This is a genomic window from Halarchaeum nitratireducens, assembly GCF_014647155.1.
Lineage (GTDB): Archaea > Halobacteriota > Halobacteria > Halobacteriales > Halobacteriaceae > Halarchaeum > Halarchaeum nitratireducens.
Window position 1 is genome coordinate 223,213 of record NZ_BMOQ01000001.1, and the last position, 54,695, is coordinate 277,907.

General features: G+C 70.2%; 57 protein-coding genes, 1 tRNA gene and 1 pseudogene (2 of these 59 only partly in view). 33 read left to right on the forward strand and 26 right to left on the reverse strand.

Annotated features, from left to right (window positions below; genetic code table 11):
* From IEX91_RS01130 to IEX91_RS01160, 7 genes are all read left to right on the forward strand, one after another.
* Positions 1-539, forward strand: partial view of an EamA family transporter gene (locus IEX91_RS01130; protein WP_188876567.1) — the 3' portion only. It extends 334 nt beyond the left edge of the window; the window shows 539 of its 873 coding nt (coding positions 335-873); its start codon lies beyond the left edge, outside the window; its stop codon occupies positions 537-539.
* 48 nt (positions 540-587) lie between these two features.
* Positions 588-1,886 carry a histidine--tRNA ligase gene (gene hisS / locus IEX91_RS01135; protein WP_188876569.1) on the forward strand — a complete coding sequence of 433 codons (1,299 nt, stop codon included), beginning with the start codon at positions 588-590 and terminating at the stop codon, positions 1,884-1,886.
* A 2-nt stretch (positions 1,887-1,888) separates the two neighbouring features.
* Complete coding sequence (gene truA, locus IEX91_RS01140; RefSeq protein WP_188876571.1) at positions 1,889-2,701, forward strand: tRNA pseudouridine(38-40) synthase TruA; 813 nt, start codon at positions 1,889-1,891, stop codon at positions 2,699-2,701.
* Positions 2,702-2,738: 37 nt separating this feature from the next.
* A complete protein-coding gene (gene pepF, locus IEX91_RS01145) occupies positions 2,739-4,532 on the forward strand; it encodes an oligoendopeptidase F (RefSeq protein WP_188876573.1) in 1,794 nt (597 codons plus the stop codon).
* Between the two features lie 72 nt (positions 4,533-4,604).
* The gene (pan2, locus tag IEX91_RS01150) at positions 4,605-5,831 is read left to right on the forward strand and encodes a proteasome-activating nucleotidase Pan2 (RefSeq protein ID WP_188876575.1); all 1,227 of its coding nucleotides are present in this window, start codon (positions 4,605-4,607) and stop codon (positions 5,829-5,831) included.
* 50 nt (positions 5,832-5,881) lie between these two features.
* On the forward strand, positions 5,882-6,358 hold the full coding sequence (locus tag IEX91_RS01155; protein WP_188876576.1) for a pyruvoyl-dependent arginine decarboxylase: 477 nt from the start codon (positions 5,882-5,884) through the stop codon (positions 6,356-6,358).
* Between the two features lie 41 nt (positions 6,359-6,399).
* Complete coding sequence (locus tag IEX91_RS01160; protein ID WP_188876578.1) at positions 6,400-6,780, forward strand: DUF5811 family protein; 381 nt, start codon at positions 6,400-6,402, stop codon at positions 6,778-6,780.
* Here IEX91_RS01160 and IEX91_RS01165 read toward each other — a convergent pair whose 3' ends face one another.
* From IEX91_RS01165 to IEX91_RS01175, 3 genes are all read right to left on the reverse strand, one after another.
* Positions 6,781-7,023, reverse strand: a complete 243-nt coding sequence (locus IEX91_RS01165; RefSeq protein WP_188876580.1) for a hypothetical protein — start codon at positions 7,021-7,023, stop codon at positions 6,781-6,783. It lies immediately after the preceding gene.
* 61 nt (positions 7,024-7,084) lie between these two features.
* A complete protein-coding gene (infB, locus tag IEX91_RS01170) occupies positions 7,085-8,881 on the reverse strand; it encodes a translation initiation factor IF-2 (RefSeq protein ID WP_188876582.1) in 1,797 nt (598 codons plus the stop codon).
* 72 nt (positions 8,882-8,953) lie between these two features.
* Positions 8,954-9,844 (reverse strand): DMT family transporter, encoded by an 891-nt coding sequence (locus IEX91_RS01175; protein ID WP_188876584.1) that lies wholly within the window; start codon positions 9,842-9,844, stop codon positions 8,954-8,956.
* Between the two features lie 175 nt (positions 9,845-10,019).
* Here IEX91_RS01175 and IEX91_RS01180 point away from each other — a divergent pair, with 175 nt between their 5' ends.
* From IEX91_RS01180 to IEX91_RS01190, 3 genes are all read left to right on the forward strand, one after another.
* The gene (locus tag IEX91_RS01180; RefSeq protein WP_188876586.1) at positions 10,020-10,265 is read left to right on the forward strand and encodes a PRC-barrel domain-containing protein; all 246 of its coding nucleotides are present in this window, start codon (positions 10,020-10,022) and stop codon (positions 10,263-10,265) included.
* The gene (locus IEX91_RS01185; protein ID WP_188876589.1) at positions 10,265-10,723 is read left to right on the forward strand and encodes an NOB1 family endonuclease; all 459 of its coding nucleotides are present in this window, start codon (positions 10,265-10,267) and stop codon (positions 10,721-10,723) included. The genes IEX91_RS01180 and IEX91_RS01185 overlap by 1 nt, the downstream gene beginning before the upstream one ends.
* 177 nt (positions 10,724-10,900) lie before the next feature.
* Positions 10,901-12,772 carry a CocE/NonD family hydrolase gene (locus IEX91_RS01190; RefSeq protein WP_188876591.1) on the forward strand — a complete coding sequence of 624 codons (1,872 nt, stop codon included), beginning with the start codon at positions 10,901-10,903 and terminating at the stop codon, positions 12,770-12,772.
* A gap of 1 nt (position 12,773) precedes the next feature.
* On the opposite strand, the gene IEX91_RS01195 is transcribed toward IEX91_RS01190, so the two are convergent.
* Together IEX91_RS01195 and IEX91_RS01200 are read right to left on the reverse strand one after the other, a co-directional pair.
* On the reverse strand, positions 12,774-13,505 hold the full coding sequence (locus tag IEX91_RS01195) for a CPBP family intramembrane glutamic endopeptidase (RefSeq protein WP_188876593.1): 732 nt from the start codon (positions 13,503-13,505) through the stop codon (positions 12,774-12,776).
* Positions 13,502-14,785 (reverse strand): glucose-6-phosphate isomerase, encoded by a 1,284-nt coding sequence (locus IEX91_RS01200; RefSeq protein WP_188876595.1) that lies wholly within the window; start codon positions 14,783-14,785, stop codon positions 13,502-13,504. Before IEX91_RS01200 ends, IEX91_RS01195 begins: the two co-directional genes overlap by 4 nt.
* Before the next feature lie 101 nt (positions 14,786-14,886).
* Here IEX91_RS01200 and IEX91_RS01205 point away from each other — a divergent pair, with 101 nt between their 5' ends.
* The 4 genes from IEX91_RS01205 to IEX91_RS01220 all read left to right on the forward strand — a co-directional run bounded on the left by IEX91_RS01205 (position 14,887) and on the right by IEX91_RS01220 (position 18,555).
* Positions 14,887-15,357: a DUF5812 family protein gene (locus IEX91_RS01205; protein WP_188876597.1), complete on the forward strand. Its 471-nt coding sequence runs from the start codon at positions 14,887-14,889 to the stop codon at positions 15,355-15,357.
* A 44-nt stretch (positions 15,358-15,401) separates the two neighbouring features.
* Complete coding sequence (locus IEX91_RS01210; RefSeq protein ID WP_188876599.1) at positions 15,402-16,013, forward strand: metal-dependent hydrolase; 612 nt, start codon at positions 15,402-15,404, stop codon at positions 16,011-16,013.
* A gap of 76 nt (positions 16,014-16,089) precedes the next feature.
* A complete protein-coding gene (gene secF, locus IEX91_RS01215) occupies positions 16,090-16,965 on the forward strand; it encodes a protein translocase subunit SecF (RefSeq protein ID WP_188876601.1) in 876 nt (291 codons plus the stop codon).
* Positions 16,966-18,555, forward strand: coding sequence for a preprotein translocase subunit SecD (locus tag IEX91_RS01220; protein ID WP_188876603.1), 1,590 nt, complete (start codon positions 16,966-16,968; stop codon positions 18,553-18,555).
* Between the two features lie 100 nt (positions 18,556-18,655).
* On the opposite strand, the gene nucS is transcribed toward IEX91_RS01220, so the two are convergent.
* Genes nucS through IEX91_RS01235 form a run of 3 tightly spaced genes read right to left on the reverse strand, consistent with a single transcriptional unit; the run spans position 18,656 to position 21,412 of the window.
* Entirely contained in the window at positions 18,656-19,435 is a 780-nt protein-coding gene (nucS, locus tag IEX91_RS01225; RefSeq protein WP_188876605.1) for an endonuclease NucS, read from the reverse strand.
* Positions 19,436-19,469: 34 nt separating this feature from the next.
* Positions 19,470-20,108 carry a ribonuclease HII gene (rnhB, locus tag IEX91_RS01230; protein WP_188876607.1) on the reverse strand — a complete coding sequence of 213 codons (639 nt, stop codon included), beginning with the start codon at positions 20,106-20,108 and terminating at the stop codon, positions 19,470-19,472.
* On the reverse strand, positions 20,105-21,412 hold the full coding sequence (locus IEX91_RS01235) for a tRNA pseudouridine(54/55) synthase Pus10 (RefSeq protein ID WP_188876609.1): 1,308 nt from the start codon (positions 21,410-21,412) through the stop codon (positions 20,105-20,107). The genes rnhB and IEX91_RS01235 overlap by 4 nt, the downstream gene beginning before the upstream one ends.
* 96 nt (positions 21,413-21,508) lie before the next feature.
* Between IEX91_RS01235 and IEX91_RS01240 the strand changes: the two genes are divergently transcribed.
* From IEX91_RS01240 to IEX91_RS01255, 4 genes are all read left to right on the forward strand, one after another.
* Positions 21,509-22,483 (forward strand): DUF7544 domain-containing protein, encoded by a 975-nt coding sequence (locus IEX91_RS01240; protein ID WP_188876611.1) that lies wholly within the window; start codon positions 21,509-21,511, stop codon positions 22,481-22,483.
* Between the two features lie 45 nt (positions 22,484-22,528).
* Positions 22,529-23,125 (forward strand): tRNA (pseudouridine(54)-N(1))-methyltransferase TrmY, encoded by a 597-nt coding sequence (gene trmY / locus IEX91_RS01245; protein ID WP_188876613.1) that lies wholly within the window; start codon positions 22,529-22,531, stop codon positions 23,123-23,125.
* Positions 23,126-23,175: 50 nt separating this feature from the next.
* Positions 23,176-23,248: transfer RNA gene (locus IEX91_RS01250), tRNA-Pro, on the forward strand.
* Between the two features lie 403 nt (positions 23,249-23,651).
* Complete coding sequence (locus IEX91_RS01255; protein ID WP_188876615.1) at positions 23,652-25,022, forward strand: Eco57I restriction-modification methylase domain-containing protein; 1,371 nt, start codon at positions 23,652-23,654, stop codon at positions 25,020-25,022.
* Between the two features lies 1 nt (position 25,023).
* Here the strand turns inward: IEX91_RS01255 and IEX91_RS01260 are convergent, their stop codons facing one another.
* Positions 25,024-25,767, reverse strand: a complete 744-nt coding sequence (locus IEX91_RS01260) for a PaeR7I family type II restriction endonuclease (RefSeq protein ID WP_188876617.1) — start codon at positions 25,765-25,767, stop codon at positions 25,024-25,026.
* A 368-nt stretch (positions 25,768-26,135) separates the two neighbouring features.
* Between IEX91_RS01260 and IEX91_RS01265 the strand changes: the two genes are divergently transcribed.
* The gene (locus IEX91_RS01265; RefSeq protein WP_229772754.1) at positions 26,136-26,882 is read left to right on the forward strand and encodes a hypothetical protein; all 747 of its coding nucleotides are present in this window, start codon (positions 26,136-26,138) and stop codon (positions 26,880-26,882) included.
* A 10-nt stretch (positions 26,883-26,892) separates the two neighbouring features.
* On the opposite strand, the gene IEX91_RS01270 is transcribed toward IEX91_RS01265, so the two are convergent.
* The gene (locus IEX91_RS01270) at positions 26,893-27,105 is read right to left on the reverse strand and encodes a hypothetical protein (RefSeq protein WP_188876620.1); all 213 of its coding nucleotides are present in this window, start codon (positions 27,103-27,105) and stop codon (positions 26,893-26,895) included.
* Positions 27,106-27,220: 115 nt separating this feature from the next.
* Between IEX91_RS01270 and IEX91_RS01275 the strand changes: the two genes are divergently transcribed.
* From IEX91_RS01275 to IEX91_RS01290, 4 genes are all read left to right on the forward strand, one after another.
* The gene (locus tag IEX91_RS01275) at positions 27,221-27,802 is read left to right on the forward strand and encodes an NUDIX hydrolase (protein ID WP_188876622.1); all 582 of its coding nucleotides are present in this window, start codon (positions 27,221-27,223) and stop codon (positions 27,800-27,802) included.
* A gap of 113 nt (positions 27,803-27,915) precedes the next feature.
* Positions 27,916-29,409 carry a tRNA guanosine(15) transglycosylase TgtA gene (gene tgtA / locus IEX91_RS01280; RefSeq protein WP_188876624.1) on the forward strand — a complete coding sequence of 498 codons (1,494 nt, stop codon included), beginning with the start codon at positions 27,916-27,918 and terminating at the stop codon, positions 29,407-29,409.
* Positions 29,410-29,556: 147 nt separating this feature from the next.
* A complete protein-coding gene (gene arcS / locus IEX91_RS01285; RefSeq protein ID WP_188876626.1) occupies positions 29,557-31,317 on the forward strand; it encodes an archaeosine synthase subunit alpha in 1,761 nt (586 codons plus the stop codon).
* A gap of 4 nt (positions 31,318-31,321) precedes the next feature.
* Positions 31,322-31,663, forward strand: coding sequence for a hypothetical protein (locus IEX91_RS01290; protein ID WP_188876628.1), 342 nt, complete (start codon positions 31,322-31,324; stop codon positions 31,661-31,663).
* On the opposite strand, the gene IEX91_RS01295 is transcribed toward IEX91_RS01290, so the two are convergent.
* Both IEX91_RS01295 and IEX91_RS01300 read right to left on the reverse strand, forming a co-directional pair.
* Positions 31,660-32,835, reverse strand: coding sequence for a cation:proton antiporter (locus IEX91_RS01295; protein ID WP_188876630.1), 1,176 nt, complete (start codon positions 32,833-32,835; stop codon positions 31,660-31,662). The genes IEX91_RS01290 and IEX91_RS01295 overlap by 4 nt on opposite strands.
* A 1-nt stretch (position 32,836) precedes the next feature.
* Positions 32,837-33,334: a cation:proton antiporter regulatory subunit gene (locus tag IEX91_RS01300; RefSeq protein WP_188876632.1), complete on the reverse strand. Its 498-nt coding sequence runs from the start codon at positions 33,332-33,334 to the stop codon at positions 32,837-32,839.
* A 250-nt stretch (positions 33,335-33,584) separates the two neighbouring features.
* Between IEX91_RS01300 and IEX91_RS01305 the strand changes: the two genes are divergently transcribed.
* Both IEX91_RS01305 and IEX91_RS01310 read left to right on the forward strand, forming a co-directional pair.
* The gene (locus IEX91_RS01305) at positions 33,585-34,259 is read left to right on the forward strand and encodes an AzlC family ABC transporter permease (RefSeq protein ID WP_188876634.1); all 675 of its coding nucleotides are present in this window, start codon (positions 33,585-33,587) and stop codon (positions 34,257-34,259) included.
* On the forward strand, positions 34,256-34,603 hold the full coding sequence (locus tag IEX91_RS01310; protein WP_188876636.1) for an AzlD domain-containing protein: 348 nt from the start codon (positions 34,256-34,258) through the stop codon (positions 34,601-34,603). Before IEX91_RS01305 ends, IEX91_RS01310 begins: the two co-directional genes overlap by 4 nt.
* Before the next feature lie 229 nt (positions 34,604-34,832).
* On the opposite strand, the gene IEX91_RS01315 is transcribed toward IEX91_RS01310, so the two are convergent.
* Complete coding sequence (locus tag IEX91_RS01315; protein WP_188876638.1) at positions 34,833-35,411, reverse strand: CoxG family protein; 579 nt, start codon at positions 35,409-35,411, stop codon at positions 34,833-34,835.
* 112 nt (positions 35,412-35,523) lie between these two features.
* Here IEX91_RS01315 and IEX91_RS01320 point away from each other — a divergent pair, with 112 nt between their 5' ends.
* Complete coding sequence (locus IEX91_RS01320; RefSeq protein ID WP_188876640.1) at positions 35,524-36,603, forward strand: archaeosine biosynthesis radical SAM protein RaSEA; 1,080 nt, start codon at positions 35,524-35,526, stop codon at positions 36,601-36,603.
* Positions 36,604-36,780: 177 nt separating this feature from the next.
* Here IEX91_RS01320 and IEX91_RS01325 read toward each other — a convergent pair whose 3' ends face one another.
* From IEX91_RS01325 to IEX91_RS01345, 5 genes are all read right to left on the reverse strand, one after another.
* The gene (locus IEX91_RS01325) at positions 36,781-37,989 is read right to left on the reverse strand and encodes an outer membrane protein assembly factor BamB family protein (RefSeq protein WP_188876642.1); all 1,209 of its coding nucleotides are present in this window, start codon (positions 37,987-37,989) and stop codon (positions 36,781-36,783) included.
* A 139-nt stretch (positions 37,990-38,128) separates the two neighbouring features.
* Entirely contained in the window at positions 38,129-38,800 is a 672-nt protein-coding gene (gene purQ / locus IEX91_RS01330; RefSeq protein ID WP_188876644.1) for a phosphoribosylformylglycinamidine synthase I, read from the reverse strand.
* Positions 38,797-39,051 carry a phosphoribosylformylglycinamidine synthase subunit PurS gene (gene purS, locus IEX91_RS01335; RefSeq protein WP_188876646.1) on the reverse strand — a complete coding sequence of 85 codons (255 nt, stop codon included), beginning with the start codon at positions 39,049-39,051 and terminating at the stop codon, positions 38,797-38,799. The genes purQ and purS overlap by 4 nt, the downstream gene beginning before the upstream one ends.
* 214 nt (positions 39,052-39,265) lie before the next feature.
* Entirely contained in the window at positions 39,266-40,084 is an 819-nt protein-coding gene (locus IEX91_RS01340; protein WP_188876648.1) for a DUF3891 family protein, read from the reverse strand.
* 243 nt (positions 40,085-40,327) lie between these two features.
* The gene (locus IEX91_RS01345) at positions 40,328-41,356 is read right to left on the reverse strand and encodes a phosphoribosylaminoimidazolesuccinocarboxamide synthase (protein WP_188876650.1); all 1,029 of its coding nucleotides are present in this window, start codon (positions 41,354-41,356) and stop codon (positions 40,328-40,330) included.
* Between the two features lie 137 nt (positions 41,357-41,493).
* On the opposite strand from IEX91_RS01345, the gene IEX91_RS01350 reads away from it, so the two are divergent.
* From IEX91_RS01350 to IEX91_RS01375, 6 genes are all read left to right on the forward strand, one after another.
* Positions 41,494-42,144, forward strand: a complete 651-nt coding sequence (locus IEX91_RS01350; RefSeq protein ID WP_188876652.1) for a bifunctional 4-hydroxy-2-oxoglutarate aldolase/2-dehydro-3-deoxy-phosphogluconate aldolase — start codon at positions 41,494-41,496, stop codon at positions 42,142-42,144.
* A gap of 106 nt (positions 42,145-42,250) precedes the next feature.
* Positions 42,251-42,586 carry a hypothetical protein gene (locus IEX91_RS01355; protein ID WP_188876654.1) on the forward strand — a complete coding sequence of 112 codons (336 nt, stop codon included), beginning with the start codon at positions 42,251-42,253 and terminating at the stop codon, positions 42,584-42,586.
* A gap of 67 nt (positions 42,587-42,653) precedes the next feature.
* Positions 42,654-42,968, forward strand: a complete 315-nt coding sequence (locus IEX91_RS01360; protein WP_188876656.1) for a hypothetical protein — start codon at positions 42,654-42,656, stop codon at positions 42,966-42,968.
* Between the two features lie 50 nt (positions 42,969-43,018).
* Positions 43,019-43,357 (forward strand): hypothetical protein, encoded by a 339-nt coding sequence (locus IEX91_RS01365; protein ID WP_188876658.1) that lies wholly within the window; start codon positions 43,019-43,021, stop codon positions 43,355-43,357.
* A 78-nt stretch (positions 43,358-43,435) separates the two neighbouring features.
* Positions 43,436-44,788 carry a 7,8-didemethyl-8-hydroxy-5-deazariboflavin synthase subunit CofH gene (gene cofH, locus IEX91_RS01370; protein WP_188876659.1) on the forward strand — a complete coding sequence of 451 codons (1,353 nt, stop codon included), beginning with the start codon at positions 43,436-43,438 and terminating at the stop codon, positions 44,786-44,788.
* A 25-nt stretch (positions 44,789-44,813) separates the two neighbouring features.
* Positions 44,814-45,308: a metal-dependent hydrolase gene (locus IEX91_RS01375; protein WP_188876661.1), complete on the forward strand. Its 495-nt coding sequence runs from the start codon at positions 44,814-44,816 to the stop codon at positions 45,306-45,308.
* A gap of 36 nt (positions 45,309-45,344) precedes the next feature.
* On the opposite strand, the gene IEX91_RS01380 is transcribed toward IEX91_RS01375, so the two are convergent.
* The 4 genes from IEX91_RS01380 to cofG form a co-directional block, all read right to left on the reverse strand.
* Positions 45,345-45,725 carry a tautomerase gene (locus IEX91_RS01380; protein WP_188876663.1) on the reverse strand — a complete coding sequence of 127 codons (381 nt, stop codon included), beginning with the start codon at positions 45,723-45,725 and terminating at the stop codon, positions 45,345-45,347.
* Between the two features lie 97 nt (positions 45,726-45,822).
* Positions 45,823-47,325: a Coenzyme F420 hydrogenase/dehydrogenase, beta subunit C-terminal domain gene (locus IEX91_RS01385; RefSeq protein ID WP_188876665.1), complete on the reverse strand. Its 1,503-nt coding sequence runs from the start codon at positions 47,323-47,325 to the stop codon at positions 45,823-45,825.
* Positions 47,318-49,018 carry a nitrite/sulfite reductase gene (locus IEX91_RS01390; protein WP_188876910.1) on the reverse strand — a complete coding sequence of 567 codons (1,701 nt, stop codon included), beginning with the start codon at positions 49,016-49,018 and terminating at the stop codon, positions 47,318-47,320. Before IEX91_RS01390 ends, IEX91_RS01385 begins: the two co-directional genes overlap by 8 nt.
* A gap of 206 nt (positions 49,019-49,224) precedes the next feature.
* The gene (cofG, locus tag IEX91_RS01395) at positions 49,225-50,313 is read right to left on the reverse strand and encodes a 7,8-didemethyl-8-hydroxy-5-deazariboflavin synthase subunit CofG (protein WP_188876667.1); all 1,089 of its coding nucleotides are present in this window, start codon (positions 50,311-50,313) and stop codon (positions 49,225-49,227) included.
* 103 nt (positions 50,314-50,416) lie between these two features.
* Between cofG and trpB the strand changes: the two are divergent.
* A pseudogene (gene trpB, locus IEX91_RS01400) lies at positions 50,417-51,567 on the forward strand (tryptophan synthase subunit beta).
* 131 nt (positions 51,568-51,698) lie between these two features.
* Here the strand turns inward: trpB and cofC are convergent.
* The 4 genes from cofC to IEX91_RS01420 form a co-directional block, all read right to left on the reverse strand.
* The gene (gene cofC / locus IEX91_RS01405; protein ID WP_188876669.1) at positions 51,699-52,304 is read right to left on the reverse strand and encodes a 2-phospho-L-lactate guanylyltransferase; all 606 of its coding nucleotides are present in this window, start codon (positions 52,302-52,304) and stop codon (positions 51,699-51,701) included.
* A 41-nt stretch (positions 52,305-52,345) separates the two neighbouring features.
* A complete protein-coding gene (locus IEX91_RS01410) occupies positions 52,346-53,131 on the reverse strand; it encodes a DUF4398 domain-containing protein (RefSeq protein WP_188876672.1) in 786 nt (261 codons plus the stop codon).
* Positions 53,109-54,290, reverse strand: a complete 1,182-nt coding sequence (locus IEX91_RS01415; protein WP_188876674.1) for a tubulin/FtsZ family protein — start codon at positions 54,288-54,290, stop codon at positions 53,109-53,111. Before IEX91_RS01415 ends, IEX91_RS01410 begins: the two co-directional genes overlap by 23 nt.
* A 177-nt stretch (positions 54,291-54,467) precedes the next feature.
* Positions 54,468-54,695: the end of a complex I NDUFA9 subunit family protein gene (locus tag IEX91_RS01420; RefSeq protein WP_188876676.1), read on the reverse strand. Its footprint extends 660 nt past the window's final position; the window shows 228 of its 888 coding nt (coding positions 661-888); the start codon falls outside the window, past its right edge; it ends in the stop codon at positions 54,468-54,470.

Below are 54,695 nucleotides of genomic sequence, written 5' to 3' on the forward strand. Positions count from 1 at the left end.
AAGTCCTCCTCCTCCCGGTGGCGCTCGGACCGCTCCAAGTGGTGGGGATCGGCGTCGTGACGGCGGCGGTCTACCTCGCCAACTACGAGGGCGGTCGGTTGTTCGACCCGCTCCGGCGGCTCACGGACTCGCGCGCGGTGCAACTCGCGTTGCTCTCGGCGGCGTGTTACGGAGTGAGTGACGTGGCGAAACGCGTCGCGCTCCAGGACGTCGGCGTCCCGGCGGCGTCTTGGGTGGTCGTGAGCCTGCTCGGACCGGCCCTGTTCCTCGCGCCGATCGCGGTCCGTGACTGGCCGGAGACGGGGATCCGAACGGACCTCCCGACGTTCGTCGGGATCGCGGCCGTCGTCGCGCTTGCCCGCGTGGCGACGACGCTGTCGTTCTCGGTGGCGTCGGCGAGCGTGGCGGCGACGGTGATCAACGCCCAGTCGATCGTCGCGGTCGTTCTCGGCGGCGTCCTCCTCGCCGAGGAGGGGTTCCGGACGCGCCTGGCGGCCTCGGCGCTCGCCGTCGGCGGGATCGCGCTGCTCGCGCAGTGACGGCGTCGAAGGACAGGCTTCAAGCGCGCCCCGGGCCAACTCGGGCGTATGTACGACCGACTCAAGGGCTTCCGGGACTTCTACCCCGGCGAGATGCGCGCTCGGCGGCAGGCGATGGACGCCGTCGAGGACGCGGCCCGTCGCTACGGCTTCCGCGAGATCGGGACGCCGGCGCTCGAACGCGCGGAGATGTGGACGGACAAGTCGGGCGGCGACATCGTCACCGAACTCTACGACTTCGAGGACCAGGGCGGTCGACACGTCACGCTGACGCCCGAGCTGACGCCGACGGTGGCGCGGATGGTGGTGGCGAAACAGCAGGCGCTCAGTAAGCCGATCAAGTGGTACTCGACGCGCGACTTCTGGCGCTACGAGGAGCCCCAATCGGGTCGGAACCGGGAGTTCTACCAGACGAACGTCGACCTCTTCGGGTCCTCGGAGCCGGAGGCGGACGCTGAGGTGTTGGCGACGGCGGCGGACGCGCTCACCGCCCTCGGGCTGACGGGCGACGACTTTGAGTTCCGCGTGAGCCACCGCGACGTCCTCGGCGGCGTGCTGAACAGCTTCGACGCGGACGTTCAGACCCGAGACGCGATCCGGGTCGTGGACAAGCGCGCGAAGCTCGACTACGACGACTACGTCGATCGGCTCGCGGGCACGGGTCTCTCCGTCTCGCAGGCGGAGGCCTTCGACGACGTGATCGCGTCGAACGACCTCGACGAGCTGGTGGCCTTCGCGGACACGGAGCGCGTGACGGCAGCCGTCGAGAACCTCCGCGCGGTGCTCGCCGCGACCGAGGACTACGGGGTCCGCGACTACGTCGACGTCTCGCTGACGACGGCGCGCGGCCTCGATTACTACACGGGCGTCGTCTTCGAGTGCTTCGACGCCACGGGCGCGGTCGGTCGCTCCGTCTTCGGCGGCGGGCGCTACGACGACCTCATCGAGTCCTTCGGCGGCCAACCCACGCCCGCCGTCGGGTTCGCGACGGGCTACTCCACGCTCCCGCTGCTCTTGGAGCGCGCGGGCGTCTGGCCCGCCGAGGAGGTCCGCACGGACTACTACGTCCTGCAGGTCGGCGACGTCCGCGCGGAGGCCTCGCGCGTCGCCCGCGACCTCCGCGCGCGCGGCCACGTCGTCGAGACCGACGTCTCGGGGCGCTCTTTCGGCTCGCAGATGAACTACGCGGACTCGATCAACGCCGAGACGGTCGTCATCGTCGGCGAGCGCGACCTCGCCGAGGGCAACGTCACGGTGAAAGACATGGCCTCGGGCGACCAGACCCAGGTCCCCATCGAGGAGTTCCCCGGCGAGCGCGACGAACCGCGGTACGACGACGTCGCGTAGGGATGCGCCGCGCGTTCCGACTCGCCTACGACGGCCGGCCCTTCCACGGCTTCCAGCGCCAACCGGACGTCCCGACGGTGGCGGACGCGCTCTTGGACGCTCTCCGAGCGCACGGTGTCCTCGACGCGACCGCGGCCACGCCCCCCGGTTACGCGGCCGCGGGGCGGACGGACGCGGGCGTCTCCGCGCTCGCACAGACGGTCGCGTTCGACTGTCCGGCGTGGCTGACGCCGCGCGCGCTGAACGCCGAACTCCACGACGCCGTGTGGGCGTGGGCGCACGCCGACGTCCCCGACGGCTTCCACGCGACGCACGACGCCGTCGCGCGCGAGTACGTCTATCACCTCCACGCGCCGGACGCCGCGCTCGAACGCGCCCGTGACGCCGCCCGACGACTCTCCGGCGCGCACGACTTCCACAACCTGACGAGCGACGACACCGGAACGGAGCGCGACCTCACGCTGTCGGTCGCCCCCGACGGGGACTTCGTGGTCCTGCGGGCGCGCGCCGGCGGCTTCCCTCGGGGGTTCGTCCGCCGCGTCGCGTCGCTCGTCAGGGGCGTGGCGACGGGCGCGGCCTCGCCATCGAAAGTCGAGCGCGTCCTCGCCGCCGCCCCCCTCCCGGGCCCGGAGGGCGTCCCCGAAGCGCCGCCCGAGCCCCTCGTCCTCGCGGGCGTCGACTACGACGGACCGAGCTTCGAGCGCGACGAGCGCGCGGCCCGCGACACGCGCGCGTTCTTCGCCGACGAGCGCGCCACACGCCGCGCGCTCGCCCGCGTCGCGGGTACCGTCGTCGACGGCGTCGCGGGGCGGTGAGGAACGCTTAACAGCGCCGCGGTACCTGTGTTCGTCAATGAGTACCGTCCCTGAGCGCGAGGAGATCGACGCGGCGGACAAGTGGGATCTGGAGAGCGTCTACGACTCGGTCGAGGCGTGGGAGGACGACTTCGAGGCGGCGAAGGCGGGCATCGAGGAGCTACGCGAGTACGAGGGGCGCGTCGCCGGGGACGGCGAGACGCTCCTCGAGTTCCTGGAGGCCTACGAGGACGTCGCGCGGACCGTCTCGACGCTCTCGGCGTACGCCCGGATGCGCGCCGACGAGGACACGCGCGATCAGGAGGCCCAAGCGCTGAAGTCCCGCGGCTCCGCGCTCGCTTCGAAACTCTCCTCGGCCACGTCCTTTCTCGAACCCGAACTGCAGTCGCTCGATCGGGACGAACTCGACCGGATGGTCGACGCGACCGACGGCCTCGAACTCTACGAGCACTACCTCGACGACGTCTTCCGGATGAAGGCGCACACGCGCTCGGCGGAGGTCGAGGCGGTCATCTCGGAGTTCGGCGAGGTGCTCGGCGCGCCCGGCGAAGTGTACGGGATGCTCACGAACGCCGACTTGGAGTTCCCGACGGTCGAAGGGCCCGACGGCGAGGACGTGACGATCACGCAGGCGAACCTCACGACGCTCCTCCAGGAACGCGATCGGGCGTTCAGGCGAACGGTCCACGAGTCGTTCTACGACCGGATCTCGGAGGTGCGCAACACGATCGGTTCCTCGCTGCAGTACTCGACGAAGGCGGACGTCAAACGCGCGCAGGTGCGCGGGTACGACACGGCCCGCGAGGCGGCGCTCGACGGCCCGAACATCCCCGTCGAGGTGTACGACAACCTCGTGGAGACGGTGCGGGAGAACCGCGACGCGCTCCACCGCCACGCGGAGTTGAAACGCCGGGCGCTCGACGTCGACGAACTGGAGATGTGGGACCTCTACATGCCGCTGACGGACGCCGAGGAGCCCGAAATCGACTACGAGACGGCCTGCGACTACGTCGTCGACGCCGTCGCGCCGCTCGGCGAGGACTACCAGGAGCGCGTCGCCGACGGCCTCGACTCGGGGTGGGTGGACGTCTACGAGAACAAGGGGAAGCGCTCGGGGGCGTACTCCGGCGGGACGTACGACACCCAGCCGTTCATCCTCATGAACTACCAGGGCGATCTCGACTCCGTGTACACGCTCGCGCACGAACTCGGCCACTCGCTCCACAGCCAGCTGTCGAGCGAGCACCAGCCGTACGTCTACAACGACTACGAGATCTTCGTCGCCGAGGTCGCCTCCACCGTCAACGAGAGCCTGCTGACGCACTACCTGCTGGAACACACCGACGATCCGGCGCTGCGCGCGCACGTGCTCGATCAGTACCTCGAACGCTTCCGCTCGACGCTGTTCCGACAGACGCTGTTCGCGGACTTCGAGCACACCATCCACGCGATGGAGGAGCGCGGCGAGCCGCTGACGCCGGACGCCCTCGACGAGGCCTACGGCGACCTGAAACGCGAGTTCTACGAGCCGGCGCACGTTGACGACCGCATCGCCCGCGAGTGGATGCGCATCCCCCACTTCTACTACAGCTACTACGTCTACCAGTACAGCACGGGGATCAGCGCCGCGGTCGCGCTCACGCGGGACATCCTCGCGGACGACGGGGACGCCGCGGAGGCGTACGTCGACTTCCTCACCCGCGGCTCGACGGCGTATCCGCTCGAACTGCTGCAGGACGCCGGCGTCGACATGTCCTCGCCGGCCCCCATCGAGTCCGCCATCGACGTCTACCGCGACTATCTCGACCGCGCGGAGGACCTCCTGCTCTGAGGGACAGGGACGCCGCGGGTGTGCCCGTGACCCAAAGGGACTTCTTTATGCGGTGCTTATCGCGGCCAACGGATGTCTCGTAGCCCTACTCTCCCCGACCGGCCGACGCTCGAGCTCGATCCCGAATCGAGCCCGGAAGAGCGGTTGGCGGCGCTCAGAGACCACCTCCGCCAGCTGGTCGACGTCAACGACCAGCTCGAAGAGCAGCTGTCTGCGGTCCGAGACCACCGCGCCGACCTCCGCGAGGAGGTCGACGACCTCCAGCGCGAGAACGAGACGCTGAAGACGGCGTCGCTCTACCTCGCCACCGTCGAGGACCTCTCCGAGGACGGCGCCGTGGTGAAACAGCACGGGAACAACCAGGAGGTCCTGACGGACGTCTCCGATCGGACCCGCGAGCGCGTCGAGGTCGGCGACCGCGTCACGATCAACGACTCGTTCAGCATTCAGGACGTCCTCGACGACGAGACGGACGCCCGCGCGCAGGCGATGGAGGTCGATCAGTCGCCCTCCGTCGAGTACGCGGACATCGGGGGTCTCGACGAGGAGCTCCGCGAAGTACGCGAAGCCGTCGAGGACCCGCTCGTCAACCCCGAGCAGTTCGACGTCGTCGGCGTCGAGCCGCCAAGCGGCGTCCTCCTCCACGGCCCGCCGGGTACGGGGAAGACGATGATGGCGAAGGCCGTCGCCAACGAGACGGACGCGACGTTCATCAAGATGGCCGGCAGCGAGCTCGTCCAGAAGTTCATCGGCGAGGGCTCTCGGCTGGTCCGCGACCTCTTCGACCTCGCGGAGCAGGAGGAGCCCGCGATCCTCTTCATCGACGAGATCGACGCCGTCGCCGCCGAGCGCACGGACTCGAAGACCTCCGGGGACGCAGAGGTCCAGCGGACGATGATGCAGCTCCTCAACGAGATGGACGGCTTCGACGAACGCGGCGACGTCCGCATCATCGCCGCCACCAACCGCTTCGACATGCTCGACTCGGCCATCCTCCGCCCGGGCCGCTTCGATCGCCTCATCGAGGTGCCCGAGCCCGACCTCGCGGCCCGCGAACGCATCCTCGACATCCACACCCGCGGGATGAACCTCGCGGAGGCCGTCGACTACGCGGCGCTCGCGCGCGACACCGAGGGCTTCAGCGGCGCGGAGCTCGAATCCCTCACCACCGAGGCCGGCATGTTCGCCATCCGCGACGGCCGCGAGACCGTCACGATGGCGGACTTCGAGGACGCCCTGGCGAAGATCCAGCGCGAGGAGGAGAACGGGACGCCGGGGTACGCCGCGTACGTCCAGTAACGCGCCCTCGGATCGACACTTCTTCACCCGCCTCGCTCGGTAGATACCTCATGGCTACGATACGCGTCGTCTGGGGGACGGGCACGGCTCCCACGGCGATGGCCGCCTACGACGCGGCGCTCGCCGACGCGAACGTCCACAACTACAACCTCGTCGCCGTCTCTTCCGTGATTCCGGCCACCGCGACCGTGGCGGCCGTCGGTACCGCGCCCGACCTCGGGCCGCCGGGCGAACGCCTGACGGTCGTGGAGGCGCACGCGAACGCCGCGGGCCCGCGTCACGTCTCCGCGGGGCTCGGGTGGTCGCGCGAACCGGGCGGTCCGGGGCTTTTCTACGAAGTCGCGGACGAGACCGACCCCGACGACGTCGCGACGCGGGTGCGCGCCGGCCTCGAGGCGGGGCGCGAACTGCGCGACTGGGAGTTCGAGGGCGAGCACGTCGAGACGGCGACGGTCAGGGCCGACGCGGGCGAGTACGCCGCGGCGGTCGTCGTCGCCTGCTACGGCGCGAGCGACCCCATCCTCTGAGGGGCGAAGGCCTTTCAACCGCGTAGCCCCTGGTCGTGGGTATGAACGGCAACACGCCGTACGCCGGACCGGGCGGGAACCCGACGGACGACGACGAGGCGGCGTTGACGCCGGAGCAGCGCCGGGCGCTCCGCGACAGCCTCGCGCGGATCGCCGCCGAGACCCGGCAGTACCTCCCCGACGAGTACGTCGTCGGAGCGGAGATCGGGCAGAGCCAACAGGGCACGCGCGCGACGGTCGCCGTCCGGCCGCCCGCCGGGAACCCCGTCAGCGCCGGGTTCACGCCCGAGTTCGGCGACGGCGACTCCGACCTCGTGCCCGCGGAGGAACGCGCGGAGGTCGCACGGGGCCTCGCCGCGTCCGCCGCGCTCCAGGTGAAACAGGCGTTCCGCAAGCGCTCGGACGATCCGATCGCGAAGTAATCAGCTCGGCCGCCCACCGCCCCCGCGCTCGATCGGGGGATCGCCGAAGATCGCGTAGCCGAGCGCACAGAGCGCGCCGACGCTCCCGGCCGTCACGCCGGTCGAGGCGTCGATCCCGGTCGCCAACGCGGCGACCGATCCCGCGAGGAATGCGAGCGGGATCGCGGCCAGAACGAGATCGTAGCGCGTCGCCATCGGTTCGCTCGCGGTGCGCTCGATGGGGCGTGGTTCGTCGCTCGGCATACCTATCCGGAGAACCGTACGGCCGCCGCGTTCGAAAACGTTACGGCGGCTGTCCGGTCACTTACTTCCCCCAGAAGGGGTCGCGTTTGCGCTGCGTTTCGAGGTACTGGTGGAGCGCTTCGCGTTCGTCCGCCGGAATCTCCTCTAAGAGCTCCTGTTCGAGGACCTTCGCGTGCTTCTCGGGGAGGTCGACCCAGAGCTCGTCGCCCTCGTCGATGCCGCGGCCGACGGTGGGGCCGTCGATGCTGACGGCGACCTCGTTGCCGGCGCGGACCTCGTCGACGTCCTCGCCCTGGTCTTGGATGCCCTTCACGACGCCGACGCGCTCGATCTCGTTGCCGTCGAAGTAGCCCACGGGCGTGTTGCGCTTGAGGGTGCCCGAGAGGACTTCGACGCCGACGACGGCTGGGTCGGACTGACGAAAGACGTGATCCGAGAGAATACGGAAGCGCGCGGGGCGCATCACGTTCTCGAAGACGGCCTCCTTCTGCCGGCGTTCGATGTCCTCGACGAACGCCTCGTACTCCTCGACGAGCTGGTAGATGACGTCGCTGCGGAACACCTCGACGTCGTCCTGTTCGGCGCGGTCGGCGGCGTCGCCGAGCGTGTCGACGTTGAAGCCGAGGATGGCGCGGTACTCCTCCTCCTCGACGGTGGTCGCCATCGCCACGTCGCGCGGGGCGATGTCGCCGACCTCGGCGCGCATGATCGGGATCTCGGCCTCCTCCAGGGCGTTCGCCATCGCCTCTAAGCTCCCGAGGGTGTCGGCCTTCACGACGACGCCCTCCTCGCCGGTGTCGACGGCGACTTCGGCGAGCTCCGCTTGGACCTCCGCGATGACGTCGTCGAGGTCGCGCCCGCGGACGGCGCGGATCGGCGCGCCCGCGATGGCGTCGTCGAGGTCCGGGGCGGCGATCTTCACGCCGGCGGCGGCCGCGATCTCGTCCACCTTCTCGAAGCGGCTCTCCGTGCGGATCTCCGCGAGCGGCCGGGGTTTGAGGAGCGCCCGGACGTCCGTGACGATGGGTCCGTTGACCCCGCCGACGACGACCGTGTCGTCAGCCCGAACGGTGCCGTCGTAGAGGATGACGTCGAGCGTCGTCCCGAAGCCCTGTTCGTCCTTGACTTCGAGGACGGTCCCGGCGCCCGGCCCCCGCACGTCGATCTCCATGTCCTCTTTCATGTAGCGCTGAGCGAGGCCCATGAGGACGGTGAGCAGGTCCGGGATGCCCTCGCCGGTCATCGCCGAGACGGGCACGACGCCGACGTTCGAGCGGAAGTCCTGGACGCGCCAGTAGAAGTCGGAGGTGAACCCGGCGTCGGAGAGCTCGCCGATGATCTCGTAGAGCTTCTCGTTGAACTGCTGTTCGACGCGGTCGCTCTGGGCGTCGAGGGTCTGTTGGATCGGGGCGTCCTCGTGGACCTGCCAGCCCGGGATCGTGTCGACCTTGTTCGCGGCGACGACGAACGGCGTCTGCGAGTCCGCGAGGATCTTGATCGCTTCTTCCGTTTGGGGTTGGAACCCGTCGTTCACGTCGACGACGAGGATGGCGATGTCCGCGAGCGCGCCGCCGCGCGAGCGCAGCGTGGTGAACGAGTGGTGGCCCGGCGTGTCGATGAAGAGCAGTCCGGGGAGGTCGAACTCCGTGGGGTCGACCAGGCTGCCCGCGACCTCGCTCACGACGTCGAGCGGGACGGCGGTCGCGCCGATGTGCTGCGTGATGGCGCCCGCCTCCCCCTCGATGACGGTGGACCCTCGAATCTTGTCCAGCAGGCTGGTCTTCCCGTGATCGACGTGCCCGAGAACGGCGACGATGGGGGTTCTGAGTCCCCCGTGCTGTTGTGTATCTCCCGACATTGAAACCCACGCCAGAACGGCTGTTATCCGAAATCAGCAGATAGGGACAGGTAAATCCCCCGATCGGTCCCGTCACCCGCGCACGACGAGTGCGGCCCCGGCGACGACGAGGACCGCCGCGACGCCGAGTCGCGGCGTCACGCGCTCCTCGCGCTGGAGGAAGAGCGCCGCGCCCGCGACGACGAACAGCGTGCTGACGCCGAGCAGGGGCGTGACGACGGCGACGGGCGCCCGATCGAGCGCCGCGTAGTACGCCCCGAGGTACCCGGTGTTGGCGACGCTCGCCGCGAGAAGCCACCGGTTCGCGCGCGGTCGCCACGCGGCTCCATCGCGCCACCGCCGCCACGCGACGTACGACACGTAGCCGAGCGACGCGGCGACGACGCGCACGGTGAGGCCGACGAGCGGCGTCGTCCCGGTCGCCAGCCCCAGTTTGGTGAAGATCGGATCGACGCCGAGGAAGAGCGCGGCAGCGAGCGGATAGGCGAGAGCCGCCCGGAGTCGGCGGCCGGACGCGGTCGTCGCCGTCGCCCGCGAGTCGACGGCGACGACCGCGCCGCCGAGGACGAGGAGCGCGACGCCCGCGGCGAGCGTGAGCGTGAGCGACTCGCCGAGCGCGACCACCGCGACGCCGGCGGCGAAGACCGGAAAGAGCGCCTTCAGCGGTTCGGCGCGGCTGGCGCCGAGGCGTGCGATCCCGGTGAAGTAACAGAAGCGCGCGACGAGCGAGCCGAGGAGGCCGGCGACGGCGAACGCCGCGACGGCGCCCGGGGTGAGTCGGTAGTCCGGGTACGCGACGACGCCCGCGACGGGGACGAGGACGAGGAGGTTGACGCCGAACATCGCCGCGACGACGTCCGTGACGCGGTGCGTCTTCGTGCCGAGCCGGACCGCGAGGCTCTGGACGGCGAGGCAGAGCGCGCCCAGCACCGCGAACGCGGCGCCGATGAGGGTGTCGGACATCCGGGCGGACGTCCGTAGTGGCGGTGCTTAACGCTCGTGGACGAGGACGCCCGCGCGGTAGTCGGCGTCGTCCCGGCGTCGATGCGAGACGCCGCGCGCCGGTCCGGTGTCCCCGGCACGCGACGGACGCGCCGGTGTGGAGGTTTTAAGACGAACCCCGGCGACAGACACGGGTATGGCCGACATCCTCGCTGAGAACCTCTCCGGGAAGGCAGTCATGGGATCGGACGGGACCGAACTCGGGATGCTGTACAACATCACGATGAACCTCAAGAGCGGGGCGCTCGCGGACCTGCTCGTCGAGCAGACGGAGGAGACGAACCAGATCGACCTCGACTTCCCGACGGACGACCACGGGCGCTATCGAATCCCCGTCGGACGCGTGCAGGCGGTCAAGGACTACATCGTCATCGATCGCTAGTGCACGTCCTCGATTCGTCGGCGTTCATCGACGAGTACGACGTCGACGGCCCGGCGGCGACCGTGCCGGGCGTCCGCGAGGAACTGAAGGACGCCGCGAGCTACCGGCTCACCGCCCTCGAAGGGTCGGGCATGCGCGTGCACGTCCCCGACGCGGCCGCCGTCCGGCGCGTCGAGGACGCCGCGACGCGCACCGGCGACGCGGACGTCCTCTCCGAGACGGACGTCCGCGTCCTCGCCGCGGCCCTCGAACTCGACGCCGTCCTCGTCACGGACGACTACGCGATGCAGAACGTCGCCGGCGCGTTGGACCTCACCGTCGAGGGCGTCTCCAAGGACGGGATCACCGAACGCCGCGACTGGAACTTCCAGTGTCAGGGCTGCGGCCGCGAGTTCGACGAGGATCGCGAGCGCTGTCCCGTCTGTGGCTCCGACCTCGCTCGGAAGAACCCGAACTGACCTCTCCACTGTTGACGCGCCCGTTCTCCCGCGCTCGTCTCGACGGCGCTCACCGTTACCGCGGACCCCCGTCCGCGTCGTCACGCTCCCCCTCACACCGCATTGCGCCGTCGCGCGACCGGTGCCGCGACACGTCGCGGGCGAACACTTATCACGGTAGGATAACCCAAATAGTTCATGACAGATAGGCTGTCGATGGATCGTCGACGGTTCCTCCAGTTCCTCGGCGTCGGTGCCGGAGCGGCCGCGGTCGGTGGGACGGCGTTCGGCAACGTGTTGACCGGCGGTGCGGCGGCCGCGTCCGACCGCCCCGAGCCGCGCGAGAGCGTCATGGTCGAGATGCGCGATGGCGTCCGGCTGGCGACCGACGTCTATCGGCCGAGCGGCGACGGCTCGTATCCGACACTCGTTTACCGGACCCCCTACGGGAAGGACGCCTCGGCCCCGGTCACCGGCATCCAGCCCGCCGTCGAACGTGGCTTCGCGGTCGTCGTACAGGACGTTCGGGGCCGTTTCGCCTCCGAGGGGGGCGCGGACTGGGAACCCGTTTTCGAGGAGGGACCGGATGGCTACGACACGATCGAGTGGGCGGCCGCCCAACCGTGGAGTACGGGCTCCGTCGGGATGCTCGGACTCTCCTACATGGGGATGACGACGTGGCTCGCGGCCGTCGAAGACCCGCCGTCGCTGGAGGCAATCCTCCCCCAGATCCCCTCGTGGTACGACTACGACCAACTCGGCTACCAGTCCGGCGGCCTCCTCGAAATGGGGAACCTCCTCTCGTGGCTGGCGACGAACTCCGCGGACACCGTGGCTCGACTCGACGTCTCCGCCGCGGAGAAGGAGTCCCTCCGGAACGGCCTCGACGACCTCGTGGCAAACGTCCATGAGGAGGGGTACGAACAGCTACCGCTCACTGACATCCCCCAGATAAACGACGTCGTCCCGTTCTGGAAGCGCTACCTCCACCACTACACGAAGGACGAGTACTGGAACCGCGTGAGCATCCCCCAGCAGATCGGCTCCGTTTCCGTCCCGATCCTGCACGTCGGCGGCTGGTACGACGCGTTCAAGGGCGGGATGAGCGATGTCTACGACGCCATCGAGTCCGAGGCGGACGAGGATGTCCGCGAGAACCACCACATGATCATGGGGCCGTGGACGCACCTCACGTACGGGACGGACACGACGGCCATCGGCGGACACGAGTTCGGCGAGGGGAGTTCCTCGCAGGCGGCCGTCGCCGGCCTCGCGCTCGACTGGTTCGACCACTGGCTCACCGACTCGACGAGCGAGCGCGTCGCGTCGCTCCCGAAGGTGCGCTACTTCCAGATGGGCGAGAACGAGTGGCACGAGGCCGACGAGTGGCCCCCGTCGCCCACCCGCACCGACCTCTACCTCAACAGCGGGGGCGACGCGGGCGCGAGCGCCGACGACGGGACGCTCGAACGGGACATGCCCCTCGAACGCCAGCCTGCCGACGCGTACACCTACGACCCCCGCGATCCCGTGCCGACGAAGGGCGGGACTGCCGTCCTCCTGCAGGCGGACTCGCCGGGGATCAGCGACCAGTCCGAGGTCGAGGGGCGCTCGGACGTCCTCGTCTACAGCACGCCGGCCCTCGACGGCCCGGTCTCCGTCGCCGGCCGGAGCGAGTTGACGCTGTTCGTCTCCAGCTCCGCGCCCGACACGGACTTCACGGCGAAACTCGTTGACGTCCATCCGGACGGCACGGCACTAAACGTCGCCGAGGGCGGCGTACGGACGCGCTTTCGCGACTCGCTCGCCGAGCCCGAACTCATGGAGCCCGGGTCGGTGCAGGAGCTCTCGATCCGCATCCGCCACACGGCCCACACCTTCGACGCGGGCCACCGTATCCGGCTGGACGTCACGAGCAGTAACTTCCCGCGCTTCGACCGGAACCCGAACACGGGCGTGGTGCCGGCGACGGCGAACGAGAGCGACCTCACGACGGCGGACCAGCGTGTCTACCACGACGAGGATCGCCCCTCGCGGATCGCGCTCCCGGTGACCGAGGGGACACTCTGAGTCAGAGCGCGGTGACGAACAGCGCGCCGAACTGGATCGCGTCGTAGCCGCTGTGGGCGAGCGCGGCCGCGACGACGCTGTCGGTGCGCTCGTAGACGACGCCCAACACGAGCGCGACGCAGCAGAGCCGAGCCAGCGTGACACAGAGCGCGAGCGCACTCGCCCCGGGCGTCGCGTACGCGGGGAGGTGGACGAGCGTGAAGACGACGCTGGCGAGGACGATCGCGCCGCGCCGCGAGAAGGCCCCGTAGAGGCGCTTCTGGACGACGTTTCGCATCAACAGCTCCTCGCCCGGTCCGACGAACAGCAGCGAGACGGGGACGAGGAGGAGTCCGAGCCACGGCGTCTCGCGGATCGCGGTGACCGTTCCGTGCGTCGCGTTCTCGATCCCGAGCGCGCCCGCGAGGACGCCGGTCGCGGCGAGGACGGCGAACATGGCGAGGAGGCCGCCGCCGGCCCAGAGCGCGTCGCGCCGGTCGAAGCGGACGTCGAAGTACGTCAGGGGCCGACGCGTGACGACGACGTAGCCGAGCGCGGTGAACGCGAGCGCGAGCGCGAACCCGGACTGCGCGACGGCGAGTCTGAGTGCCGTCGGCGGGGAGAACGCGCCCAGTATCGACGTCACGACGAGTTGGACGAGCGTCCCCGCGAGCAGTCCCGTCACGGCGAGGGCGACGACGACGCAGAGCGCGCCGAAGCGCGCGCGCCGCGCGTCCGAGGCGGTGGCGCTCACTCGCGGGTGACGCGGAGGCTCGTCGTCTCGTCGAGCGGGTCCCCGCCGCGCAGCAGGTCGCGGGCGACCTCCTTGCCCCACTCGACCGCCGGCTGGGTGAACGTCTCGACGCCGTAGAGCTCACCGGCGAGGACGGTCGCGGCCTCCATCCCGTAGAGGAGTCCGCCGATAGCGGCGGCGTCGACGCGCTCGATCTCCACGCGGACGTTCGGGAGGCCGACGTCGGCGAGGCTGGCCTCCGTCGCCTCGAACTCAGCGTCGCGGAGCTCGCCGAGCGACGCGCCGTCGAGGTAGTCGAGGCCCTCCAGCTCCGCGTCCGGAATATCGACGTCGGGGCCGTCGCGCGCGTGAACGAACGTGACCAGCTTGTCGTTCGGGCCGGCGCGATAGAGTTGGAGCTGGCTGTGCTGGTCGGTCGCGCCGAGCGCTCTCACCGGCGTCTGCCCGAGTCCGGCCTTCCCGAGGCTCTCGGCGCTCAGTTGAGCGTACCACTCGGCGTACGTTTCGAGGGACTCGTGGTAGGGCATCACGACGTTCGCGCTCGCGCCGCGCGCGTTTAGGGCGTACGTGATCGCGCCGTAGGCGTACGCGGGCGTCTCGTAGAGCGACCCGCTGAGGGACTCGCGCTCGGCGCGTGCGCCGGTGACGACGGACTCGACGTCGACGCCGAGGATCGCGGCGGACGCGAGGCCGACCGTGGAGAGCGCGGAGAAGCGCCCGGGGACCCCGTCCGGGACGGGGAGTACGGGGAGGTCGTGCTCGTCGGCGAGGTCGCGGAGGTTTCCGGACTCGCCGGTCGTGACGAGGGTGTGCTCGGTCCAGTCGACTCCCCGGTCCTCGTAGACCTCGCGGACGACGAGGAAGTTCGCCAGCGTCTCCGCCGTCGTGCCGGAGCGCGAGACGACGTTCAGCGCGGTCGATTCGAGATCGAGGTCGGCGAGGAGCGCCGACGTCTGCGCCGGATCCACGTTGTCGAGGTAGTACGCGTCGCCGTCCGTTTCGAGGGCGTCGGTGAGCGTCGCCGCGCCGAGCGCGCTCCCTCCGATACCGATCGTGAGCACGGTCTCGGCGTCGGTGAGCGGCGCGACGGCATCGCGGATCGCGGCCGTGTCGACTCGTTCCGGGAGGTTCAGGGCGGCGTACCCGAACTCGTCATCGGCCATGCCGCGGTCGATCCGCTCGTGCGCCTCGGCGACGCGTCCGTCCAGTCGGTCGAGGGAGTCCCGGGGGACCCCGGGCCCGGCGACCGCGTCGAGCGCGTTGCCGATGTCGATGTCCATACGCGCACACGGCGCGCCGCCGCCAAGAGGGTTGTCCATCGGTGGCGTGCGCCGCTGTCGCGCGGCGAAACCCGGAAAAGGCCGAGTACGCTAACGGCCGTATGAGCGAACAGGAGAAGTCGAGCACGTACCTCGTGACGCACGCCGAGGACGCGTCGGCGATGCTCACCGACGTCCACGGCGGGCAGGTCCACACCCTCTCGGACAACCCCGGCGTCGAAGCCGGCGAGGTCGTGGAGGCGACCGTCTCGCCCGATCCGCCGATGGAGGTGACGTACTCGCTCGTCGAGGTGGCCGAGCGCTACACCGTCGAGGTCTTCGCCAGCGAGGAAGCGCCCACCCAGCAGGCCCGCGACATGGCCGAGGGGCTCCCCGAGGGCGACCTCGCCACCACGGAGCGCGCGGGCGACGGGGAGATCCACGTCCTCGCCGTCCCCGAGGCGGACACCGAGGACGCCGTCGCGGACGTCGTCGACGATCAGTCCACCGTCGAACGCGCGGCCCGCGTCGGCGCGAGACGCGTCGAGGTCCGCTCCGAACCCGGTCTGATCAACGTCCGTTACCTCCCCTGAACGGCGACGCGCTTTTGTTCTGACCTCCCGTAAGCGACACCGTCATGATGGCGACGACGCACGCGCTCGCGGGGCTCCTCGTCGGAGCGACCGCCAGCGCGCTCACGGGCGACGCCGCGCCGCTCGTCCTCGCCGCCGGCGCGTTCGGCGGGCTCTTCCCCGATCTCGACCTCTACGCCGGCCACCGGAAGACGCTTCACTTCCCGGTTTACGGGTCGCTCGCGGCGCTACTCGGGGTCGGCGCGTACGCCCTCCTCGGGACCACGCTCGCGCTCGCCGCCGCGGTCTTCCTGCTCGCGGCGGCGCTCCACGCCGCCAGCGACGCCCTCGGCGGTGGCCTCGAACTCCGGCCGTGGGAGGGGACGAGCGAGCGGGCGGTGTACGATCACTACCGGGGGCGCTGGTGGCGCCCGCGGCGGCTGATCCGCTACGACGGCGCGCCCGAAGACGCCCTAGTCGGCCTCGTTCTCGCGGTGCCGGGCTACCTCGTCACGGCGGGGACGTTCCGCTCGCTCGTCGTCGCCGCTGCCGTCGTCTCCGTCGGGTACGCGGCGGCCCGCAAGCCGATGGTGGCGCTCGCGGAACGGCTCGTCGCGGCGACCCCCGACGAGATCATCGAGCACGTCCCCGATCGCTTCGTCGGCGACATGCGGTGATCCTTGGGGAGAACCGGGGCGCGGCCGACGGCATAAGCGAAGCCTTATCCCAAACGCCGCCGCTACTCGAACGCATATGCCCTCGTTCGACGTTCCGGAGGTGGACTTCACCCGGTACTCGAACCGGCAGCTCGCGGGCGTGCCGCTCGCCGTGCTCGCCCTCGCGTTGCTGGTGCTCGCCGCGTGGTACGTCCTCAACGGTACGCCGGTCTCGCTCGGCCTCGAGTTCACGGGCGGGACGGAACTCACGATCCACGCCACGTCCGCACAGGCGGCCTCGCAGGACGCGGTCCGTCAGGCGTTCTCGACGCCGGCCTCCGCGGTTCGGTCGATCCCCTCGCGCCCCGACACCTACGTCGCGACGTTCAGCTCCGGGGCCGACGCGAGCGCGCTCCAGAGCCAGGCGCGCTCGGCGGGCTACGAGGTCGTCTCCACGACCAGCACGTCCGCGACCTTCGGCGCGCAGTCCCAGCGCTTCGCCCTCCTCGGCCTGCTCGGCTCCTTCGTCGGAATGGCGATCATCGTCTTCGTCCTCTTCCGGACGGCCGTCCCGAGCGGCGCCGTCGTCCTCTCCGCCTTCGGCGACATCGCCATCCCCGTCGCGCTGATGAACGTCTTCGGAATCGAGCTCTCGCTCGGCACCGTCGCCGCGCTCCTGATGCTCATCGGGTATTCGGTCGACTCCGACATCCTCCTCACTAACCACGTCCTCAGGCGTTCGGGGAGCTTCTACGAGAGCGTCGATCGGGCGATGAAGACCGGTGTGACGATGACCGTCACCTCGCTCGTGGCGATGGCCGTCATGGCCGTCGTCGCCTACGCCTTCGGAATCGAGCTCCTCACGAGCATCGGGCTCGTGCTCGTCTTCGGTCTCGCCACCGACCTCATGAACACGTACATGCTCAACCTCAGCCTGCTTCGATGGTACAAGTTCGAGGGGGTGAGCCGGTAGATGGTCGACATCCGCTCGAACTGGCGAGTCGTCCTCCTCGTCGTCCTCGTCGTCGGGAGCCTCGGCGCGCTCTTCGTCCCCGGCGCCGGCCCCGTCGTCGGGAGCGCTCCCGCGGACAACGCGACCGCGGGCGGCGGCCCGACGAACCTCCAGTACGGCCTCCAGCTCTCCGGTGGGACGCGCGTCCGCGCGCCCGTCGTCGGTCTCACCGCCGAGAACGTCACGCTCCCGAGCGACGCGAGCGAGCGCTCGACGATCGCCACGACGATCGCCGACGACCTCGATAACGTCTCGTCGGCCGACGTCCGTCTCCGCCTCGCCGACAGCAACACCAGCGCGGACACCGTCGAGGTGTTCGCCAACGTCACGCCCACGCAGTTCCGCGGCGCGCTCGACGCCGCCGGCCTCGATGCCGACTCCGCCACGGTCCGTCAGGGCGTCACCGCCGCCACGCGCGACGAGATCGTCGAGACGCTCTCCAACAAGGTGAACTCCCTCGGCTTCTCCGGGGCCCAGGTCTCCGTGCAGTCCACCGTCGGCGGCGACGCCCACTACGTCGTCGTCGAGGTACCGAACGCCGACCTCTCCGAGGTCCGCGACCTCGTGAACAGCCGCGGGCAGGTCGCCGTCCTCGCCTACCACCCGGTGAACGCGAGCGCGCAGACGAACGACACCGTCCTCACGAACGACGACATCCGGCGCGTCAGCGACGCGCGGATGCAAGAGGGCACCTTCGGCTCGGTGCCGGTCGTCCCGATCACCCTCACCGAGGAGGGCGGGGCGTCGTTCGCCGAGGCGATGCAGCGCTACGGCTACACCAGCAGCGCCGGCATCAGTAACTGCCAGTATCCGAACGGCACGCCCGGCGACGAGTACTGCCTGATCACGACCCGCGACAGCGAGGTCGTCGGGACGTACGGGATGGGCGAGACGCTCGCCAGCTCCATCGAGCGCGGCGACTTCCAGACGACGAACTCCTTCGTCCTCCAGACGAACTCGATGAGCGAAGCCCGTCAGATCGCCATCGACCTCCGCGCCGGCGCGCTCCCCGCGTCGCTCGATATCGAGAGCGGTGACGTCTACCAGATCGACGCGTCGCTCGCCGAGCGCTTCAAGCCCCTCAGCTTCCTCACGGGGCTCATCGCCGCGCTCGCCGTCAGCCTCGTCGTCTACCTCCGCTACGGGCGCGCGAAGATCGCCGTCCCGATGCTCGTCACGGCGCTGAGCGAGGTCGTCATCCTCCTCGGCTTCAGTTCGCTCGCCGGCCTCTCGTTGAACCTCTCGCACATCGCGGGGTTCATCGCGGTGATCGGGACGGGGGTGGACGACCTCGTCATCATCGCTGACGAGGTCACGACGGAGGCCGTCTCCTCCGATCGCGTCTTCCAGAGCCGCTTCCGCAAGGCCTTCTGGATCATCGGCGGCGCGGCCGCGACGACCATCGTCGCCATGAGCCCGCTCGCCGTCCTCTCGCTCGGTGACCTCCGCGGGTTCGCCATCGTCACCATCCTCGGCGTCCTCGTGGGCGTGCTGCTCACGCGGCCCGCCTACGGCGACATCCTGCGCTACCTGCTCACCGACGACAACTGACGAACCGACCCGCGCCGAGCCACCCGCGTCGAACCGACTCGCACGCCATTCTCGCTTTCCGTTCTCGACTTTCGCTCTCTCTTCCCTTCTCGCCGCCCCGCTACTCGAAGTCCGCGAGCGACGCGTTCGCTCCCTCGGCCTCCGTCTCGAAGTCGGGGAACGCGACGAACTCCAAGCCGGCGTCGCGGCACGCGCGCTTCACGCGTTCGGACGCCGAGGGCGCGACGAGCAGTCCGCGGACCGAGCGCGCCGTCCCGTCGACGCCGTCCTCGTCGCCCGCGAAGACGTTCACGTACCGCTTGAGCTGATCGAAGTGCGTCAGCGTCGCCTGCACGCGCTTCACCTCGACGACGACGGGCGTCCCCTCGGCGTCCTTCGCGTAGAAGTCGAGGAAGCCGTACTTCGTCTCCCGCTCGTGCTCGACGATCCGCAGTCCCGCCTCCAGCTCCTCGGGGTTCGCCGCGATGTACTCGTGCATCTCCGCTTCGGTGCCCGACTCCTCGTAGGCGACCCCGTCCTCCGCGTCGAAGCGCGTCAGCCCGTAGGTCTCGCGGACGCGCACCTCGACGCGCTCGCGGGGGTCCGTCCGCCGCGCGACGATCACCGGGTCGCCCGAGGCCTCCCCGACCGACGCCGTGACGGTGCCACCGCTCGGCATCCAGTTTACGGGCTTGTGGTTCGTTGGCTTGTGGACGAGGAAGGTGCCGTCGGGCTTGGCGACGAGCAGGCGATCGCCCGGCCCGAGGTAGCCGCTCGTCCGGCCGTCGTACTCGACCTCACAGCGCACCTCGGCGGTGACGATCGCGCCCTCGTGGAGCGCCTCGCCGACGACGCTCGCCACCGTCTCGGCTTCCGGCGACGGATACCGTTCGGCTGTCATTCACCGCGAGGGACGCGGTCCACGCGTAAAACCGTTAAAAGTCGTCGAGCGCGGACTGCGACGCGGCCGCGAGCACGTCGTCGCACGTGCGCCACGACTCGCGCGCGGGATCGGGCAGCGTTCCGTGCTCGCTGACGTGCTCGCGGAGGAACGCCATAGTGCGCTCGTCGCCCGGATAGCCGCTCCCGACGTCGCCGTACTCCTCGGCGAGCGCGGCGACGTGGTCGTCACGTGCGACCTTTGCGACGACGCTCGCCGCGCCGACGATCTCGTGGGCGTCGTCCGCCCCGTGCTCCGCGACGACGTCGACGTCACCGTCGAGACGCGACGCCACGCGTCGTCCGAAGCGCGCGGCGTCCACGTCACCGCCGTCTACGACGCCCGCGAGTCCGTCGTAGTCGACGGCCGCGAGCGCTCGCGCGTGTGCCGCCACGGTGAGCGTGTTCATGTCCGTCTCGGGGGCGTCGATCTCCTCGACCGTGACCTCGGCGACCCCGACGTCGGCGACGTCGCGGATCGCGGCGTCGAGCTCGTCGCGGCGCGCGGGCGAGAGGCGCTTCGAGTCCCGTACCCCCGCGGGGAGGTCGGCGGGGTCGCAGACGACCGCCGCCGCGAACATCGAGCCGAGGACGGGGCCCTTGCCGGCCTCGTCGACGCCGAAACGCCGCGTCATCGCTCCGCGGGCGCCTCCCGGAAGTAGTCCGGGTCCTCGAAGGACTCCGCCTCGCCCTCGACGGCGAGCACGTCGAGCTCCGTCACGTGACACGGGGTCCCGAGCAGGCCGGCGAGCGATGGCGTCGTCCAGCCCTCGTCGCTGGAGACGAGCTCCTTGATGTAGAGCCCGCCCTCGCCGTGGATCTCGACCGTCGCGTGGGTCTCGTCCTCAAGCTCGCCCGAGACCGCGTACGCTTCGCGGACGCGGGTCTTCGCCGCGCGCCGGTGCGAGACGCGCTTGGGCGTGTCCTGCTCGATCGTCGCGCCGTCGAGTTCCGCGAGCGCCGCCTCGAACTCCGTTTCGTCGACCGGTTCGTCGAACGCGACGCGCGCACGGTACGTCTTCGAGGCGTCGAGTTCCTTCACGCGCTCGACCATGTCGTACGCCGCGAGGCGCAACCCCTCGACTTCGACTTTCTCCGTGGACTCGTTGATCTCGGCTTCCAGCGCGTCGACGTCCGGGAAGCGATCGCGGGGGTGTTTCACCTCGACGACGAACGGCCGGCCCGTCCCGAGCATCTTCGCGTCGATGTCCTCGCGCCCCGCGCCGTGGAACGACGAGTCGTCGCCCTCCATCGCGCGCAGGATCGGCGGCGAGACGAGCTGTTCGACCGACTCCTCGTACATGTACCCCGTGCCGTCGCAGTGGATGCAGGGCTCGCCGCCGCGTCGCCCCGTCCCGTTGCACTCCCGACACGGCCACTCGGTCTGCGGGATCTCCCGCGAGCGCTTCCGGTAGCGCCCGTAGACGAACGCCGGGTTCACCTGCGCGTCCACGGACTCGTCGTCGATGTCCAGGACGAAGAGGACGTCCGGTCGTTCGAAGTCGACGTCCGTTCCGGTCAGCTCGCCGACGCGCTTGCCGACCTCGCGGTTGAACTCGGACTTGAACGGCTCGCCGCCCTCCGTGAGGCCGGCGCTCTCGCGCAACAGCGCCTCGTTCTCCTCGACGAGCGGCGGGGCGCGCGTTCCCACCTGGTAGGTGGCGAAATCGACGTCGCTCTCCCCGTCACCGCTGAGGGCCGCGACGGCGCGTTCCGCCCACTCGTCGAACGTCGCGCAGAGGCCCTCGCAGACCCAGCAGTCGTCGGTCGCGACGTCCTCGTGTGGTTCGTCGTCGTCGAGCTCGACGCTCACCCGCAGGGCCGCGCCCCGCTCGGCGTTCGTCAGCCCGAAACTCCGATCGGCGAACTGCCGGCCGAGACAGGCGTCGCAGACCGGGCCGTTCTCGACGACGGCCCGCGCGTCCTCAAGGAGGCTCATACCGCCGTCTCGTCGCGCGCAGGGACGAAGCCTTCGGTTTCGCCGGACGCGCGACGCAGAACAACAGCTAACTCCCCCGCCGCCGACTAGCCGGATGTGTCCCTCCACGCAGTCGACGACATCGACGACGCGATCTCCGTCACGATCGCCTTCTGCCGCGGCCTCGCGCCGCGGGAGTGGCTGAAACTCGCCCTGATCGCCCTGCTCTCCGGCGGCACCGCCGGGGCGTCCTCGTTCACCGGCTCGTTCGACTTCGGCGGGTCCGGACCGACCGGCGGGCCCGAGCCCGGGATGATGCCGGGCGGCCTCCCCGCGGTCGACGCCGCCACGATCGTCGCAGCGGTCGCCGGCCTCGTCGTCCTCGCGCTCCTCCTCGGCGCCGTCTCCGCGACGTTCCAGTTCGTCTTCGTCGACGCGCTCGTCGAACGCGACGTCAGCGTCCGCCGACCGTTCGGCGCCCACTGGCGTGACGGCGTCCGCGTCCTCGCCTTCGAAGTCGCGATCGGCCTCGTCGTCCTCCTCGCGTTCGCGCTCGCCCTCGGTCCGCTGCTCGTCGGTCTCCCCGTCGGCGCCCTCTTCCTCCTCCTGCTCCCCGTCGCCGGCCTCGTCGCGCTCCTCGCGTCCGTCGTCACGGGCTTCACCCGCGCGTTCGTCGTCCCGATCATGTACCACGGCGACGTCGGCGTCCTCGCCGCGTGGCGCCGCCTCCTCGGCGTCGTCCGCGCGAGCCTGAGCGAGTACGGCGTCTTCGTCGTCCTGAACTTCGTCCTCTCGCTCGCCGGCGGGATGCTCGTCGGCATCGGCGTGGCCATCGCCGCGGTCGTCGTCGCGATCCCGTTCGGCCTCGCCTTCGGTCTCCCGTTGGCCCTCGCCGGCGCGAGCGGTGCGCTCGCGTGGACGTGGCTCGCCGTCGGGCTCCTGCTCGGCGGCCTCACGTTCCTCCTCGCCGTCGGTCTCGTCACCGCCCCCGTACAGGCCGCGCTGCGCTACTACGCCCTCCTCCTGCTCGGCGATACCGCCCCCGAGCTGGCGCTCGTCGCCGACCAGCGCCGCGCCGCGCGCGAGGACTGACCCGCACTCCGCGGGATTCAAGCCCACAGCGCCGCCAGACTCCACATGCGCCACTTCGTCGTCCACGGTCACGACGCCCCCACGACGGCCGACTTCGACCTCTCCGATCTCGCCGGCGGCGCGGGCCGCCTCGACGTCCTCTGCCGCTGCGTCGGCGCGGGGCTCTTCCTCTCGCACGGCGTCCGCGAGGACGTCCGCGTCAGCCTCGTCCTCGCCGACGAACTCACCGTCCGCTTCGAGGGGAGCGAGATCCGCTATCTCAACCCTGACGAGCGCAACATCGCGGGCATGGTTCGCAAGGCGATCGGAGCGACGGACCGAGCCATCGGCCACCGCGAGGCCGAACCGTCGCCGGGCGTCTACGTCTCGAAGCGCGGGTTCGCGCCGACCGTCGAAGCCGCCGCCCGCGGCGGCACCGTCGTCCAACTCCACGAGGACGGCCGCCCGCTCGCCGACGTCGAACCCCCGGAGACCCCCGTGTTCGTCCTCTCCGATCACCGCGATTTCACCGACGCGGAGGCGTCGCTCCTCGCCGACGCGAGTGACGAACGCGTCCGCGTCGGTCCCGCGGTCCTCCACGCCGACCACACCATCGCGGTCGCGCACAACTACCTCGACACCCGGGGCTACACGCGTTACTGACCCCGCCCTTTCGGAAGCGTTAAAGGCGACGCACGCTTTCGAGGAACTGCGGGCCGGTGGGGTAGCTTGGTATCCTTCGGCCTTCGGGTGGCCGTAACCGCGATTCGAATTCGCGCCGGCCCACTTCTCCCGCAACCGCTCGGTTTCGTAGTTAATTGCGAGATACATCCGGTTTCGGAACTTCTCAGCTGTATCTGCGACGTTGATTCGAATTCAAGTAACAACCACATTCCGCCTTCCAGTGGTTCGTGAATCCAACGCGTGCAGAAGCGTCATCGCTCCCCTCCGAGCGACCACCCTCCCCTCCTTTTGTAGCTGTCGCGTCTGGGACGGAATCCTTCAACGGGTACTTCCCGACCGGTCTCACGGACAGTACGGACTACACGACCAAGACGAGTTCGTAGAGCGATCGGAGAGTGGGGAAGCGAGTAGGGTATAGATGAGACCGAGCTGAAATCCTATCCCTCGTATCGCTCGAGTATTATATATGTTTAAGTATTATTGGCGGGTCAGTCTGGGTCAAGAGATGAAAGGTCACGTCCCGACCCCGCCGGAACTCGCTGACGAGATGGTCGCCGAACTGTTCGCCGAGCATCCGCCCGCCGATGGTGACCGAATCCTCTTCCCAGGCACGGGGAAGGGCCGGTTCGTTGCCGCGGTGGAGCGGTACTGCGCGGAGAATGACTACCCCTTCCCGGAGGGCGCGGCCGTCGACCTCGATCCAGGGTTGCTCGCCGAGGCCAGGGAGCAGAACGGAGACACGGCCGTCGAGTTCCGCGAGGAGGACTTCCTCGCAGCCGACTGCGACTACGGCCAGTTCGACTACGTGGTCGGGAATCCGCCCTACGTCCCCATCGAAGGTCTCAGCGAGGAGGAGAAGACGCGGTACAAGCACGAGTTCCGTACCGCCGAGCAGCGGTTCGACCTCTATATGCTGTTCTTCGAGCGCTCGCTCGACCTGCTCGCCGACGGTGGTCGGCTCGTGTTCATCACCCCCGAGAAGTTCGAGTACACCCACACGACCGAGGAACTGCGGCGGTTGATGACGCAGTACCACGTCGAGCGCATCGAACACGTCCCGGAGGACTCGTTCGCCGGGCACGTCACCTACCCGACGATCACGACCATCCACGACCGCGACGGCGAGGAGACGCGCGTCGTCCGCCGAGACGGAACCGTGGACACGGTGGAGTTGCCGCGGGACGGGTCGAGTTGGGCGAGTACGGTTCGCGCCGGCGACACCGACGCCTACGACTACGACACCGGCGTCACGCTCGGCGACGTGACGAAGCGGATCTCGTGCGGACTGGCGACCGGACGCGACTCCCTCTACGTGCAGTCCGAGGAGGAAGTGCCGGAGCAACTCGTCGAGGAGGGGTGGACGTACCATACGACCTCGGGCAAGCAGCTCTCCGTGAACGACGGGCCGGACTCCGGGGACGTCATCATCTGCCCGTACGACGGACACGGGAACCTCGTCGCCGAGGACGAGCTTGGGGCGTTCGGCGACTGGGCGGAGCTGCACCGTGAGGAGTTGGAGAGCCGGTCGTGCGTTGAGAAGGGGAAGGTGTGGTACTCGTGGCACGAAAATCCGCCGATGGCGGACATCTACGGGGTGGAGAAGATCCTCGCCAAGGACGTGTGCGATCCACCCGAATTCTACGCCGAGCGCGACGGGAACGTCATCCCGCGTCACTCGGTCTACTACATCATCCCCGAGAACCCCGACGACCTCGATGCGCTCCTCGAGTACCTGAACAGCCCCAAGGCGCGTGCGTGGCTGGAGGCGAACGCGCAGAAGGCGCACAACGACTACTACCGGATGCAGTCGAAGCTCCTGAAGAAGCTGCCCGTCCCGGAGGAGATCGGCGAGACGAAGCAGACGACGCTCGTCTGAATCAGTCGTCGACGTCGAGCTTAGTCTGCTTGTTGTCGATCTGCGTCTCGACGTGGGCGACGAGATCGTCGAGGAACCGCTGGAACGAGAGGTCGGGGTTCGGTTCATCGTAGCCGCCGTCGAGTCCTTCGCCCTCGCCCGATGTGAGGAAGGCCGTCGAGTCCACGACGCCCTGCCGCACCAGCCGCTCGCAGAGCAGCCTAGCGCGGTCGATGTAGGACGCGTCCCGGTACTCGTCGTCGATGTCGAGGTTCGGCTCGCGCACCCTGACGGAGCTGCTGGAGTCCTCGTTGTCCGCCATAAGGATCAGGTAGCCTACCCACGGCGGTTTCGGCTGCTCGATGACGCCGTTCTCGTACGCCTCGTGAATGTCGATGTTGTTGCCGACGGCTTCCTCGACGCGGTTGTTGAGGTTGTTGCCGAACGAGCTGGCGATGGACTTGAGTTCGATCGCAGCGAGTACCTCACCCTCGTGGACGACGGCGATGTCCCACCGCTTCGTCGCGCGGAAGTACCCCGGTAGGGTGGCGTCGTGGTCGTGGAGGACGTCGTCTCGCGGGAGACCGGCCTCAACAAGTGCGTCCTCGATGAGGCCGGCGAACCCGTCCATCTGTGCGCCACCGAGTACCTGTGCCCGGCGACCACGTGCCGTGTTGTCCGAGTCGCGCTGATCGTCTGCTTGGTCAGAGAGGGTCTCCCAGTACCATTCGACGGCGTCGGAGACCTCATTCCCAATATCTGCCATATTACCACCCACCAGTCAGGCTGCCTAAAACCATTGGTGGAAGCCGTTCCTCGTCGGGGACATCACCAACTCGTCGTGGAAGCGCGCCCGCCCGGCAAGCCGGGCGGGCACGACCCGCGAAAGGGCCGTAACCCCGTCGCCGCGGGCGAAGAGAGCGGCGGAAGGCGCGGGTTCCCGGAACTTTGTTCCGGGGTTCCTCGACGCGATTCGAGTTCGCGCCGGCCCACTACCCTCGTAACCCTCTTCGGGTCTCTCTGACGCGTAGCCGTCGCTCTACGCGGTAGTCGGAACGACGGCGCTCGTACGATGTCGCCCGGTCACTCCGAGAGAGCGGGGGACGTATCCCCGTCCGCCTCTTTCCGTCGCTTATGACGGACACTGCGCCTACGACGGACACTGAGGGCGTCACGGTTCCGGTCCCGACGGCCGACGCCACCGTGGCGGAGCGCGATCGCGTCGTCGCGCGCGTCCGTGAGCACGCCGGTCGTCTCGCGCGCGAACTCGCCCGCCTCCAGGGGGGCGACTACGGTCGCCGGACCTTCCGCGTCGACGGCGGCGAGTGGACCCTGAAGTACGAGGCGGGCGACCTCGATTTCCTGCGCTTCGAGGGCCGCTCCGGCCTCGACGTCTACGTCGTCTCGCAGAAGACCGACCCGGACGCCGCCGACCTCGCGACGGCGATGGACCACTACGAGGCGTTCGCCGAGGCGTTCGACGCGCACGTCGACTCGCTGCGCGGCGTCCTCGACGGCGTCCCCGAGACGTTCCCCGACGTCGCCACGACGGGCGAAGTGGCGGCCGAGCGCGATCGGATCGTCTCGCGGATGCGCGACGCCGCCGACCGGATGGCGGCCGAACTCCACCGCGTCGAATCGACCGAATACGGGACGTTCGGCACCACGGTCGCGGGGACGCGCTGGGAGCTCAAACGCGAAGCCGATCGGGCCAGTTACGTCCGTGCGGGCGGCGAGGGCGGCGTCTACCTCGTCTCGCAGTACGCACCGCCGTCGCCGGGTGACGTCCGCACGTACGCGCCCGAGTTCCGCGGCTTCGTCGAGGCGTTCAACGAGGAGCTGGCGGAGCTCGGCGACGCCTTGGACGGCGTCGAACTCTGACGTCTCGCGCTCAGTCGATGTAGCCGAGGCGTTCGAGGCGCTCGACGACGTCGGAGTCGAGATCGGCGTCTTCGAGCGCGTCGCGGCCGGCGGCGTCGCGCTCTTCGAGGATAGTGAGGAGTTGGAGCGACGTCCGGAGTTTGTAGTGGACGTCCGGGTCGTCGGTCTCTTCGAGGAGCGATTCGAGTATCGTCCGAATCGTCTCGATCGGGTCGTCGGTCATACCACCGTAGCATGGCGTAATCGTGATAAACCATTCCGATCGTCCCGGACGATGAGAACCCGATCGGCCGCGCGGAACCGAAACGGCGAGGGGGCGCGGGGCCGATCCGTCCACCATGCCCGACGACACCGGCGGCGAGGACGACGCCGACGCACGCGACGACATCGCGTGGGAGACGACGGACAGCGACGTCGCGTACACCTGCCCCGGGTTCGACATCGTCCGCGACGAGGTCGTCCTCCCGGACGGCACCGAGAGCGACTACGACTACCTCGACGACGACCCGGCGGTCGTCGTCCTCCCGTTCACGCCCGAGGGCGACGTGGTCGTCATCGAGGAGTGGCGACAGGCGGTCAAACGCGTCAGTCGCGGGCTCCCGGCGGGGAGCGTCGAGGCCGACGACGTCGACCTCGCGGCCGCGGCGCGCCGCGAGCTCGAAGAGGAGACGGGGTACGAGGCCGACGCCCTCCGCGCGCTGACGACGATCGAGCCCGCGAACGGCATCTCGAACGCCGTCCACCACGTCTTCGTCGCGGAGGGGTGTACGCCGACGGGCGAACGCGATCTCGACTTCAACGAGAGCATCCGCGTCGACGAGACGACGCCCGCGGCGCTGCGCGACGCCGTCCGCGAGGGGACGTGTCGGGACGGCCGCACCGCACTCGCCCTGCTCTACTACGAGGCCTTCGAGGCGTAGCCCGGCGACCCGCGACGGGGACGTGACGCGCCGTCACCCGCACCGACGCGTCCGGACGCGTAACGCCGCCACCGAACGCAACCCTTAGTGACGCCCTCCGCCCATCACCACCAATGAGAGACGTCTTCGAGATCCGCGCGCAGGACGCCGGCGGCCGCGTCGGCGACCTGCACGTCCCGCGGGCCGACGTGACCGTCGAGACGCCCGCGCTCCTCCCCGTCGTCAACCCGAACGTGATCACGGTCGACCCCGCGCGCTTCGACGAGTTCGGCGCGGAGATCCTCATCACGAACTCCTACATCATCAAGCGCGACGACGACCTCGCGGCGCGCGCCCGCGAGGAGGGCCTCCACGACCTGCTGGGCTTCGACGGCGCGATCATGACGGACTCGGGGTCGTTCCAGCTCTCCGAGTACGGCGAGATCGACACCGACACCGAGGAGATCCTCGCGTTCCAGCACGAGATCGGGAGCGACATCGGGACGCCCGTGGACATCCCGACGCCCCCGGACGTCGACCGGGCGCGCGCCGAGGACGAACTGCGCACGACACAAGAGCGCCTCGAACTCGCGGAGGCGGTCGACGTCGGCGACATGCTGGTAAACGCGCCCGTACAGGGCTCGACGTACCCCGATCTCCGCGAGGAGGCCGGAGCGCACGCCTACGCGACGGACCTCGACGTCTTCCCGGTCGGCGCCGCGGTGCCGATGATGAACGACTATCGCTACGACGACGTGGCGCGCGCCGTCGCGGGCGCGAAACGCGGGCTGGGGGCGGACGCGCCCGTCCACCTCTTCGGTGCGGGCCACCCGATGATGTTCGCGCTCGCCGTCGCCCTCGGGTGTGACCTCTTCGACTCCGCGGCGTACGCCCTCTACGCCCGCGACGATCGCTACCTCACCGTCCACGGCACCGAACAGCTCGCGGACCTGCATCACTTCCCGTGCTCGTGTCCGATCTGCACCGAGCACACGCCCGAGGACGTCCGGCGGATGCCCGACGCGGCCCGCGAGGAACTGCTCGCCGAGCACAACCTCCACGTCTCGTTCACCGAGCTCCGCCGGGTGAAGCAAGCGGTCCGCGACGGCGACCTGCTCGAACTCGTGGAGGCCCGCGCGCACGCCCACCCGCGCACCCTCGACGGCTATCGGGCGCTCCTCGATCACGCCGGCCAGTACGAGGCGAGCGACCCCGCGAGCAAGGACGCCTTCTTCTACGCCTCCGCGGAGTCGGCGCGCCGCCCCGAGGTACTGCGCCACCGCGAGCGCCTCGCGCGCCTCTCCCCCGAGGGCCGCGTCCTCCTCACCGAGGGGCCGCGTCACGACGGCTACGACGACTGCTGGCGCGTGACGCCGCCGTTCGGGCCGTACCCGCGCGCGCTCTCCGAGGTCTACCCGCTCACGGCCGAGACGCCGGTGAACATGGACCGCGAGGGGTACGAGGCGGCCGCGAAGGGCGTCGCGCGTCTCGCCGGCGAGCACCCGGACGCCGCGTTCACGCTCGCCCACGAGTCGTGGCCGGCGGACGCCCTCGACTACGTCCCGCCGCGCGTCGAAACGCTCGACCTCGGCGAGGATCTGCTGACCGGGCCCGACGGCGAGGCGTAGCGGCCGAACGGACGCGAACGGGACGAGTCGGCGCGGTCGAACGACCGGCGGAGCCGCAGCGGACCCGGTCGTCGGCGCGGCGCGTCCGGACGCGACGCCAGCGTGCGTAAGGTAAGACCCTTTGTTTCTCGTCCCCGACTCTCGCCAATGACCGATTACTTCGAGGTTCATCGCCGGGACGCGGCCGCCCGCATCGGCGAGCTGCGCCTCGCCGATCCCGTGACGACGCCGTGTCTCGCGGACGACGTCGTGACGGACGCCGGGAGCCTCTGGAACGCCGAGCGCGAGGTGCCCGAGGGCGACGAGTCCCGAGTGACGATCCTCCCGCATCGGGGGTTCCCCCGCGGGACCGCCGAGGAGGTGCAGACGTCCTTCGCGGTCGAGCACCCCGACGTCGACTACCCGAGCGGTGCCGTCGTCTCGCCCGAGACGGCGGCCGATCACGGCGCGGACGTCTACGTCGTCTCGGGCGCACCGGGGTTCGTCGGGCACGCGAGTTCGTTCCGCGACGCCGTGCTCGACGTCCGCGAGGCGACCCCCGACGACACCGCCCTCTACCTCTCCGGGGTGGCGACGCCGTCGAACGTCGCCACGCTCGTCTACGCGGGCGTCGACCTCGTCGACGGCGACCGGGCGGTCGTCCGCGGGACGCAGGGGCGCTACCTCACCACGGAGGGCGAGCACGACCTCGCCGACCTCGACGAACTGCCGTGTGCCTGTCCGACGTGCCAACAGCCGCTCGCCGAGTTCGACCGCGAGGACTGCGCCGCGCACAACGTGAACGCCCTCCAGGCCGAACTCGCGCGCGTCCGCGGGCGCATCCGGCAGGGTCGTCTCCGGGACTACATCGAGGGCCAAGCCCGTCACGAGGCGTGGACGACCGCGGCGTTCCGCGAGCTCGACCAGCAGTGGCGTTACGTCGAGGAGCGCACGCCGATCGAGCGCGACAGCCTCCTCCTCGCGGCGAGCGAGGACGCCCTGCGGCGCGTCGAGATCCAGCGCTTCGCCGAGCGCGTCACCGAACGGTACACGCCCCGCCTCGACGACCACCCCCTCCTCCTCGTGCCCTGCTCGGCGCGCAAACCCTACTCGGACTCGCAGAGCCACCGGCAGTTCCAGGACGCCGCGAGCTATCGGGGGCACGTCGTCTCGATGACCTCACCGATCGGCGTCGTCCCCACCGAACTCGAACTCACGTATCCCGCCCAACACTACGACTCGGTGGTAACGGGTCGGTGGACGGAGAACGAACTCGAGTTCGTGACGTCGGTCCTCGAACGCTACCTCGACCGGACGGACTACCCGCGGATCGTCGCGCACGTCCCGACCGACGGATACCGGGAGATCGTCGAGCGCGCGACCGCGGGGCGCGACGTCCCCGTCGAGTACACGGTCGTCGATCACCCGACGTCGGACGAGTCGCTCGGCGAACTGAACGCCGCCCTCCAAGGGGAGGACCAGATCTGGGTGCAAGAGCGCGAGGCCGCCACCCTCCGCGCGGTCGCGGACTACCAGTTCGGCGACGGCGCGGGCGACGTCCTCTTTCCCGAGGACGACTTCACCCTCCAAGGACGCTACCCCAAACTGCAGGCGCTCGACGGCGACGGCGAGCAGCTGGCGGCGCTCGTCCCGCAGTACGGGACGCTCTCGCTCTCCCTCGCGGGCGCGCGGGCGTGGGACGCGAGCGACGTGCCGACGAAACGCGTCGAGATCGACTCGTTCGTCCCGCGCGGGAACGTCCTCGCGCCGGGCGTGCTCGACGCTGACGCGTCGATCCGGCCGGGCGACGAGGTCGTCGTCGAGGGCCCCGCGGCGTTCGCCGTGGGGCGCGCGACCGTCCACGGGTCGGCGATGGCGGACGCGACGCGCGGCGTCGTCGTCGACGTCCGCCACAGCGAGGAGCGGTGACGCGATGCCGCACCCGATCCCGGCGGCCGCGTGCGAGGGCGCGGACGTCGATCCCGCGACGCTCGACGCGCTCCTCGGGCGCGTCGCGGACTACCTCCGCGGGAAGGAGCGCGCCCTCGAACGGCAGTACGAGCGCGCGATCGGCGCGCGCGACGGCGTGGTGCTGTTCGCGGACGCGGACTTCTGGGCGCGGACGGGCGCGGCGCTGGCGTTCACCGAGGTGGAGACCACGGCGGTCAAACGCGCCCACGAGGCCACTCTCCTGCTCGCGGGCGACCGCGCGGACCGCCTCGGGGAGTTCGAGACGGCCCTCGACGTGCGGACGGCCGTCGTGCTCGGGCGCTAGGCGAGACGCGAGGTGAGGACGCCCTCGCGCGCGATGGCGACCGTCCCGAGGATGCTCATGACGAGCACGTAGCCGACGGCGAACGGCGGGACGGTCTCGCGGATCGCGGGGACGGTGCTCGCCGCCGCCAGGGTCGCGACGATGAGCGAGAACTCCCCGCGCGCGAGTAGGCCGATACCGACGCGCGCCGAGCGTCGGGGGTCGAGGCCGGTGAGCCGCCCGCCCGCGTAGCCGCTCGTTAGCTTGCTCGCGGTCGTGGCGAGCGCGGCGACCGCGACGAGGAGCGCGACGCCCGCGACGACGCGGAGGTCGGTGTCGAGGCCGATGGCGAAGAAGAAGACGGCGGCGAAGACGTCGCGGAGCGACGTTACGAGGTGTTCGATTCGCTCGACGAGATCGGTCGTGCTGAACGCCGTGCCGACGAAGAAGGCGGCGACGGCCTCGCTGACGCCGACGGAGAGCGCGAGCGCGCCGACCGCGACGGCGACGCCGACGACCCGGAGGACGAACAGCTCGTCCGGGCCGACGTCGAAGACGCGCTCGACGTGATCGCTGCCGTAGTAGGCGACGAGGGCGAGGACCGCGAGGAAGCAGAAGGACCCCGCGACGCTCGTCGCCGCCCCCGCGAGCGTACCGCCGCCGACCACGGCGGCGAGCACCGCGAGGTAGACGGCGACGATGATGTCCTCGACGACGAGCGTCCCGAGGATGGTGCGACTCTCCGGGTTCGCCAGCCAGCCGGCGTCCGTCAGCGACTTCGTGACGATGGCGCTGGAGGAGACGAAGACGATCCCGACGACGAACACCGCGCCGAGCGGGCCGAGGCCGAACGCGTACGCGAGCGCGACGCCGACCGCGCCGTTGACGAGGAAGTCGACGCTCCCGAGGAGCGCGAGCTCCCGGCCCTGCGAGAGGAGGTAGCTGACGTCGAACTCTAGTCCGAGGAAGAACAACAGGAGGACGATCCCGATCTCGGCGGCGGTGGTGACGAACTCGCCGTGGGTCACGAGCGCGAGCGAGACGCCCGCGACCTCCGTGGGCACGTACGGGCCGACGACGACGCCCGCGACGATGTACGCGGGAATGACGGACTGGCCGAAGCGGTGCGCGAGCGCGCCGGCGAGCGCGAGCGCGAGGAACGCGATACCGGTCTCGAAGAGGACGTCCGCCATCCTACGCCGTCTCGCCCTCGCCCGTCGCCACGAGCGACTGGAGGGCCTTCTGCTCCGCGCGCGACCCGATGGCGACGAGGATGTCGCCGGGTTCGAGGACCGTGTCCGTGCCGGGGTTGGCGAGCGTCTCCGCGCCGCGCTGGACGGCCGCGACGGTCGCGCCCGTCTCCGCGCGGATGCCGGCGGCAGCCAGCGTCTCACCCGCGACGGGGGAGTCCGCGGGGACCTCCACCCACTCCATGATCGCGTCGCCGAGCGGGACCTCGACGTCGTCGAGATCGAGCGGTCGGAAGTCGGTTCCCTGCAGGACGCTCGCGGCCTCACGAGCCGTCGCCGCGTCGAGATCGAAGAGCTTCTCGGCGTCCGCGTCCGGCCCCTCGCGCCGGTAGATCTCCCGGCGGCCGTCGTGGTGCACGATGACGACGAAGCGCGTCTCCCCGCTCGTCGCCACCTCGTACTGTTTGCCGACGCCGGGGACGTCGACTTCGTGGATGACCATACGCCCTCCCACGGCCGGATCGGCAAAGAAACCCGCCCGTCTCGGCGCGTCGCCCCTCACGCCCCGCGACTCCGGTACGGCCTCGTCACGTCCGCGCGCGCCGTCGGCGCCGATCCGTCCGTAGCAGCCCTCTCCGCTGATCCGCCGGGGTCACGCCCTCTCGGCCGGTCCGTCCGTGCCACGCCCGGCCCGGTCCGACGCCCGCGTCGGGTTCGATGGGATTTAGCTCGCGGCCGGTCGACTGTCACGCATGGAACGCGACGCGCTCGCTCGCGGCCTCCGCGACGCCCTGCCGATCCTCGTCGGTATCGTGCCGTTCGGACTCGTCGCCGGCGTCGCCGCCAGCCGCGCCGGCTTCACCTTTCCGCAGGCGATGGGGCTCTCCGTCTTCGTCTTCGCCGGCGCGTCACAGCTCGCGGCGCTCTCGCTGGTCGAGGGACACGCGGCGTTCGTCGCCGTCGTCGCTACCGCCGTCGCGATCAACCTCCGGATGGCGATGTACTCGGCGTCGCTCGCCCCGTACTTCGAGGGGTACGCCGCGCGCTGGCGCGCGCTCCTCGCCTACCCGCTCACCGATCAGGCCTTCGCGCTCTCCGTCGCCACCTACCGTGAGTCCGACGTCGATCGACGCTGGTACTACCTCGCGGTCGCGTTCGCCCTCTGGGCCGTCTGGCAGGTCACGACCGCCGCCGGCGTCCTCCTCGGCGCCGGCGTCCCGTCCTCGTGGGGGCTCGGCTTCGCGGTGCCGCTCGTCTTCCTCGCCCTCCTCGTGCCCGCCATCGAGGGCGTCCCGCACGCCGCCGCGGCGGTCGTCGGCGCCGCGATCGCCGTCTACGGCGCGGACTGGCCGTTCAACGCCGGCCTGCTCGTCGGCGCGCTCGCCGGCATCGTCGCGGGCCTCGTCGTCGCGGGGTGGCGGCGATGACGACCTACGACGCCCTCACGACGTGGGCGCTCATCGCCGCGATCGCCGTCCCGACGTTCCTCATCCGCTTCTCCTTCATCGGCCTCCTCGGGCGCGTCGGCGGCGTCCCCGACTGGGCGGAGCGCGCACTGGCCTTCGTCCCCGCTGCCGTCCTCGCCGCGCTCGTCGTCCCGGACATCGTGACGATCCGCGCGACCGTCGCCGCCACGATCGCCCAAGAGAAGGTCGTCGCCGGCCTCGTCGCCGCCGGCGTCGCCTACTACACCGAGGACGTCCTCGCCACGATCGCCGTCGGGATGGGGGTCTTCTGGGCGATCCGCTTCGGCCTCCCGCTCGTGACCTGACGTGTCGGTCCGCTCCCGCCGCGTCCCCGCTGCGTCCCCGTCGCGCTCCTCGTCGTCTCGCTCGCCGCCGCGACCCTCTCCCCGGTGCCGGCGCGCCGACCGCCGGTGGGCTCCCGCGGGACGCGCCCCTGCACGCCGCGGGCTGTGCGGCGATCGTCGTCGCCGGCGCGTGGGCGGTCCGCCGCGACGACCCGCCGGCGCTCCTCGGGCTCGTCGCCCTCGTGTCGCGCTACCTCCACTCGGGGTCCTTCACCACCCGCTCGCTCTTGGGGCCGCCGAGCGCGGCGAGGCGGTCGTCGAGCGCGTCGAAGTAGTCGGCGGCGACGCGCGTGATCGTCGACTCGACGGCACGCCGGTCGTCCGCGGCGAGTCGCCCGCCGACCGCCGCCTCCGCGCGCCACGTCGCGAGACACCCCCCCTCTCGCTCGTCGAGGGCGAGTGTCGCTTCCATCGCCGCGTCGATGTCGTCGCCGATGGCTCCCTCGACGACCATGTCGGGGTAGTCGCGCTCCGTGACCGTCGCGTCCACGTCGATTTCGACGTCGGCGCCGCGGACGCCCGCACCGATCACCGCGTCGTACCGCTCCCCCGCCGAGACCGTCCGCGCGTCGCGCGTCTCGGGGTCCGTGGCGAGCAGGCGCGCGATCGATCCCGACGGGAGCTCGCGGTCCGCGACGGGCGCGAGCGCCGTACACCCCGGGAGACACTCGCGGGTCGTCACCGGATCGGAGAGGGCGACCCAGACGGACTCGGGGGCGACCGCGAACGCGCGTTCGAGCGTGACCGCGATCGACGTTGACTCGGACACACGCGCAACCCGGCCGCCGGCCGCCTAAGCGTTGTCGTCGCCGTCCCCGCCCTCGACCGCGGGTAGGGGTCGACCGCGGGGGTTTTACGCGCGCCCGGGCTTCTACGTGGTAATGAGTAAGCCGTCCCCCGAGGTGTACGAGCAGGGGCGCGGGATGGACGCGCACAATCAGGTGATGCGCGAACTCCGCGCCGAGAAGGGGAACAAGGAGTACGACCCGCACGAGCCGACGCGGGTGTGGCTCGACGAGGACAACACGCCCGACGGCGTCTACCAGAGCCTGACGATAATCCTGAACACGGGCGGCTGTCGCTGGGCGCGCGCCGGCGGCTGCACGATGTGCGGCTACGTCGCCGAGTCCGTCGAGGGCGGGAGCGTCGGCCACGACGCCCTCATGGACCAGATTCAGGCCTGCCTCGACCACGAGGCCGAGGAGGCCGACGACGAATCCGGGCTCGTGAAGATATACACCTCCGGGAGCTTCCTCGACGAGCGCGAGGTCCCCGCCGAGACTCGCAGTGCGATCGCCGACACCTTCGCGGACCGCGAGCGCATCGTCGTCGAGAGCCTCCCGGACTTCGTGGAGGCCGAGCGCGTCTCCGACTTCACGGACGTCGGCCTCGAAACCGACGTCGCCGTCGGCCTCGAAACCGCCACGGACCGCGTCCGCCACGACTGCGTGAACAAGTACTTCGACTTCGCGGACTTCGAGGACGCCGCCGCTGAGGCGCGCTCCGTCGGCGCGGGCGTCAAGGCCTACCTCCTGATGAAGCCGCCCTTCCTCTCCGAGTCCGAGGCCGTCGCGGACATGAAGGCCTCCGTCGAGAAGTGCGCGGCCGTCGAGGGCTGTCACACCGTCTCGATGAACCCGACGAACGTCCAGCGCTACACGATGGTCGATCGACTCCACTTCCGGGGCGGCTATCGCCCGCCGTGGCTCTGGTCGGTCGCCGAGGTGTTGGAGGAGACCGCCGACGAGGACGTCATCGTCGTCTCCGACCCCGTGGGGAACGGCTCCGACCGGGGCCCGCACAACTGCGGGGAGTGCGACGACCTCGTCTACGAGGCCATCAAGGACTTCGACCTCCGGCAGGACCCGAGCGTCTTCGAGGAGGTCAGCTGTGAGTGCGAACTCACGCACGACGCCGTCCTCGAACGCGAGACGGCCTACAACCTCCCGCTGGCGGAGTAGGCGGTTCTGGGCGGCGGCGAAGAATCGCTACTCACCGAACGGCGGCCGGAGGGGGCCGCGAGGAATAGGTCGCGCGACGCGCGACCGGACATCCGAGCCGGGCGTGGCGATCCGCGAGGAATAGAGCGGTTCGGGTGTCGTTCCGGTCGTCTCGGCCCGTCGGTCGGCCGGTCGCGATCAGTCGCTGACGCGCACGACGCCGGAGTCGCGGCCGTGACCGGCGTAGTAGAGCGCGCTCCCGCGAACCGAGGGCGCACTCATGAGCGCGGGTCGGACGTCCAGCCCGAGCGACCACGTCGTCTCGCCGCTCGCGGCGTCGAGTGCGTACAGCGTCTCCTCCCCCAGCGCGAACCGCGTATCGGCGGCGACGACCGGCGGACGCGGCCCGAGGTCGGCGTCGAGCTCCCTCGCCCACCTCGTGGCTCCGTCAGTCACGTCGAACGCCGCGAGCGCGCCGTCGGGTGACTGGACGTGGAGCGTGTCGCTACTCACGGCGGCGTACGGACTCCCGTTCTCCGGCAGCGGGACGGACGCGCGCCACTGTGTCGCCCCGTCGTCCAGCGCGAGCGCGTACACGTCGCCGCGATGGGCCGCGTAGTACAGGTGGTTCTCGCCGACCACGAGCGGGACGGTACTCTCCGGGAGGTCGTGCCGTCGCCAGCGCTCCTCGCCCGATGCGGGGTCGAGGGCGGCGACGCCGGTCTCTCCGTCCGTACCCACGGCCGCGTACGCGTCACCGTCGCGGGCGACGACGGACGCCGTAGACTCGCCTGCGTCGTAGCGCCAGCGCTTCTCGCCGCTCGCGGGGTCGCGACCGTAGACGGTCTCCCCGTCGTCCGTGAGGAGGACGTCCGCGGCGAGAACGGGCGCGTTCGACACCGTTCCGTAGCCGCCCTGATCGGTTCGCCAACAGAGCTCGCCGTTCCGGCCGTCGTACGCCGCCACGAACTCCGCCGTCGAGACGAAGACCGCGTCTCCGGCGACCGTCGGCGTCGACTTCCCATACGGATACCGAACCGACCACGACGCCTTCGACGAGTCGAGTCCGAAGCCACGATACGCACCCGCCTCGCCGTCCCCGTCGCTGTACCCCACGATACCACGGCCACCGGCGAGCGTTACCGAGGTGCCGGTCGCGACGCCGACGGCCGCGACGCTGGAAACGGCCGGATCGCTGGACGGACCGCCGTCGGCCGTCCCGCCGGTGTTCGCGAAGTCGTGTTGGTAGGTCGGCCACGCCCCGGTGACGTCGCCCACGGGGGCGTCCCGCTCGTGAACGCGATCGGTCCCGGCGACGACGCGACCCATACACCCCGTGAGGGAGGCGAGCGCCGTCGCTCCCGTCGCTGCGAGCAGCCCGCGGCGCGTCAGTGCGTTGGAGGGCATCCCGTCAGTGTCTCGACTGAACGAGTAAGTAAGTTGTCTCCGTCACGAGACCGGCGACGGTCGTTCGGGGCTCGGGTGCGGTTCGACGGGGGCGAGGTCAGCGCGGGCGCTCACTTGTCCGCGTAACCGGCTTCGCCAGTTACGCGAACGCTTCCAACACGCCCTGCCCGTCCGTCCTGCCGAGGAGCGGGAGCGCGGCGCGCTCCGGGTGGGGCATCATGACGGCGATCGTCTCGTCCGCGCCGAGGAGTCCCGCGACGTTGTGCTTCGAGCCGTTCGGGTTCGCTTTGTCGGTAACGGTCCCGTCGGCGTCGCAGTAGCGGAAGAGCACCCGGTTCTCGTCCTCGACGGCCGCCAGTTCGGCGTCCGGGATCTCGAAGCGCCCCTCGCCGTGCGCGATGGGGAACTCGACGACGTCGCCCTCGTCGTAGGCGCGCGTCCACGGGGTGTCGGCGTTCTCGACGCGGAGGTGGACGTGCTCGCACTGGAAGCGCGCCGAGCGGTTCGTCGTGAACGCCCCGGGTGTCAGACCGCCCTCACAGCCGATCTGCGCGCCGTTACAGATCCCGAGGACGGGCGTGCCCGATTCGGCGGCGGCGCGGACGTCGTCCATGATGGGCGAGCGCGCCGCCATCGCGCCCGCGCGGAGGTAGTCGCCGTAGGAGAAGCCACCGGGAATGACCACGCCGTCGGTGTCGGCGGGGAGGCCGTCCTCGTGCCAGACGATTTCCGCGTCGACGCCGACCGCGTCGAGCGCGCGCACGGCGTCTCGATCGCAGTTCGACCCGCCGAAGCGCACGACGGCGATCATTCGCGCGCGGCGACGTCCACGTCGTAGTCGTGGATCGTCGGGTTGGCGAGCAGGCGCTCGGCCATCTCCTCGGCGCGCTCGGCCGCGGCGTCCGCGTCCGCGGCGTCGAGGTCGACCTCGAAGCGGTCGGTCGAGCGCAGCGCCTCCAGCTCGAAACCGAGGCGTTCGAGGGCGCGTTTCGTGGTCTCGGCCTCGGGATCGAGGACGCCGCGCTTCAGTCGGACGGTCACCGTCGCGGTGTAGGCGCTCATCGCCCGTGAGTGCGTGACCGTGGTCAAAAAGACTTCTGAAAAAGCGGGGATGTTGCACGTTCGTGTGGCTCCCGCTCCCTCGAATCCCGCTCGCGAATCGCTTCCCGTCTGCCGGCGTGTCGCGTCCCGTCGCCCGGGCCGGGCGCCGTACGGTCGCGGCGCTGTGCGATCACTCACGCCGTACCGACCGCGGGCGTCCTCCCCGCCGGAACGACTAGGCGACGAACGTGACTTCGAAGCGCCGCACGTCGGCGTCGTAGTAGGCGCTCACGAGGTCGTCGGCGTCGGTCGGGACGATCCGCTGCGGGACGGTCGCGGCGAGCGCGTCGATCTCGAAGGGGTAGGGATCGAGTCGGAGCGTCGCGGGGCCGACCGGCGTCACGTCGAGCGTCGCCGTGTCGTCACCCGTGACCGGGACGGGCCCGATCTCCGTCGCCTCGAACCGGGCACTGTGGCAGGCGTAGAGCGAGAGCGAGTCGAGCGCCTGCAACAGGAGGTAGTGTTTCCATAGGTCGCCGCGGATCGCGCCCGCCGGGGCCGTCCCGTCGGCGTGGAGGACGTCGAGCGTCTCCCGGTCGCGCTCGGGGAGGTCGAGCGACGCCGCGAACTCCGCTTGGCGCGCTTCCTGCGCGTCGACGAACGACGCGAACGGCGCCTCGTCGCTCAGGTCGAGGATCTCGGTGCGGACGCCGTAGCCCCCGCGGCGGAGGCCGGCGGCGTGCATCGAGACGAGCAGGCCGGCGTAGGGATCGATGTCCGCGGCGACGTCGACGCCGCGCGCGTAGAAGTCGGTCCAGTCGTCGCCGTCGACCGCGACGAAATCGACGGGGTCGCCGTCGTCGTCGAGTCGCGGTCGGCAGTCGTAGTCGCTCCACCCCTGGTCGTGGGTCTCGGCGGCGACGACGAACGGGACGCGCGGGCCCGGGAGGACGGTGTCCCCGCCGCCCCAGTGGCGCGCGAAGCGCCCGCTGAGCGCCGCGTGGTCGGGTTGGGTGACGAACCGATAGCGGTCGCCGGCCTCGGTGACGATCATGTCGAAGGAGAGGTGCCGGCGCTACAAAGAGGTAGCCCGCCTCGCCGCCTCGGGTGAGGCGGTCGAACGCGAGCGGGACAGTGCTCACAGTTGGGTCGGAAATGCACGTACGCGTCGGAACCGCGGCTCATGGACCGCTCATCTGCCCTCATGGCCGACGGCGACGTGCCCGTCCTTCCGGGCCGCGACGGCGCCGGGGCCGTCGACGTCGACGAGCGCGCCGATGACGGGAGCGAGGTCGCGTTAGAGGTCTCGCACGGCGTCGACGGCCGCGTCGATGTCGGGCGCGTCGAACCACTCGCTCCCGGCGTAGGCGTTCGTCCCCGCCCGATACAGCGCCGACACCGTCTCGATCACGTCCTCGGGGAGGCGCTCGGGCGTCGTGCCGCAGAGCTCGCGCCAGTCGGCGACGCCCTCCCGGTCGGCCTCGGCCTTCGCCTCGCTCACGGCGTCGACCCACGTCGGGTCGTAGCTCTTGTAGAACTGCCGGACGACCTCCTTCGAGACCTGCTGGCCGCGGTAGGAAAAGCGGTTCTCGTCGAACGTCCCGACGACGTCGGCGACGACGACCTCGCCGTCGATCACCGCGCACTCGATCTTGCCGTCCTGGTGCTCGAAGCCCGCCGCCTCGGCGCGCTCGGTGACGACGTCGTTGACGCGACGCGCGAGCGATTCGAGGTCGGCGACGGCGGCGTCGCCCGCGATCCGGTCCGCCTCGGCGTCGTCGACGTAGCGGTCCTGCTCCTCGAACTTCGTGGAGAACTCGACGACGGGGTCCGCGAGGGTGACGGGTTCGGCCGGCCACTCGGCGACGTCGAGGCCGTACTCCTCGGGGCTCGCGCGCGAGCGGAGACTGGAGCCGACCGGGACGGTGTTGCGAAAGACGATCTCCAGGGGCACCACGTAGTTCGATCCCGCCTCCGCGTGGAAGGCGTCGTAGTCGTAGTCGCCGTCGGCGAACGGGAGGTCGGGCACCCGCACGAGGTCGATGGCCATCTCGGTCGGCGGGGTGCCCGCGCTGTCGAGGTCGACGACGCGCTCGGCGTCGCCGGCGTCGACGACGCCCCGGTAGTGCGTGGGGACGCCCGCGGCTTCGAGCAGTTCGAAGTTGTACGCGCCCATCGTGCAGAGCGCCGCGCCCTTCTGCGGGATCTGGTCGGGCATCTTCCCCCAGTCGAAGACGCTGTAGTCGTCGGTGAACGCGAACCGACCGCGGCCGGCGGCCTCCCGCGTCGGGGCGTCCGCGACGCGGAGGTCCTTGACGCTCGTCATACGCGTCCTCCGTCGTCCGGGGACTAAGTGGTTTCCATCGACGTGCCTACCGGAACCGATCTCAGACCCGAGGTATGCACGTCTGTGCTATCTCCGTTCCACCCGTCTTTATGACTCGGCGCGCGCCACGGTCGAACATGGTAGCAGACCCGACGCTGTCGGAGCTCACGGAGTGCGGCGTCGTCGCCGTCATGCGCGGCCTCGAACCGGAGACGCTGATCGACACGGGCGAGGCCCTCCGCGCGGGCGGCGTCACGACCATCGAGGTCACGGCGGACTCGCCGGGCGCGATCGAGGGGATCGACGCGCTCGCCGACCACTTCGCGGACACCGAGGTCCACGTCGGCGCGGGGACCGTCATCGACGAGGAGACGGCGAACGCCGCCCTTCGGGCCGGTGCCGAGTTCGTCGTCTCGCCGTCGCTCCACGAGTCGGTCATCGAGACCTGCAACCGCTACGGCGTCGCCTCCTTCCCGGGGATCATGACGCCGACGGAGGCCGTCTCGGCCATCGAAGCCGGCGCGAGCGCGGTGAAGGTCTTCCCGGCGAAGAGCGTCGGACCCGCGCACGTCTCGGCGCTGAAGGGCCCGCTCGGCCAACTCGACATCGTTCCGACGGGCGGTGTCGGCCCGTCCAACGCCCGCGAGTACATCGAGGCCGGCGCCGCCGCCGTCGGCGCGGGCGGCTCGCTCATCGACGAGGACGCCATCGCGGCCGGCGACTTCGAGGCCATCACCGAGAACGCCGAGGAACTCGTCGCGGCCGTAAAAGCGGGACGTGACGCGTAAGCGCCCCGAAGACGCGAACGCCACGGCGTAGGAAGGGCGAGGGGGCGATCCTCACTCGACGTGCTCTCGCGAGAAGGCTTTTGGCCCCGTCGCCCCACGCTCCGGTATGGCTCGCGACCGCGTCGACTACTGGAGCCCGATCGCCGCGCTGGGCGCCGCGGTACTTCTCGCGCTCCTCGCGTTCGGACGCCCGACGCCCCCGGTGACGGCGGCCCTCGCGCTCGGCGTCGTCGCCTTCGCCGCGGGCGTGCTCCTCCCCGTCCGGGAGGCCATCCCGTCGTACGCGCGGCTCCTGGGCGTTTACCTCGGCGTCTTCGGGATCGCCGTGTTCGTCAGCGACGGCTGGAGCCTCACCGTCGCAGCGATGCTCCTGGTCGGGGTCGTCTCCCTCCTCGAACTCGCCTACGCGCGCGTCACCGGGCGCTCGCCCACTATCGCCTGAGGCGTGCGCGCGACCACGCGACGCGCACGCCGGTACTTTTTTGCCTCGGTCGGTCGTCACGCTCCGCGTGTCGTTCACTGATCACTTCGATCGCTGGAGCCCGGTCGTCGCGTGCGTCGCGATCGGGTGTGCGGCGCTCGGAGCGCTCGCCACGCACGTCGCACTGACCGGCGCGTACGTCCTCGTCGCGGTCGTCTTCGGCGTCGGCGTCCCGATCGGGCTCCGCGACGCCGTCCCGGTGTACGACCGGATCGCCGCCGTCTCCCTCGGCGTCTACGGCGTCGCCCGACTCGCCGTGACCGGCGTGTGGCGTCTCGACGGCGTCACGTGCGCGGTCGTGGGCGCCGTCGCCCTCCTCGAACTCGCCCTCTCGCGGGTCTGATCGGATTTCCGCGGCGAAGGTTTTTCTCCCCGCCCCGCGTTCCGCCGCCCATGGCCCTCCGCGATTCGCTCGACTACCGAAGCGCCGCGTACGCGCTGCTCGTCGCCACCGGCGTCGTCTCTTTCGCCCTCGGTTCGCCCCCGCTCTCCGAGGTGCTCTCGTTCCTCCCGCTCGTCCTCGTGTCCCTCACGGGAATCCCCGTCCCCGTCCGCGAGCGCGTCCCCGAGCACGACCGCCTGCTCGCCGTCGGCATCGGGATCATCGGCGTCTACGGCCTCGCCGCAGAGGGCCCCTCACTCCTCGACGCGCTCTTCGCGCTCGCGGGCGTCGCCGCCGTCGCCGTCGTCCTCTACGAGCGCATCACGGGCCGCTCGACGCGGATCGCGTGAGGCGACGTCCGTCACCGGTTCCCCCACTCACCTGACGGGACCCGCCCGCTTTTGCGTGTGCGCGCGAAATCGACGTGTATGTCTTGGATCGACGATCGGGCGGCGGACCTCGACGCCGACGAGTTCGGCTTCGACGTCGTCCCCGAGACCGACCAGTCCTTCGAGAACGCGCTCTCGAAGGCCCGCGACGGCGTTCGTCTGACCGTCGACGACGGGATCGAGCTCATCACGACCGGCACCGACGTCGAGGGGCTCGATCCGTACCGGAAGGAACTCGTCTTGGAGGCCGCGGACCGCCGGCGCGCGGAGGTCGTCGGCGAGGAGGTGACGTTCATCGCCAACGTCAACAACAACGTCACGACGGCGTGCAACACCGGCTGTCTCTTCTGTAACTTCAAAGACACCGCCCACCAGTTCGAGACGGAGTACCAACAGGAGCACGGCGGCTTCACGAAGTCGCCCGCCGAGTCGCGTGCGGTCGTCCAAGACGCCGTGGATCGCGGCGTCTACGAGGTCACGTCGGTATCGGGGCTTCATCCCGCCTTCGGGCTGAACGAGGAGCACCGCGAACTCCTCGACCCCGACGATCCCGAGCTGAACTACAAACCGCCGGAGGCGTACGACACCGATCCGACGACGTACCGCGAACAGATCGCCGCGATGGCCGAGACGGGCGCGCACGTCCACTCGATGACCCCCGAGGAGGTCGATCACGCGCAGCGCGGAGCCGACTGGGGGTACGCGGACGTCTACCGCGAGCTCGCGGACGTCGGCCTGAAGACGGTGCCCGGAACCGCGGCGGAGATCCTCGTCGACGAGGTGCGCGAGATCATCTGTCCGGGCAAGATCACCACCCAGGAGTGGGTGGACTCGATGGCCGCCGCCGCCGAGGTCGGCCTCCCGATGACGGCGACGATGATGTACGGTCACGTCGAGAACGAGGCCCACCGCGTGGAGCACCTGAAGGTCATCCGCGACCTCCAAGATCGGACGGACAACATCACGGAGTTCGTCCCGCTCTCCTTCATCCACCAGGACACCCCGCTCCACGAACACGGCGTCGTCGAGTCGGGGGCCTCGAAGGCCGAGGACGAACTGCTGATCGCCGTCGCGCGCCTCTTCCTCGACAACGTCGAGCACATCCAGTCCTCGTGGGTGAAGTACGGCGACGAGTTCGGCCTCAAACTCCTCAACTGCGGCGCGGACGACTTCATGGGCACCATCCTCTCTGAGGAGATCACGAAGCGCGCGGGCGGTCAGTACGGCGAGTTCCGCTCCTTCCGCGACTACGTCGAGATGCTCACGGCGATCGGCCGTCCGCCGGTCGAGCGGAACACCGACTACACCGAACGCCGTCGGATCGACACGGATGCGGACGTTTTCGGTCCCCAGCTCGGCCCCGCGGCCGACGGCACACCGCTCCTCGACTAGGCGTGGCCCACGCGAGGTCCCGGCCATGATGGTCACGACGCACGCGGTGATGGGCGCCGCGCTCGTCACGCTCCTCCCGCTCTCGCCGCGGGTCGCCGGCGTCGCCGCTTTCGCCGCCTTCTGCGGGGGCGTCTTTCCCGACCTCGATCTCCTCGTCGGCGAGCACCGCCGGACGCTCCACTACCCCGACTACTACGCGCTCTGTCTCGTCCCCCTCGTCGGCCTCGCCGGCCTTCGCCCGCACGCGCTCACCGTCGGCCTCGCGCCGCGGCCGTGGCTCCGCGACGACCACCGCGGCGTCTACTGCCGTCTCGGGCGACGCTGGCTCCACCCGCGCCACTGGATCCGGTGGGACGGCGCGCCCGAGGACCTCGCGCTCTGCGGCGTCTGCGTCTGCGTCGTGCTCTTCGGAGCCGACCGGCCGCTTCGACTGCTCGCCGTCGCGACGCTCCCGGTCTCCGTCGTTTACACGCTCCTCCGCAAGCGCCTCCCCGACCTCGCGCCGTGGCTGGTCGGGTGAGTGCCCACGCGGTGGCGTGCGGTGTGGCCGTTCGGCTCACCCCTCCTCGGGCGTCCACGTCGCCCCGACGCGATCGTACCCCATCATCGACGGCCCGTCGTGCGCCGTGAACACGACCTTCAGGTTCTCCGACGGTACCCCGTGGGCCTCGCGGGCGCGCTCCATCACCGCGAGCGCGAACTCCCGTTTCGTCTTGTCGTCCCGGCCGCGGCGGATCTCCGCGTCCACGAAGAGCAGCGGACCGTCGACGCCGCGTCCGATGGAGAGCGCCGCGTCCGCGTGCGTGCGGACCGTCACCGCGACGTGGTCCGTTCCCGTCCGCATCACGTCCGCGTACGTCTCGCGGACGAACGCCGCGAACGCTTCGGTCTCCGCCTCGTCGAGCGCCAGCGTCGTGTCGAACTGCAAGAGCGGCATGCGAGAATCGATCGCGCGCGAGCGCCGTAAAACCGCAGGAGAGTGGTGTGAGCGGAGCGAACCGATCAGGCGGCGGCGGGGCGGACCGCCGGCCGGTTCAGTGCCCGCGGTCGTGGGGTGCGACCTGCGTGCCGTAGTACTCCGCGTGGTCGGTGTAGTCGATGAAGCGCGGCGCGTCCGGATCGAAGGGGCGTTCGAGCGACTCGAAGGCCTTCTTCTTGTCCCAGCCCTGGAGCTTCCCGACCGCCTTGCGCGAGTCGAGGTCGCGGTGTTCGAGGGCGTGCTCGGTGAGTTCCCACGCCTCCATGCCTTCCTCGGTGCGGACGATGACGGAGGAGTAGCCGTCCGCGGAGCCGACGGATCCGACGGTGATGTCGGAGGTCATGCCGGTGAAGTCCGCGCACTCGTCACAGCCCTTGAGGGTGGCGTCGTGGAACTCGCCGACGTCCTCGGCGATGATCTGCTCGCCGTCGTTTCCGTAGACGCGCATCTCCCCCTCGATGACGTCCATCTTCCCGATGTCCTCGGGGTAGATGTCGCGCTTCTCGGCGAGCTGCTCACCGATGAGGCGCTCGTAGTTGAAGTTCTTCGTGCACATCAGCGAGATGCGGTAGTCGACGGCCCCGAGGAGCTCCGTCTGTGCGCCCTTCGACCAGTCGAAGTCCTGGAGGGCGCGGACGCCCTCGATCTCGCAGGGCGTGCCGACGAGCGCGAGGCTGAGGTCCTCGGGGTCCTTCTCGGGGAGCTTGTGCTCCCACCGCCCGAGGTCGAGGTTGCCGAGCGCCATCGTCTGGTTGTAGAACGAGCCGGCGTTCTCGACGAGGTCCTCGTGGCTCGTGGCGAGGAAGGACTCGGCCTTCCACGGGTCCTCTTCGGACTCGGTGGCGACGAGCGCACCGTCGATCTCGCCCTCCTCCAGCAGCGTGGAGAGGACGGCGGTGACGACGCCGCCGTCCTGGGCGTCCTCGTGCCAGTCGTCGCGAACCTGTGCCGTGAACTCCGTGATGGGGTCACCAGCGCCGCTGACGTTGTCGTCGCCGCCGGTGATCTTCCACTGGCGCTCGTAGCGCAGACCGCCGCGCGGACAGAAGTCCCAACACATCGAGCAGCCCGTACACATCTTGACGAGCTCGGGGTGGCCGTCGTCGCCGACGCCGATGGAGTCGGAAGGACAGGCGGCGACGCAGGTCCCACACTGGATACAGCGGTCGGCGTCGATGACCGCCTCGTCCAGCTCCGTGAACCACGTCTTCTCGTCGGGCGTCTCGATGTCGTTCATCTCCGAGCGGATCGAGTACTCGGGGGTGTCGAGATCGACGCCCTCCGGGACGCCGACGCGCTTGTCGGGCTCCGCGCCCGGAGAGTCGACGTCCTGGCTCTTGCCCGTCGAGGGCTCGGTGAACTCCAGGTCGCCGAGCTGACCGTTCTCGTCGACGTTGACGGCTCCACCGTCCGCGCGGACGTCCGCGTTCGCGCTCCGGCTCTGGCCGGCACCCGTCGAGCAGCCACAGTCGCTCCCGCAGGCCTCGCCCTCGTTCCCGCCGTCGCTCGCGTTCGACGATCCGGCGCTCGGAACGCCCGGTTGGGGGCGTTCAGTCACCGTGCGCCACCCCCGTCGAGACGGGGCCGTCGGCACGCTGCATCACGGTGCGCAGGCGGTCGTTGTCGACGCGGCGCGTCCACTCGTAGAAGCGCTCGCCCTCCGTGCGCTCCTCGGTGTAGACGGCAAACAGCTCCTCCAGGGCGTCGGTGACGCTCCCGGCGGGGACGGCGGTCTCCACCCAGTCGATGAAGGCGTTGTCGGCGCCGAGGCTTCCCCCGAGGCCGACGTCCATGCCCTCGACGATGTCGTCGTCTGAGTTGTCCGCGGTCTCGACCTTCACGGTCTCGCCGCGGAAGCCGACGTCGGCGATCTGGGGCTGCGCGCACGAGGCCGAGCACCCGGACATGTGCATGCGGACGACGTCGAGGTCGTCGGGCGTCTCGATCTGCTCGTCGAGCTGGCGCGCCCACTGCTTCGTGCGGGCCTTCGTCTCGATGATCGCGTACTTGCAGTATTCGGTGCCCGTGCAGGCGACCGCGCCGCGGGAGAACGGGCCGGGGTCGGGCTGGTAGTCCTCGGCGAACTCCTCGTTCACGAGGTCCTCGACGTTCTCCTCGGGGACGTGGGTGATGAGGAAGTTCTGGTCGGTGGCGAGGCGAATGGTCGACTCCTCGGTGCCGTACTCCTTCGCCGCTCGTGCGGCCTCGACGAACTCGTCGCCACCGACGCGACCGGAGATGACGTTGAAGCCGACGTACTGCAGTCCCTCCTGCTTCTGGTCGTGGACGCCGACGTGGTCGCCGACGTACCCCTCGGTGAGGTCGATCCCGCTCTCGGGGAGCTCCACGTCGCAGCGCTCGCGGACCGCCTGCTCGAAGTTCTCCGGGCCCATCTGCTGGACGAGGTAGCGCATCCGGCAGACGCCGCGGTTGTGCCGGTCGCCGAGCTCCTTGAACGTCTGCGCGATGGCGCGGCAGAGCTCGACGGCGTCCTCCGGGCGGACGAAGACGTCGAGGTTCGAGGCCATCCGCGGGCCGTCCGAGAGGCCGCCGCCGACGCGGAGGTGGAAGCCGTACGTGTAGCCGGCGCCCTCGCCGTCGAGTTCCTTCTTCGCGGGGACGAGCCCGACGTCGTTGATCTGGGACTGCGCGCAGTCGTGCTTGCAGCCCGTGATCGTCATCTTGAACTTCCGCGGGAGGTTGCCGAACTCGCGGTTGCCGGTGAAGTAGTCGCTGACGGCGTCGATGACCGGCTGGGCGTCGAAGCACTCGTGCTCGTCGAGGCCCGCCGCGGGACAGCCGAGGACGTTGCGCGCGGAGTCACCGCATCCCTGGATCGTGGTGAGGCCGACCTCGTCGTACTTGTCCCAGATCTCCGGGATGTCCTCGACGCGGATCCAGTGCATCTGGATGTCCTGTCGCGTCGTGATGTCGAGGTAGGCGTCGCCCCAGTAGTCGTCGTTGACCTCGTCGTACTCCTCCTCGGGCTGGACCGCGTACTCGTCGGCGACCTCGCCGATGACCTCGGCCTGCTCGGGTGTGAGGTGGCCGCCGGGGACCTTCGTCCGCATCATGAAGTACCCCTCCTGCTTCTGGGTGTAGGTGCCCGCCCACTTCAGGCGCTCCCACTCGCCGTCCCCCGCCCGCTCCTCGATCTCGTCGAAACCGAGCTCCTCCTCTGCGTACTCGCGGAGGTCCGCGACGACATCGAGGGGATGTTTCTCCTGTTTCCACTGTTCGGTCGTGTTCAGACTCACTGTGTTACGCCTAGATGCGCGCCACCCTCTTTGTACCTATGTCCGCAAGCGGTGCCCCGACTCCCGGGTTTCACTGTATTCCGCCCGCACCCACGACGGTTCGTTCGCGGCAAAACACGCCTCAAAGCGACCGAACGCCACGCCACCCGTCGCTTAAGACAAACGAACTCATCACAGATACCGGCAAAAATTGCGAGCCCTTACGGATCGGCGCGGACGGCCCGGTAGCGTTCGCCGGCCTCGTCCGTCGCGTCGAGGGCCGCCAGCATGCGCTCGGAGAGCCACGCCTCGTCGAGGTAGCGCTCGTACGTCGGGAGTCGCTCCGTCAGCGGGACGCCCGCGTGCTCGGCGACGGCCTCCAGTTCGCGCAGCGCCGGCCACGCGTACTCGGGGTTGACGTGGTCGTCCGTCACCGGCGATACGCCCCCCAAGTCGTCGATCCCGCAGTCGACGACGTCGCGGGCGTCCATGAGGTTCGGCGGTACCTGCACGGAGACGCCCTCCGGGAGGACGGCGCGCGCCATCGCCACCGCGCGACGCATCGTCGCCGTCGACGGCGACCCCTCCTGCCAGCGCTCGTTGTCCGTGACCGGTTGGACGATCACCTCCTGGACGTGCCCGTATCGTCGATCGAGCTCCCGGATCGCTAGCAGGCTCTCCGCCCGGTCGCGCCACGTCTCGCCGAGGCCGACGAGGATGCCCGTCGTGAAGGGGATCCCGTGTTTCCCCGCGTTGGCGATGGTGTTCAGGCGCTGGCCCGGCACCTTCGAGCGCGGCCCGCCGTGCGCCCGCACCTCGGCGGTCGTCTCCAGCATCACGCCCATCGAGGCGTTGACGTCCGCGACCGCCCCCATCTCCTCGTAGGTCTGATCGCCCGGATTGCTGTGCGGGAGGAGCCCCTCCTCCAGGGCGATCTCGCAGGCCTCGCGGAGATACGTGTGGATCGAGTCGTGACCGAGGTCGGCGAGCTCGTCGTGGATCTCCGTGTACCGATCGTCCGGATCGTCGCCGAAGGTGAAGAGCGCCTCCGTACAGCCCGCGGCCGCGCCGCGCCGACACGTCTCGCGGATCTCCTCGGGCGTCATGAGCGTCGCCTGTCCGGGCGGATCGTAGTAGGTGCAGTAGGTACACGTGTAGCGACACGCCGTCGTCAGCGGGAGGAAGACGTTCCGCGCGAAGGAGAGCTCGTCCGCCGCCGCGACGTCGTCCGGACGGACCGCGAGCGCGTCCCGCACGTCGCGCTCCGCGACCGTCACGTCGACGTCGTACGCCTCGATACCCGGGAACACGCCCGGCGCTACTGCGTCCGTGCCGAAAAACGTTGCTACAGGGGCGACGCGTCCCGCCACGAGCGGCGCACGCTTTATGCCGGTCAGGGCGAATCCCTCGCGTATGTCCGGCACGTTCGACGGCTACGGCGGCCGCCACGTCCCCGATCCGCTCGAAGCGCCCCTCGAACAGCTCGCGGCGACCTACGACGACCTGAGAGACGACGACGACTTCCGCGCGGACCTCGATCTGTTCCTCCGCGACTTCGCGGGCCGTCCGACGCCGCTCTACTACGCCGAGCGCCTCTCCGCGGAGTACGGCGCCGAGATCTACCTCAAGCGCGAGGACCTCCTCCACGGCGGCGCCCACAAGATCAACAACGCCCTCGGACAGGGCCTCCTCGCCCACCACGCCGGCAAGGACCGCCTCATCGCGGAGACGGGCGCGGGTCAGCACGGTACCGCGACGGCGATGGTCGGCGCGCTCCTCGGCCTCGACACGGAGATCTACATGGGCGAGAAGGACATCGAGCGCCAGAAGATGAACGTCTTCCGCATGCGTCTGATGGGCGCCGAGGTCAACGAGGTCACGCGCGGCGACGCCGGCCTCGCGGACGCCGTCGACGCCGCCCTCGAGGACTTCGCGGCGAACGTCGAGGACACCCACTACCTCGTCGGCAGCGTCGTCGGCCCCGACCCCTTCCCGCGGATGGTCCGGGACTTCCAGCGCGTCATCGGCGACGAGGCCCGCGAGCAGTTCCGCGAGCGCACCGGCGGCCTCCCCGACGCCGCCGTCGCCTGCGTCGGCGGCGGATCGAACGCCATGGGCCTCTTCCACGCCTTCCGCGACGACGACGTCGAGTTCCACGGCGCGGAGGGCGGCGGCGAGGGCGCGGACTCGAAGCGTCACGCCGCGCCGCTCGCCGCCGGCGAAGACGGCGTCATCACGGCATGAAGACGCGCGTCATCGACGACGACGTCGAGGTCCACTCCGTCTCCGCCGGTCTCGATTACCCCGGGGTCGGCCCCGAGCACGCCATGTTCCGCGCCGTCGGGCGCGCCGAATACACCGGGATCCCGGACGACGAGGCGCTCGCCGCCTTCCGCGACCTCGCGGAGTGCGAGGGGATTATCCCCGCCCTCGAATCGAGCCACGGGCTCGCGCTCGCCAAGCGCCTCGCCGAGGCGGGCGAGCACGACACGCTCCTCGTGAACCTCTCCGGGCGCGGCGACAAGGACATGGAACAGGCCGCGGAGCGCTTCGACCTCGGCTGAGCCGCCACGCGTCGACCGACACCGGTGCCACGGCCTCCGATACCGCGGCGTCTCCGACGTGCGCGGCGTCACGGCGGTACTGACAGCCCGCCGCGACACGTCCATCACCGAGCGCGACGCCCGCGACCGGGTCACTCCCTCCGGGTGACGTTCGTCCGCCCAGCGCCGTCGGCGAGCGCGACGCCCGCGTCTCTGAGCCACCTGGGCGTCCGCCCCTCGCCGCGCGACAACACGTCCGCGAGGTCCGCGCGCTCGTCGACGTCGAGGGCGAGGCGCGCCGCGTCGAACTCCCGCACCGAACAGCCCGCCGCCGCGGCGTTCCGCAGGTGGTCGCGGTACGACGCGCCGTGGTAGTCGACCGCGAAGCCGTCGTCGCGGACGACGAGCGCGTTCGTCCCGCCGCCGAGGCCGGGCGCGAGGACGACGTCGCCCGACGCCGCGAAGAGGGACCGGAGGACGCGCGGCGTCGCCAGCGCGAGGTCCGCCATCACGACCGCCGTCCCCGGATCGAGGCGCGCGTTCACGGCGTCGCTCAGCCCCCGCTCGTCCACCGCGACCGGCGCGTCGCACGCGACGTCCTCGGTGGCGACGACGAGCGGCTCGCCACCCGCCGCGTGCACCGCGTCGAGGACGTCCGCGAGCATCACCGCCGCCAGCTCGCGGCGCTCCGCGGGCGAGAACAGCGCGTCGAGACGCGTCTTCGGATCCGTCGCGTCGAACGGGACGAGCGTCCGCATCGTCACCCGCTACCCGGCCGAGGCGAAAAAGCCGTGTGACTTCAGCCGAGGCGGTCGTAGGTGTCGCGCTGATTCAGGTACCACCAGACGATCCCCCCGAGGATCACGAGGAGCACGACGACACCGCCGCCGATGAGCGCCCAGCGCTGGGTCCGCTGGGAGGAGGAGGCCGCGTCGGCCCGCGACTCCGCCTGGTTCGCCAGCGAGACCGCGTTGTCGAAGTTCCCCGCGTTGTACGCGGACTTCGCGTTCTGCAGGAGGTCGCGGGCGTCACCGATCCCCGCGCCCGACGCCGCGGCGCTCTCGACCGCGCTCTCGGACTGCTCGATCTCCATCCGGGCGCTCTGACTCGCCTCCGTGTACGGCCGGACGTCGTCCCACGTCTCGATCACCGTCGCCGAGCCGCCGGGTTGGGCCTGCGTGAACGCCGCGTACGTGATCGATTGCGCCGGCTCGTAGCTCCAGCGCTCGACCGGCGGCGTCGTGCCCGTCAGGTCGACGGTCACGCGCGTGACGCCCTCGCTCGCCTCCAGATCGTAATCGAACGACCGGCCGTTCAACACCCGCTTGTCGACCTGCGCGCCGGTGTTGTCGTACGTCGTCACGACCCACGTCACGTCCGTCAGCTCCGTCTCGCCGCGAAGCGTCCACTCGTTGTACTGCCCGGAGAAGGGATCCGTGAACGTGAACTGCGTCTCCTGTTTCGCGCCGACCTCGGCGCTCTGGGGCACGTCGCCGCTCGCGTCGACGGCGAGCGCGCCGCCGGCGGCCGTCGCGAGGAGCACGAGCGCCGCGAGCGCGAGCTTAGAACAGCGGCTCGAGTTCATCGTCGTCGTCTTCGACGAGCTCCTGTAAGTTCTGTTCGCTCTCCGATTCGATCTCGCCGATGTTCTCCTGGGCCTCAATGGCGACCTGTTGGAGCTCCTTGATCCGCGGGACGTTCGTCACGCCGCTGAGCAGGACGACGGCCGCGACGTTGTCGGAGGCCTCGACGGGGTAGTCGCCGCCGCGCACCTCCATCGAGCCGGTCTGCTCTTCGAGCCACTTGCGCCCGCGCTCGATCCCCTTCCGGTTGAGGAACTTCGAGGGGCCGGCGGTGACGAGCAGCGCCCGCTCCGCGCCGTCGATCTCGCAGGGGAGAGTGAGCCGCCCGAGCGCGGCCTTCCGGACGAGCGACGTGATCCGGTTCGTCGTGTTCGCCGAGTCCAGCGAGCTCTCCTCGTTCGAGCCGGTGAACCGCGAGAGGATGCCACCGCCCCCCTTCTCGTCCGCGACGCTCTCCGCCGCGTACCCGACCGTCGAGACCCCACCGCCCGCGAGCGTGTTGATGATCTCGGAGGAGTCGACGACGCTCTCCGCGACCTCGCCGCCCTGCTCGACCTCGCCCGCGCCGAAGAGGATGCCGAAGCGTTTGACGATCTCCTCGTTGATCTGCGCGTAGCCCCCCTGCATCGACTCGCCGGTCTTGCGCCACGCGTCGTTGTCGAAGACGAGGAGGTTGTCGACCTCGCGCACGAGCGTCTGGAACGACCGCGCGGCGTTCAGCGTGTAGATGCCGCCCTCGTCGCCCGCGGGGAGGACGCCGAGCCCGTAGACGGGTTCGGTGTAGATGCGTTTGATGTGGCGCGCCAGGACGGGCGACCCGCCGGAGCCGGTGCCGCCACCGAGGCCGGTGATGATGAGGAACGCGTCGATCTCGTGGACGGGGATGTCGTCGATCGACCCCTGGATCTCGTCGATGTCCTCCTCGGCGATCTCGGCTCCGAGTTCGTTGTCCGCGCCGACGCCGTGGCCCTTCACCCGCGATTGGCCGATGAGCACCCGGTTCTCCTCCGGGACGTGCTCCAGCCCCATCAGGTCGGCCTTCGCCGTGTTGACCGCCACGGCCGCCCGGACGATGTTGCTCCCCGCCTGCTGGTCGTGCTCGAGGAACGCATCGAGTATCTTCCCACCGGCTTGTCCGAAGCCGATCATTGCGAGTTTCATGCTGGTGGCCGTTGCCGTATCGAGTGCGATCAGACGGATAAGTGTTGGTGTGACGGTCGTCCGACTGTCTGGCGATACGCGACGATACCGGGAGTCTCACGGGCTAACTGGCGCCAGCGGCTTCGTCGCACACCGCTCGGCCGCTGTCGTGACGGCACGCCACGCGCCGCCGCGGGCCTAGTGCCCCTCTTCGAGGTACTCTTCGAGTCGCGTCAGGTCCTCGGGATCGCGCCCGAACGCCGTCACGTCGTTCTCCGCGACGGTGTTGTCGAAGCGCAGCGAGCGGTACTGGTCGTCGCCGAAGGGGACGAACGGGAGCGGATCGGCGAGCGACATCCCGACCCCCGCGAGCGCCATCGGCACCGGGAGGACCGTCAGCGACTGGCCCTTCGACCGATAGACGGC

Coding starts and splice junctions, on each gene's coding strand:
- cofH (WP_188876659.1), top strand. CDS start 43,436: ATGTCTTGGATCGACGATCGGGCGGCGGACCTCGACGCCGACGAGTTC.
- IEX91_RS01155 (WP_188876576.1), top strand. CDS start 5,882: ATGGCTACGATACGCGTCGTCTGGGGGACGGGCACGGCTCCCACGGCG.
- cofC (WP_188876669.1), bottom strand. CDS start 52,304: ATGCGGACGCTCGTCCCGTTCGACGCGACGGATCCGAAGACGCGTCTC.
- infB (WP_188876582.1), bottom strand. CDS start 8,881: ATGTCGGGAGATACACAACAGCACGGGGGACTCAGAACCCCCATCGTC.
- IEX91_RS01310 (WP_188876636.1), top strand. CDS start 34,256: ATGACGACCTACGACGCCCTCACGACGTGGGCGCTCATCGCCGCGATC.
- IEX91_RS01270 (WP_188876620.1), bottom strand. CDS start 27,105: ATGACCGACGACCCGATCGAGACGATTCGGACGATACTCGAATCGCTC.
- IEX91_RS01160 (WP_188876578.1), top strand. CDS start 6,400: ATGAACGGCAACACGCCGTACGCCGGACCGGGCGGGAACCCGACGGAC.
- rnhB (WP_188876607.1), bottom strand. CDS start 20,108: ATGACGCGGCGTTTCGGCGTCGACGAGGCCGGCAAGGGCCCCGTCCTC.
- purS (WP_188876646.1), bottom strand. CDS start 39,051: ATGAGCGCCTACACCGCGACGGTGACCGTCCGACTGAAGCGCGGCGTC.
- IEX91_RS01350 (WP_188876652.1), top strand. CDS start 41,494: ATGGTAGCAGACCCGACGCTGTCGGAGCTCACGGAGTGCGGCGTCGTC.
- IEX91_RS01380 (WP_188876663.1), bottom strand. CDS start 45,725: ATGCCGCTCTTGCAGTTCGACACGACGCTGGCGCTCGACGAGGCGGAG.
- IEX91_RS01165 (WP_188876580.1), bottom strand. CDS start 7,023: ATGCCGAGCGACGAACCACGCCCCATCGAGCGCACCGCGAGCGAACCG.
- trmY (WP_188876613.1), top strand. CDS start 22,529: ATGCGCCACTTCGTCGTCCACGGTCACGACGCCCCCACGACGGCCGAC.
- IEX91_RS01340 (WP_188876648.1), bottom strand. CDS start 40,084: ATGATCGTCACCGAGGCCGGCGACCGCTATCGGTTCGTCACCCAACCC.
- IEX91_RS01210 (WP_188876599.1), top strand. CDS start 15,402: ATGATGGCGACGACGCACGCGCTCGCGGGGCTCCTCGTCGGAGCGACC.
- secF (WP_188876601.1), top strand. CDS start 16,090: ATGCCCTCGTTCGACGTTCCGGAGGTGGACTTCACCCGGTACTCGAAC.
- purQ (WP_188876644.1), bottom strand. CDS start 38,800: ATGATCGCCGTCGTGCGCTTCGGCGGGTCGAACTGCGATCGAGACGCC.
- IEX91_RS01260 (WP_188876617.1), bottom strand. CDS start 25,767: ATGGCAGATATTGGGAATGAGGTCTCCGACGCCGTCGAATGGTACTGG.
- IEX91_RS01375 (WP_188876661.1), top strand. CDS start 44,814: ATGATGGTCACGACGCACGCGGTGATGGGCGCCGCGCTCGTCACGCTC.
- IEX91_RS01200 (WP_188876595.1), bottom strand. CDS start 14,785: ATGGACATCGACATCGGCAACGCGCTCGACGCGGTCGCCGGGCCCGGG.
- IEX91_RS01275 (WP_188876622.1), top strand. CDS start 27,221: ATGCCCGACGACACCGGCGGCGAGGACGACGCCGACGCACGCGACGAC.
- nucS (WP_188876605.1), bottom strand. CDS start 19,435: ATGACAGCCGAACGGTATCCGTCGCCGGAAGCCGAGACGGTGGCGAGC.
- IEX91_RS01320 (WP_188876640.1), top strand. CDS start 35,524: ATGAGTAAGCCGTCCCCCGAGGTGTACGAGCAGGGGCGCGGGATGGAC.
- IEX91_RS01290 (WP_188876628.1), top strand. CDS start 31,322: ATGCCGCACCCGATCCCGGCGGCCGCGTGCGAGGGCGCGGACGTCGAT.
- IEX91_RS01180 (WP_188876586.1), top strand. CDS start 10,020: ATGGCCGACATCCTCGCTGAGAACCTCTCCGGGAAGGCAGTCATGGGA.
- IEX91_RS01265 (WP_229772754.1), top strand. CDS start 26,136: ATGACGGACACTGCGCCTACGACGGACACTGAGGGCGTCACGGTTCCG.
- IEX91_RS01345 (WP_188876650.1), bottom strand. CDS start 41,356: ATGACGAGCGTCAAGGACCTCCGCGTCGCGGACGCCCCGACGCGGGAG.
- pan2 (WP_188876575.1), top strand. CDS start 4,605: ATGTCTCGTAGCCCTACTCTCCCCGACCGGCCGACGCTCGAGCTCGAT.
- IEX91_RS01220 (WP_188876603.1), top strand. CDS start 16,966: ATGGTCGACATCCGCTCGAACTGGCGAGTCGTCCTCCTCGTCGTCCTC.
- IEX91_RS01410 (WP_188876672.1), bottom strand. CDS start 53,131: ATGAACTCGAGCCGCTGTTCTAAGCTCGCGCTCGCGGCGCTCGTGCTC.
- hisS (WP_188876569.1), top strand. CDS start 588: ATGTACGACCGACTCAAGGGCTTCCGGGACTTCTACCCCGGCGAGATG.
- IEX91_RS01365 (WP_188876658.1), top strand. CDS start 43,019: ATGGCCCTCCGCGATTCGCTCGACTACCGAAGCGCCGCGTACGCGCTG.
- IEX91_RS01300 (WP_188876632.1), bottom strand. CDS start 33,334: ATGGTCATCCACGAAGTCGACGTCCCCGGCGTCGGCAAACAGTACGAG.
- pepF (WP_188876573.1), top strand. CDS start 2,739: ATGAGTACCGTCCCTGAGCGCGAGGAGATCGACGCGGCGGACAAGTGG.
- arcS (WP_188876626.1), top strand. CDS start 29,557: ATGACCGATTACTTCGAGGTTCATCGCCGGGACGCGGCCGCCCGCATC.
- IEX91_RS01415 (WP_188876674.1), bottom strand. CDS start 54,290: ATGAAACTCGCAATGATCGGCTTCGGACAAGCCGGTGGGAAGATACTC.
- IEX91_RS01255 (WP_188876615.1), top strand. CDS start 23,652: ATGAAAGGTCACGTCCCGACCCCGCCGGAACTCGCTGACGAGATGGTC.
- IEX91_RS01235 (WP_188876609.1), bottom strand. CDS start 21,412: ATGAGCCTCCTTGAGGACGCGCGGGCCGTCGTCGAGAACGGCCCGGTC.
- tgtA (WP_188876624.1), top strand. CDS start 27,916: ATGAGAGACGTCTTCGAGATCCGCGCGCAGGACGCCGGCGGCCGCGTC.
- IEX91_RS01190 (WP_188876591.1), top strand. CDS start 10,901: ATGACAGATAGGCTGTCGATGGATCGTCGACGGTTCCTCCAGTTCCTC.
- IEX91_RS01325 (WP_188876642.1), bottom strand. CDS start 37,989: ATGCCCTCCAACGCACTGACGCGCCGCGGGCTGCTCGCAGCGACGGGA.
- IEX91_RS01205 (WP_188876597.1), top strand. CDS start 14,887: ATGAGCGAACAGGAGAAGTCGAGCACGTACCTCGTGACGCACGCCGAG.
- IEX91_RS01355 (WP_188876654.1), top strand. CDS start 42,251: ATGGCTCGCGACCGCGTCGACTACTGGAGCCCGATCGCCGCGCTGGGC.
- truA (WP_188876571.1), top strand. CDS start 1,889: ATGCGCCGCGCGTTCCGACTCGCCTACGACGGCCGGCCCTTCCACGGC.
- IEX91_RS01295 (WP_188876630.1), bottom strand. CDS start 32,835: ATGGCGGACGTCCTCTTCGAGACCGGTATCGCGTTCCTCGCGCTCGCG.
- IEX91_RS01305 (WP_188876634.1), top strand. CDS start 33,585: ATGGAACGCGACGCGCTCGCTCGCGGCCTCCGCGACGCCCTGCCGATC.
- IEX91_RS01175 (WP_188876584.1), bottom strand. CDS start 9,844: ATGTCCGACACCCTCATCGGCGCCGCGTTCGCGGTGCTGGGCGCGCTC.